The organism is Dactylosporangium salmoneum (assembly GCF_039532525.1).
Classification (GTDB): domain Bacteria; phylum Actinomycetota; class Actinomycetes; order Mycobacteriales; family Micromonosporaceae; genus Dactylosporangium; species Dactylosporangium salmoneum.
In genome coordinates this window covers 1-49,599 of record NZ_BAAARV010000021.1, presented here as the reverse complement: position 1 = coordinate 49,599, position 49,599 = coordinate 1, and the positions used below count along the sequence as shown (strand labels likewise).

Sequence of the window (49,599 nt, the reverse complement as noted above, 5' to 3'; positions counted from 1 at the left end):
GCCGGTGGCGCGGCGGACCTGCTGATCGGTGTTGCGGCCGCGGAACTGGTCACGTAGGTCGTCGTCGGCGGTGAGGATCAGCGACTTGAACAGGTTGACCGTGGCCGTGCGGGTGTCGGTGTAGTGGCGGCGGCAGGCGTGCAGAATCCGCAGAACCTCGCGGTCGCCGTCGGCGCGTGGCGCGGCGGCGTGGTCAGCGGCCAGGACCGCTCGGGCGGCGTGGACCGCGTCCAGAGAGTCGGACTTACCGCCGCGACGCCGGACGGTCGCCGTGGGCTTGGGCGCCTCGAAGACGGTCTCGTCGGCGGTGCGTAGCGCGCGCAGCAGCCCGACTCCGTGCGAGCGTGCACCGTCGAGAGCCCAGGCGCGGCGGCCCGCGCCAAGCCCATTGGTCTGCTCATGGGCCCAGGCCAGCAGGGCGGCGACTCCGTCGGCTGTGGCCATGACGGTGAGCTCGGCAAGGACTGAGCCAACCGGCGAGACCACCGCCGCAGTATGGGTGTCGGTGTGGGTGTCCACGCCGATGATCGCATCGACGCGATCGACGAGTCGTTCCGTCAGGACGGATGGCACGAGGTCTCCTCTACATAGGCGACGTTCGGACGGCGTCGACCCGGGAGACGGTCACCCAGCGGCACATCTGTGATGAGTCACGCGACAAGCGCGGACAGGCTTCTGATCAGGCCAGCATGGTGGGCCGGGCCGGCGCCGGCGACCCATGAGGACAGGTCCGATGAACGGCACACCACAAAGCGGCCAGATCTTGGTTGAGTCACTCGTAGATCACCGGCGCCGGACCCTACCGGCACCAATCCCTCCCGGAACCGGCACCTCTATAGAAGCGTCCGATGCCCCGACCGGGAGCCTCGCCGTGCTGTCTTACCCCGCCACGATCCCGCTGTCCAGCCGAACCCTGAACCACCTCGCCAGCCGCATCCGCCGCCACCGCAACCAGCAACGATCCCGGTGGCGGCGCCTCGACCCCGGACGGCAGGCATTGCTCGCCCTGGCTCACCTACGCAACGGCGACACCTACACCCGACTGGCTGCCGGATTCGACATCGGCGTAGCCACTGCCTGGCGGTATGTCCGCGAGGCCGTAGACCTCCTCGCAACTGCCGCAGAAGACCTCGCCGCAGCCATGCGACGCATCCGGACGCTGGCCTACGCCATCCTGGACGGCACGCTGATCCCGATCGACCGGGTCGCGAACCAGCGGCCGTACTACTCGGGCAAGCACAAGCGTCACGGCGTCAACGTGCAGGTCATCGCCGACCCGGCCGGGCGCCTGATCTGGGCCTCACCGGCCCTGCCCGGCTCGTGCCACGACCTGAGCGCCGCCCGCGCCCACGGCATCATCGGCACGTTGGGCAGCGCTGACGTGATGACGTTCGCGGACAAGGGCTATCAAGGTGCCGGCGGCAGCGTCCGTACACCGTTCAAGCGGCACCGCCGCCGGCCCAAGCTGTCGCGCCGACAGAAGGCGGTAAACACGGCCCACGCTCGGATCCGCGCCTGCGGCGAACGGGCCATCGCCACGCTCAAGGGCTGGAAGGTCCTGACCAAGCTGCGTTGCTGTCCCCGGCGTGCTACGGCAATCGTGCAGGCCATCCTCGTCCTGCATCACGTCGAGACCAGTCGCTACGCAGGATGAAAATGGCTCATTGGTCAGGATGTCGAATTTAAGGGAAACTGCCATGCATTTACCTCCGGTCAGGCGCTTGCCGAAAGCTGCGAACCTGACACCTTTACGTCGGGGCTGATATGGACACTCTTGTCTGTTTTGCGTGACGTGCTAATAGTCGCTTTTTACGTCAACACCCATCGGGGTTCTGGACTACACCAAGACGCTGTACCTCCCATAAGCCGTATTGCGCCCGCTACACACTGTGTCTGGCGGTGGTGATTCAACTCACATTGTCAGGTTGCACATCGCCTGCGGGCTGCCGAAGTTGATCTTCGGCCTTCGGTACGCAAAGTGATCGATGTGCTGCAGATCTATCTCTGCGGGTCGGGAGGCCGTAGCTTGCACTCGCATCGCGGCATCTCACCTGCACGGGGGTATTCGGTGTCTGTTCGCTCACTGCTGCACGCCGGCTGCTCTGGTCGCCTAGCTGTCATCGCGACCGGCGCAGTTGCTTCGTTCGTTGTGTCGATGGCTGTCAACGTGCCGGCGCATGCGGCGCCCAACCCAGCTGACGGCAAGGCCGCCGCAGCACCGGACACGTCAACGCCGGTGTCGGAGATCGCGGTGAAGGCGCCGACGAAGTCGGATTCGGCGGATGCCACGCTGAAGCCGGTGCCGGCCGCAGCGTGGCCGTTGGCCGGTACGGCGGACAGCACCCTCTCTGCGGAGGCGATCGCCCCAGGTGGTCTGCCGGTCGAGGTCTTAATCGATGGGTCTGGGGATAATGCGCCGCGGACCCAGGGCGAAATTCGGGCGGCCGGCGCTGCGGTGCCGATGCGGGTCGCGGTGGCCGACCAAGCGGCAACCCAAGCTGCGGGCGTGCATGGTGTGTTGCTGCAGGTGTCCCGTGCAGACGGCGAGGCGAGCCTCGCCAAGGCGGGACTGTCGATAAACTACTCGAAGTTCGCCACGGCCTATGGCGCGAACTACGGGGCACGGTTGCAGCTGGTGTCGTTGCCTAGTTGCGTGCTCAACACCCCATCGTTGCCCGAGTGTCAGACGCAAACGCCGATCATGTCGACGAATGACCCGGCTACGCAAACGGTGACCGCACAAACCCTGACTGTCGGAGCCGAGCCGATGGTCATGGCGTTGTCGACGCCGAGCAACGGGTCATCGGCGGAAGCGAACTGGACGGCCACGGACCTTTCTCCGGCATACTCATGGGCTTCGGGAACCGGGGGCGGCGCTTTCACCCTGAGTTATCCGATCCAGGCTCCGGCGTCGCTGGGCGGCCCGGCGCCGCAGCTGGCATTGGCGTACTCGTCGGGCAGTGTGGATGCGAAGACGGCGTCGAAGACCGGTCAGTCCTCAGTGGTTGGTGAGGGCTGGGACTTGACCGGCGGTGGCTACGTGGAGCGGGCGTTCCGTATGTGCGCCGATGATGGAAGTACCACGGCGGACGCGTGCTGGTTCAGCGCGGAAGAGGTGACGCTGGTACTCGGCGGTCGATCCGTGAAGCTGATAAAGGACGCCAACGGCTGGCACGCCATCCAGGATGACAAGCTAAAAATCGAGGATCTGACCGACAGCAGCGCGGCGCACAACAGTGCGCAGAACGGCGAGTACTGGAAGGTCACGACGCAGGACGGGACGCAGTACTACTTCGGCAAGATGCACCGGTATGTCGGTGACACGGCGGGCGGGGCGAAGGGTACGGGGTCCGTGCTGAGTGAGCCGGTGATCGGGAACCAGGCGGCTGATCCGTGTCATGGGAACCCGAACTCGTGGTGTTTTCAGACATACCGCTGGAACCTGGACTACGTCGTGGATCCGCGCGGCAACTCGATGACGTACTTCTACGACATCCTGATCGCCAGGTACGGGTTCCTGAACAATCTGCAGGCGCTGGACATTGATCTGTCGTCGCGGTTGAACCGGATCGAGTACGGCACCCGCGCCGGTAGTGAGGCCACTGGCGCGGCGCCGATGCAGGTGGTGTTCGACTACGCCGAGCGGTGCTTCAACAACTGCAGCTGGCCGTCGTCCGGCTACGCCGATACCCCGACGGACCTGTACTGCGACCTCACCGCCACCTCGTGCCCAAACGCCACCGCGCCGGTGCACTTCACCCGGTACCGGCTCGCCGCAATCCGAACGCAGGTGTACACCGGTTCGACGTACCGCAATGTCGATAGGTGGAACCTCGACCAGACGTTCTTGACGTCGGGTGACAGCAACGGCGACGGCCACGACGACACGGCGCCGAACCTGGCGCTGAGCGGTCTCGTGCACACCGGCTTTGCTGCGAACGGGGTGACCGCGCAGACCGAACCGGCGGTGACGTTCGGCTACATCAACAAGGCGAACCGGACCGACTGGAGCGCTGCCGCGGGCACGGCGCCGTTCATCCACTGGCGGCTTAGCCAGATCAACAATGGCGTCGGTGGTCAGACCCTGGTGCACTACCTGGACCCAGACTGCGTCAATGGCGGTCTGAAGATCAACGGTGACAGCAACCCGTTCCGGTGTTTCCCGCAGTACATCAAGCCACCATCGGCGCCGGCCGGGTTCGCGTACTTCAACAAGTATGTGGTCGACTCGGTCACCGAACGGGACCTGACCGGCGGCTCCCCGGACGAGGTTACCTCGTACGCCTACTCCACCGATGGCTCCAGCGATACCGCGCTGTGGGCGCATGACGACGTGGACATGGCCAACATCGCTCAGACGTCGTGGGGGGACTGGCGGGGCTACCCGACGGTGACGACCACCCACGGAACCGTTGCTGGACAGCAGACGGTGACCAAGGTGGTGTACCACCGTGGCCTGACCGGCGATGCGAAGAAGAGCGGCGACGACACCCAGGTCCTGTACGGAGTGCGGCCGGCATTCACCCTCGAGCCGCTGCAGTCAGGGGCAGGGAACCCGGTCGGTCTGGCCGGTGGTGGCACGGCAGGCACGGGTGCGCCCTGTGTGGACATTCTCAACGCGGTCAACGCCGACGGCACAGCGTTGCAGGCGTATCCGTGCAACGGATTGTGGCAGCAGCAGTGGGTCCGGCGCATGGACTCCAGCGGCCGGCCGACGCTGCAGAACCCGGCGTCGACCAAATGCGTCGACATTAAGGGCGGCGGTACGGCCAACGGCACTCAGGTGTGGCTGTACACCTGCAACAACACCGCCGCGCAGGTATGGATGCGCCAGCCGGACGGGCAGTTGAAGAACCCGGCGACAGGCCGGTGTCTGGACGTGTCGGGCAGCCCCACGCAGCCCGGCCACACGATGCAGATCTGGGACTGTGCTGGCTCCTGGCACCAGGTGTATATGCCCACCGCCAAAAACGAGCTGGTCATCACCCAGGCGGTCCGCTGCACGGGCCTGTCCGGGACCGCTGACGGGTCGGGGCTGCAGAGCCAGGTATGCGGCATGCCGGACACCACCGCGAACCAGACCTGGCAGCTGCAGCGCGACGGCAGCATCGTCAACCCCGGCACCGCCAAGTGCATGACCGTGCAGAACAGCGGCACCGCGAACAACACCCCTGTTGTCGTGTCGACGTGCAACCAGTCCGCGTCCCAGCAGTGGACGGCCCAGACCGACGGCACCCTGAGGAACCCCAACTCCGGCCGCTGTCTGGACGCCGAAGGCGACAACGGCCTGTACATCTACGACTGCAGCGCTCGGCTGAGCCAACTATGGCTCGGCCGCAGCCAGGACAACTCAGCCTTCACCAGCCAGACCCGGGTCTCCTACACCCTCGACAACGGCGCCGTCAGCAGCCTGACCTCGCACCGGTACTCCAACTGGGTGACTGCCTCCCGCGCGGCATTTGCCAACCCGGCCGCGACCCTCAACTCCCAGATGGCCCGGGAGACCTTCACCAAGGCCGCCACCTGGATCGCCGCCACCTCGTCCTGGCTCTGGACCGAGACCGATACCACCTACGACACCTACGGCGACCCGACCGACGTCAAAGACTGGGGCGAACTCGGCAACCCTGCCGACGACGCCTGCACGCGCACCGACTACGCCCGCAATACCGCGGCGTACCTTGTCAGCTACCCGGCGCAAGTGGTCACCACTGACTGCGCAGCTACGCCACAAGGAGCGAACTTTCTCAGTGGCTCCCAGTTCCTCTATGACAGCGGCACCAGCGTTGGAGGGTCCCCGACACAAGGCCTAGTTACCCAAAGCAATGCAATGGCCGACGTGACTGGGACGAACATTACGTGGGCGAAGCAAGGACGGACTACGTACGATCAGTACGGCCGTGTTCAGGACACGTTCGACGCTCTTGAGCATAAAACGATGACTCGATACACCCCTTCCGTTGGCGGCCCGACAACTAGCCTTGCTGTAACCAATCCGCTGCAGCAAACACGGACAACGACTATCGAGCCCGGACACGGCGTCGCCACGGCGATCCTCGACCCCAACAATCAGACGACTGCGGCGGAATATGACCCGCTCGGGCGGCTGGCGAAGATTTGGGAGCCCGGCCGCTCCACAAGCCTGACGCCGAACGTCGAATATGCGTACACGCTCGCCAACACGACGCCGAACGTCGTCACGTCAAAGAAGCTTGGCCCCACCGGGAACGTCATCACTACCACCACGCTCTATGACGGCCAGTTGCGAACCCGTCAGAAACAGGAGTCGGCGCCGCAGGCGAAGGGCGGCCGAACTATTACCGACGTTCAATACGATGGTCGAGGCCTGCCGTGGCAGCAAACAACATTCTGGGAGAGCGCCACGGCCCCTGCTGCGTCACTTGCCGGCTTCAGTAACCCCAACGTGAAACAGCAGGCACGTATCGCATACGATGGGTTGGAGCGCCCGATTGCCAGTGGGCTATATGCTGCCGACTCATTAAAGTGGCAGACTACGGTAACCTACGACGGCAACAGTGCCACCCTGTTTCCGCCCTCTGGCGGTACTCCAAAGAGGACTACCTACGACGCTGATGGCAATGCTGTCGAGGACCGGCAGTTCACCTCCGGCTCGCTTACCGGTCCTTCCCAGGCTACGACCTATCAATACGATCGCCTTGGTCGGCTCGTCGAAACGATCGACTCGGACGGTAATCAGTGGACGGCCACGTACGACCGTCTTGGTCGTAGGATCGGTACGACGGATCCTGACAAGGGTGCTACGACTAGCGTCTACGATGCCGCAGACCGCCTGACCGCCACCACTGATGCTCGTGGTATCACGCTCGCCTATTCGTACGACGACCTCGACCGCAAGACGGGGCTTTTCGAAGGAACAACCAGTGGCCAGCAGCGCGCCGCTTGGCAATACGACACCGTTCGCAAAGGCGCGCTGACGCGTGCCACACGATATGTGGGCGGCGTGACCTACGCCATAAGCGTCGACGACTACGACGCCATCGGCCAACCGCTCAGCATATCGACCACCCTGCCCATTGCCGCAGGCATACCGGCAGGCACCTACACCGCCACGGCCACATACAACGTGGACGGTTCGGTGGCGACAACGACCTACCCGGCCGCTGGCGGACTCCCGTCAGAGACTGTCGCGCGTACCTACGACAGCACCGGACGGCTACTGAGCCTCACCGGGCTGGAAACCTACGTCGCAGACACCGCGTACTACGGCTTCGGCGCGATGTATCAGCAAGTCCTGGGCGCGGCGGGCAAGCGCGTTCGACGCACCGCCACTATCGACGAGACGACCGGACGACTGACCGACAGCATCACTGAAACGCAGAATCAGGTGGACCCGAGCGCCTGGGACGAACGGCTTAACGAGAGCTACACCTTCGACGATATCGGCGATATCACGGCCATTACAGAGAGAAGTAATGGCTCGGTCGTTGCTAATGAATGCTTCAAGTATGACGGAATGCAGGAGCTGACCGAGGCGTGGACTGTCGCAACCGCCTCCTGCCCTGCAGCGCCTTCCCAGGGAGTCATCGGAGGCGCGGATCCGTACTGGACCAGCTACCAGTACCGAACGGCCACCGGCAACCGCATCAGTGAAACAAAACACGCTTCCAGCGGAAACACTACCCGGACTTACACCTACCCGACGGCCGGCGCAAATAGCATCCGTCCGCATGCGATTAGCAAGGTTGATAGCACGGGCGCAACAATTAGCAGCGACACATATTCCTATGACAACGCTGGCAACGTCACTACTCGCGCCATCGCCGGCGGACCAAACCAGGCGTTGACGTGGGACGCCGAGGGCCATCTCGATACGGTAACCGACAGCACGGGCACAACGCGTTATACGTACGACGCCGATGGCGAACGCTTGGTGGCCTCGGACAGCCAAGGCACTACCGTTTTCCTTCCTGGATTTGATTTGCGCACGCACGGTAGCACCACCACCGTCACGCGCTACTACGCCGACCTGGCCGTCCGCACCAGCGTCACTGCGCTGAGCTGGATGTCTATCGACCACCACGGCACCGGCACGCTTGCGATCGACTCCGTTAGCCTCGCAGCCACCCGGCGCAGGCTCGACCCTTACGGAAATCCAAGATCTAACGTCGCTGTCGCCTGGCCATCTGACCGTGGCTTCCTCAACGGAACTCAGGACAGTACGGGCCTAACACACCTTGGGGCTCGCGAATACGAACCCACAACAGGCCGCTTCATCTCGGTAGATCCACTGCTGGACGTCACTGACCCGCTCGCTATCGGTGGCTATGGCTACAGCGACAACAACCCGGTAACCAAAAGCGACCCAACCGGACTTTACACAGACTCGATAGCTGGACCCATTGTCAGCATGATCAACGTTGTAAAAGCAATAGCGCGCGCTGCGATTAACACGCTTAAGCGCGTCGCGGCGTCGAAAGGAGGAATCGCAAAGGCGGCGAGCCGCCTGCTGTATAACGCAACTAACATGGCGGCCAAGGCCGCGAAGACCGCGGTGACTGCGACGTCCGACGCCGCTGTGGGCGTTGCCAAAGCCGGCGTCAATCTGCTCAAAAGTGTGGCTGCGGACCCCTTGGGCACCGTCGACCGCCTCCTGGGAGGCGGCACGAATTCTAGCTTCGCGGAGATCAACAGAACTGACTTGGCGGCCGCTGACGCGGCCAAAGCTCGCGCTGAATCCGCGAAATCCGAGGCGCTGGTAGAGCAAGATCGCGGTACAGCTGGCTTGGGTGCGAAGGAAACAACCTCCGACGGCAGTAAACCTCGAACCCAGCCAGTATCGGCAGGCGGTTCTGAGGCTAGTCAAGAGGACGAATGTGAACACAGCTTCGACCCCGACACGGCGATCTTGCTTGCGGATGGTCGCACCCGCGCCATCAAAGATGTCCAAGTAAACGATACGGTGCTCGCCGTCGATCATAATGGCGTGGCCGAGCCGAAGCCCGTCGTCGCCCTGCACGTCAACATCGACGTGGAGATGGCGAATGTGGAGGTTGAAGATTCGGCTGGTCATGCTGCGGTCTTGCAAACTACCGACAATCATCCGTTCTGGAGTGACTCCCGCAATACATGGATCGAGGCGAAAGACCTTCTGCCAAGCGAGCGCCTTCGGTCGACCGGCGGTGATGACCCTGTAAGAGTGAGGTCGGTAGCGCATCACTCCGGTCCACGCGAGATGCGTGACCTGACTGTTGCTGACGACCATACCTACTTCGTCCTAGCAGGTTCGACGCCGGTCCTCGTCCACAACTGCAGCAACCGGAAGCACGATAAGGCGCGAGGAGCCGAAGGGGTCCGAGTCATTACGGAGGACCTGGTACGGTGGGGCATTCAGAGCCGTGATATTTGGAGCGAAGCCTGGAACAATGGGTTCAAGATCGACACTCCAACTGGAGTGCGCGAAGTTGATATCGCACTCCGCCTTGACGATGGCAGCCTGCTGCTGCTCGAGGTGAAGACAGGTAAATCGAACTATACTCGAGACCAGCGAGATAAAGATGAGTGGCTGTTCAATACCTATGGCTTCCGAACCATAGTTGTTCGTTCACCTACTGAATGTCCCATATGTTTTCCGAGATTCCCATAGGAGGCAGGAGTGAGCAGTGATTTCGCTTTCTGGAAGCGAGTGGATGGGGACTACGGCGAGATTTTCGACGCCCTCGCCGAGGGTGATGCATCCGGCCTGCTGTCGAGCGAGGACGTCACCCGATTTCGCGAAGGGCTGATCGCGCAATGGCCGGACATTGTCAACGTTCTTGAACCCTCGTCTACGCGCTATCCGGAATTGACATCAAAATATGTCCTCTTGACACTATCGCAGCGTTTCCTTCAGTATTTGGATGAAATCTTTGATATGGCCGAGCAGAATGGCCTTGTTGGATATAGTGGCGTCGCAGGCGAGCCGTTCATTCCGGAGGTCAACGGCTGATTCGTCCGTCGAGCTGCAGGAGTGGAACCGCCGTCACTGTCGTATCGAGAGCATGATCCACCATGTCTGGGTCGTGCCGTTCGTAGGGACCTCCATCAAGATCGCACCGGTAACGGCGGCCCAGGCGGCCAGGTTGAGCGAGCTCGAGCTGGCCGCCTGGGCGGCGGAGCTGCAAACTGCGTGGGGAGCTCGGGGGTGAGTTCGATGGTGGGTCGCTGGGTTCGGTGTCGTGACGGACTGAGCCGCGGTCTCGGGCGGACCGAACCGGGTCTGGCTGGGGCGGCGGCGTGGCTGGCCGGCACTGGAGCTGCGCTGCCATGGATCTCGCCCCGGCGCAACACCATAACCGCACCGCCGGGCTGCTTATGGTGTGCGCCGCGCCGGAGCCGAGGTCGCCCAGACTTGCCTGGACACCGCCTCCTGTCGCCGATGGGACAGCTGCGGGCCGGGGCCACCGGACAGCATTGATGGCTCGGTCTTTGTTGTTCATGGCGAGCAGCGTTATCACGGCTATGTCAGGGTACGGCGGATGGCCGCCTGAAGTTGCATAGGTAGAGGCCAGCTCTCGAGCTTTGACGATCCTCCATCCTCGCGTACCGGCGCGGCAGGGCGAGGCGTTCGTCGATGAGGAATTCGAGGAGATCCTTGACCGCGTGCCGGAACCGCTTGCTGCGAGCCGACAGACGCCGCTTTGACAAGAACGCCAGGGGCCTGCCGATGGCGGCCAGCATGCAGGCCACCGGCCACGGTTGTCCCTCCCCATGCCACCAGTTGCGATCCTCGCCCGACCCGAAGGCCGGGCGCAGCCGCGACCGGGTCGCCGGCGGCGTGCACCCCAACTCGCTGTTGCGATCCTCGCCCGACCCGAAGGCCGGGCGCAGCGTTCAGCGGCGCGGCTGGAATCGTCCGGGGCGCGATGTTGCGATCCTCGCCCGACCCGAAGGCCGGGCGCAGCTCCCCTCCGGCAAGCACGACGCACAACCGCGGCCGGTGTTGCGATCCTCGCCCGACCCGAAGGCCGGGCGCAGCCGCATCACCGACCTCTGCGTCGAGCTCGCCGCCATCCTGTTGCGATCCTCGCCCGACCCGAAGGCCGGGCGCAGCACGAAGACGGCCCGGAAGGTGCTTGTCGGCCGCGCGGTGTTGCGATCCTCGCCCGACCCGAAGGCCGGGCGCAGCGCGCCGGCGATCCGGCGCTGGCCGCGGTGCGCGCGGTGTTGCGATCCTCGCCCGACCCGAAGGCCGGGCGCAGCGGCAATGGCCGAGGCCGAGGAGCGCGACGTCGCGACGGTGTTGCGATCCTCGCCCGACCCGAAGGCCGGGCGCAGCGGCAATGGCCGAGGCCGAGGAGCGCGACGTCGCGACGGTGTTGCGATTCTCGCCCGACCCGAAGGCCGGGCGCAGCGGCAATGGCCGAGGCCGAGGAGCGCGACGTCGCGACGGTGTTGCGATTCTCGCCCGACCCGAAGGCCGGGCGCAGCGGCGCCGCCGAGACCCTGCTGTCGATCAGCCACCCGTTGCGATCCTCGCCCGACCCGAAGGCCGGGCGCAGCCACGGACCAGGACCGTCTCCTGCTGATCACCATCGCAGAGTTGCGATCCTCGCCCGACCCGAAGGCCGGGCGCAGCTGGGTGACCCCGGCCAGGATGACGACGGAGCCCTCCCGGTTGCGATCCTCGCCCGACCCGAAGGCCGGGCGCAGCTTGGTCCCGGGTCGCGTCCTCCGTGTACGCGGTGGACGCGTTGCGATCCTCGCCCGACCCGAAGGCCGGGCGCAGCCTCGGACGCGACGAGCTGGTTGCCGCCGGCCTCGACCCGTTGCGATCCTCGCCCGACCCGAAGGCCGGGCGCAGCTCGGGTCCGAGCGGCGAGTACTCGAGTGGCAGCGTGCCGTTGCGATCCTCGTCCGACCCGAAGGCCGGGCGCAGCGTCCGAAGCCGCGATGTCCGCCCCGGTGTCCGAGGCTGACGTTGCGATCCTCGCCCGACCCGAAGGCCGGGCGCAGCCCTCGGTCAGTATCACCAACGGCGGCGGCGCCGATGTTGCGATCCTCGCCCGACCCGAAGGCCGGGCGCAGCGCTGAGGACCGGGCCCGCTCCGAAACCGAGATCAAGGAGCTGTTGCGATCCTCGCCCGACCCGAAGGCCGGGCGCAGCCGTAGCGGACCCGGGCGTCGGCGGCCGCCTGGCTGCCGGTGTTGCGATCCTCGCCCGATCCGAAGGCCGGGCGCAGCCGGCAAGCTCCATCACCAGCTGGTACTCATCGCTGCTGTTGCGATCCTCGCCCGACCCGAAGGCCGGGCGCAGCTACATGATGGCCGCGGCGATGACCCTCGGCGGGGCCACGTTGCGATCCTCGCCCGACCCGAAGGCCGGGCGCAGCGGCGACGGCGGAGCAGCGGATGCCGGCGCGGCCCGCGCCCGTTGCGATCCTCGCCCGACCCGAAGGCCGGGCGCAGCTGCGCACAGATCTGGCCGGCGCCGTGGCGCAGGCCAAGTTGCGATCCTCGCCCGACCCGAAGGCCGGGCGCAGCACATCCTGCGCGAGCTCGGCGAGCCGGCCTTACCACCGTTGCGATCCTCGCCCGACCCGAAGGCCGGGCGCAGCGGATTGCGAGCAGGGAAAATAGGCAGGCGACGATTATCGTGTCGCTTGCTTGCGATCCGTTTTGTCGATCATATCCAGATTCTTTGGTTCGGAACCGTCCGCGTTTCGGTGCGGACTGGGGGTTCCTAGATCACAAGTGGTCCTCGCGGATCGACATCGCGGGGTTTGCCGAGGTGTTCGACATCGTCGAGGGCGTTGGCCGGCAACCGGTAGATGCGGATGCTGTCCTGCAGCGGGTCGATGGCGGCGTTCAGCGCGGCGACCAGCCGGAGCTTGTCGGTCTCTCGGCAGACGACCTCGAAGACTGACTTCTGTACGCGGTGCCCGTACGCCTCGCAGATTTTCGCGACCTTGCGCAGGCGGCGTTGGCCTTGCGGGGTGACGGTTTCGACGTCGTAGGTGACGAGCAGGTCCATGGTCAGTTCACGGTCCACGGCTGGTAGGTGTCCAGATCGCCGCGCAGGTGGCGGGCGAGGAGGCGAGCCTGGACCAGGGGCAGTAACGCTGCTGGTACGTCTCGGTTGAGCTGGGCGTGGCGCCAGTCCCGCCGGCGGCTGTGCTGCCATGCCCCGAGGACGGTTTTGCGGCCCGTTTCGGTGAGTCGGTAGCCGCCATTGGGCAGCTGTTCGAAGTCGGTGCGAGCAAGTTCGCGGCGATTGAGCATGGTGAGCGCGAGCCGGTCGGCCAGCAGCGGCCGGAATTCTTCCATCAGGTCCAGGGCGAGGGCCGGCTTACCTGGGCGTACGGCGTGCAGGAGGCCGATGTACGGGTCGAGTCCGACCTGTTCCAGGGCGCCGTGTACGGAGATGCGCAGCATCCCGTAGAGGAACGACAGCAGGCAGTTGAGCGGGTCGGTGGGTGGACGTTTGGTACGTCCGGACGCGTTCCACTCCGTGGGGTTGGTCAGCAGGTTGGGCATCGCGGCGAAGTAGTCGCGGGCGGCGATGCCCTCGACGCCGAGGACTGCGTTGGTGTCGGCGGCGTCGCCGAGCAGTGTGAGGCGTGTTGCGAGGAGGTCGGCGCTGGCTCGCAGGGTGGTCTGGCGGTGTCCGGACGTGTCTCGGGCGGTGCGGAGCAGGACCTGGCGGGCGTTGTGGATTTTCCCGGCGACCATGGCGGTGGACAGGTGGAGCCTCTGGTCCGGGGAGTCGGCGGCGCGGTATTGGGCTTGGCGCAGCAGCGGGTTGCCGGTGGTGGGGCCGACGAGCCGTGCCCGGAACCGGCCGCTGCTGGTCAGCCAGCTGACGGACCGGCCGTCGTCGGCGCAGCGGAGCAGGAGGTCGTCGGTGGGGGTGACGCCGGTGAAGAGGACCAGGTGGTCGAGGCGGACGAGCGGCAGGAGGTGGCGGCCGGTCTGGTCGGGGTGGAAGACCCGGACGGTATCGCCGTCGAGGTGGAGGCTGGTGCCCGGCGTCTGCACGTAGAGGGTGTTGAGTAGTTCAGTCACTCCACGCTCCCAGCGGTCGCGGGGTTAGCAGGTCAGGTGTGACTTGGCGGCGTCCGTCGGTCAGTTCGGGGAGGCAGTCGTCCCGCAGTGAGCATTTGCGGCATCGGGTGTCGTTGCGTGCCGCCGGCAGTGTCGCGGCGGCCAGGAGCGCCCGGACCGCAGCGGTAGCGCTGATTACCGCGTCGAGCAGGTCGGCAGTGATGGGTACGGGGTGGCGGCGGCGTTCGGCGACCGAGTAGATGTAGCCGGTCGGCACGTCGAATCCGGCTTCGATCAGGCAGAGCGCCTGCCCGCCGAGTTGCAGCTCGGCGGGGCCGCCGGGCTGGTAGCGGCCGACCTTGTACTCGACCGGTGTGGCGGTGTGGTGTTCGAACTCGACCACGTCGCAGATGCCGCGCAGGCCGTGGATCTCGCTCCATACCGGTAGGGAGCGGATGGTGGTGAGGCCTCGGCGACGTTGGATGCCGGGCAGGTCGACGGCGGTGTGGCTGAGGTCGCCGCGGACCGTTTCCACGTTCTCCGACCAGACGCCCTCGACATGGATCAAGGCGGTCTGCCGTTGGCAGTACGCGACATGTTCGAGGGCGGACAGCGGCACCTCCTGCACGCCGCTGTCCGCTCGTGCGTCCTCGGTCATGGCCAGAGGTCGACCAGCTTGGTCAGTTCCACGCCGTCGGGCAGCGGTGACGCGTCCCAGACCCGGGTGTAGTCGGTGTGGGTGCGCGGCGCCTTGTCCGGGTCGACGCGGGTGAGGCTAAGCCGTCGGGTGAGGGCGGCGGAGGGCGCGACCCCCAGTGCGTCGCGGTGGCTGAACACGTAGAGCCCGCAGAGCTTCATCTCGCCTCTGGTGGCGGCCCGGTCGTGGTCGAACATGACGCTGACGGCCTGCCACAGCACCGCAAGGTCGTCGCTGGTCACGCCGGTTTTGCCGGCGCGCGGGGCGGAGAAGAACGCGTGCGCCCGGTACAGGCCGTAGGGGACAGTCCACTTCGATCCGATTTCGGTGCGTTCGCCTTTGTCGACATCTTCCTGGCGGGTCTGGGTGACCCGGGTAATGGTGTGGTCGGTCGGCAGGACGGGGTCGATGCTTCGGGCGAAGGTGAGCTGCAGAGGGCCTCGGACCTGGCCGGCGCCGCCGCTCTTGCCGGTGCTGAGTACGCCGCCGAACATCCGAATGTCGAAGTAGTGCTGGCACAGCCACTGCTGTGCCTCGTCCGTCTTTCCGGGGTTGGCTTTGAGCGCGGCCTCGATCCGGGTGTTGAGCGCGTGACCGGCCTCGACGAAGATGCCGTAGCGTTCGTCGTCGCCGCGCAGGAGTGACACCGTGTCGCGAATCTTGCGTTTGATCGCCACGTCGGTGACCAGGCCCTGGCCGGTCTCGTCGTCAGTGCGCGGCTGGTTGGCCGCGTCCGGATCGCCGTTGGGATTGCCGTCGGCAACATCAAAGAGCAGGACCGCGTCGTGGCGTCGGGTCGGGTCCAGGTGGGCGGCGGTCATGCCTCGTCTCCTTCGTCGGACGTCTGCGGCTGCTCATCGGGCTCTGGCGGCAGGTCGGTGTCGGTCTGCTTGGCGGCTGCGGCGCTACGCTCGGTGCGCAGGGCTGCCCGTTGCTGGTGGTAGCCGAGGATGAACTGGGCCTTGTCGGTCAGTACCGCCGTGCCGGGGATCGTGTCGAGGTGCGTGAAGAGGTCGTCGAGGCGCCGCTCGTACGCGACAGCCCAGCCCGGCCGACGCAGCGGTCCACGCAGCCGTTTGAGCCAGGCGGTGGCGGTACGTCGGCCGGAAACCAGCACGACACGGGGGTTGTCGACGGCCCGGGCGAAGTAGCGTTCGGCGAAGGTGGTGTTCAGCTTCTGATCGGCCACCCGGGAGACGGTGCGTTGCAGGTCGTCCAGGACGGCGAAGATCCGACCGGAGATGTAGGCCGGCTGGGTGTTGTCCACGTGCAAGGTCGGTGTCAGCCTTTCTCGGTCACGGTCGGACAGGCCCGGGTGGCGGCGTAGCCCGAGCCGGATCAGACCGGCACGGGCGGCGTCGAGCCGTCCGTCCGCGCGGATGCGGTGGATGAGGTGGTTGAGCAGTTTCGGCGGTAGCGGCCGGTGCAGGAGGGCGGCACCGAGCAGGTCGTGGAAGGTGTCCGGGGGCCGGTCCTCACCGGACGCGCCGAACTTCGTCCAAGTGCCGTTGGCCCCGTCACGGCCACCCTCCCAGCGGCCGGCCACCCGGGCGAGGTGCGAGATACGCGGGTGGACCAGCTCGCCGGTGCGGTCATCGACGATCGCGCAGTCGAGGAACCAGGCGGCGATGTTGCCTTGGATCCTGGGCAGTGGCTGCTCGACCCAGTCACGGACCATCACCCGGGCCACGTTGCCCCCGACCGTCACCGCGCAGTAGGTGGACAGCTCGTCCACGCTCGTGGCCGAGCCGGTGGCCGGCCCGGCGATCAACCGCTGGATGACGGCCGCGTCCGGCTGGTCGAGCGCAGCCCACGGGTCGAAGGTGGATCCGCCCAGCACCCACCACGCCAGCCGGGCGTTCTGCCCGGACAGGGTGGTGCTGTGCCGCGGGTCAGCGAGCAGGCCGGTGAGCGCAGTCATGAACTTCAGGCCGCAGCCTGCGCAGATTGGCGTGTGAGCTAGAAACTTCTGCAGCTCGTAGCCGTGTACGGCCTCGTTGACACTGACCAGCGACGCCCCCTGTGTGGCCCCGGGCAGCCAGCGTTGCGGGATCTGCTGCGGAATCGTCTTCAGCAGCGGCTGCGTCCGACCGCAGACCAGGCACAGGCCGCTGCTGCCGGAGTTCTTCCGGTCCCCGGCCACCGTGGCCCAGAATCGCTGAGCGGCGTCGGTGGTGGCCGCGTCCCGGCCAGCTACCCGGAAGCGAATCAGGTCACCGCGACTCCAACCAGGCGGCTGCTCGACCCTGCGGTCGTGACCGTTGTGGTAGAACGCGACGATGGCAGGCCCAGGGCCGTCCGGCTCCGCCGCCGCCCACCGCTTGATCAGGTCACGAAACGCGTCGTGCTGCTTGGCCACTCGATCCGGCTTCGCGCCGTCAGTGACCCACCCGAACAGATACTCGCCGTTGTCGACCGCGAGTACCGGCGCGATCGCGACCGTGCGGGTGACCGCCGGCACCAGGTGCGGCGTGCCGAACCTGCGCTGCGGGTCGGACCGTTCGGCCGTATCGGTCAAGTCCCCATCCGCGACGCCGTCCGCGTCGATGTTGAGGATCCAGCGCACCGGCTTGTAGGCGTAGAACGGCGGGATGACCTCGTCGCTGGTGTCGGCATACTCGACCAGTCGTTGCAGCAGCACTAGACCACCTGGTCTTCCGGCAGCGCGAGCTCGATCCCGCGCTCGGGCACATACAGCACGCCGGCCTCGATACGGGCGGCGAACCACTCCATCCGCGGACGCCCGTCTCGCCCATCCCGGTGGATCGAGTGCAGCATGATGCCGACCTGATCGTTGACCGCCTCGCAGCGCAGCGTGTCATCCGGCCAGCCGAAGTCGGCGCTGAACTCCCGGGTGCCGAGGTACGGCCGCTGGAAACAGGCGCCCTTGCGGACCCGGCGGCGCAGCTGATCCCGATACGCCGCAACAGGCTTGTCGGCATGCGCGGCGAGCTCAATGTGCGCATGAATCCGGTAGGCCACATCGCGCAGACAGACAGCGTTGCGCTGATCGCGGGCCGCGGCCGTGTCCACCCGCCGGGTTCCCTTGATCGCCTCGGCCAGCGGCGCCACATCCGAGGTTTCGTTCCGACGGACGGTGAACTGCCGGACCGGCTTGAGCACCTCGATCGCCACGATCTGGTAGCGAATCTCCGGCTTCCAGAAGATCGATTCAAGCACCCCAACGGCAGCCGACGGCGTCATCACCGGATAGCTGACCCGCTCAACCTTCAACTCCGGCCGGGAAAACAATGCGGCCTCGCCACTGACCTGCACAACTACCGGAAGATCCCCGTCAGCACTACGACGCAGGGTCAAACCATTGACCACATCCGCCGTCACGACATCATTCCCTCCATCAAGATCACGAAGCGCGCCCGCAGTGTCGGACTGCGCGCCGCTCCGACGATCCACCGGTCGCATCCGGCGCCCATCATGGACCAGCGGTACGACACTTTTCCGTCCGCCGAACTAATGATCGACAGTTGCCGGCCGTATCCGCTTGCACCAACCGGGTTGCACATGACCGCCCATACAAGGCGACCTGCGTACTGGTCGACGCGAGCCAACAGCGGTATTCCAGTCAGCCAGAGATGCTTGAACCGGTCAACCTCCCCGAGTTCAGTTCCCACGAACCGCTCGTCGTGGGCCGGACGACATCCGGCCCACGGCATTCCGGCTACCGCGGCCCTCGCCCAGCCCGCATGTTGCGATCCTCGCCACCTGACAACGGCGCAGCCTCGCACCCGCCAGCCAAGCCGCCGACAGGGCGAAAGAGCAGCCAAGACCCAGACCGGCAGCTATCGCGGCAGCTGGCGCCTTGCATTGGTTCATGGCCTGATCAGGGCAGTACCGCGGCAGACCGGTCGCGACCGACGCGGCCCACCGGGCTGGCTACAAGACGAAATCCTCGAATCTGGGATCAAGGTCGATGCCGGTGTGGCGGTCGTATCCGCCACACCACTCGACGAGCGCGCCGCGACGCACCTCGATACCGAAAAGCGGCCGCATCAAGGCACTGACGCCAGCCGATCGCAACACGCTCGGGTGGACGTTCGTGGTGTACGGCTGGAGCCGACGCAGCTGCGCCATGTCCGGAACCGGATCGCGTCGCAGTCGTTCAATCAGGTCCTCGAGGTCTCGCTGCTGCTCCGGCGTCTCGGCGCCCTGTGGGGTGACTACGGAGATGCCCTCGTCGTCGATCATCCGGAACGCCAGCTTCGGATCCCGGCGACCGGTACTGCCGTCCAGCGGGCCGTCGGTCACCGTCTGAAACGCCCACCGGGCCCGAGCCTGCTGGATCTGCTGACCGACATGACGGCCATCGTCAAGGTTCAACGCGTCATACACGTCCGTGTAGTAGCCCGGCAGAGTATTCGGGTTGTCAGGATCGCTCCTGTCTGGACCGAAATGCCGTCTTGTGCAGTCAACCAGTGTCTTGTACGCCGGGGGCTGACCACCGTCAGCCGGCGCGAAGACAACTACGCGACCGCTGGCCAGGCGTCCCTCCCTGTTGGCGCGCCCAGCCGCCTGAAGCAACGAGTCGGCCGGCGCCTGCGCACGGAACACCACAGGGAAATCGACATCAACACCCGCTTCGATGAGCTGGGTCGACACGAGCAGCACACGTTGGCCGTCCTGAAGGCGCTGCCGCACCTGCTCGAGCACCCGCCGCCGATGATCCGGGCACATGCGGGTGGACAGATGCCATGCCACATCCTCCGGTTCGGTATCACGCCAGTGATCGAACACAGTCTTGGCGTCTGCGGTCGTGTTGGTGACCACCAGGGCGGACCCGTCCACCGCGGCTTGCGCGGCGATTTCCACCAGCGTCGGTTTCGGCTCCAGCTGCCACTCGAACCGGACGCGCCGCAGGTCGTTGACGAGCTTCGGCGTATCCCGAATCAGGTCCGTGACCGGCAGGTCGCTGAACTCGTTCAGTGCCCAGAACTCCGGCTGCGTCGCCGATGACAGCAGCACTGTCGTGCCGAAATGCTCCACCAGCAGCCGCAGTCCGTCGAGAATCGGCGCGAGCATCCGGTGCGGCAACGCCTGAACCTCGTCCAGCACGATCACCGAGTTGGCCAACCGATGCACCCGACGCATCGTCGAAGGCTTCCGACCAAACAGCGACTCGAAAAGCCGGACAAACGTCGTGACGACGAACGGCGCGTCCCAATTCTCCGCAGCCAGCCGCGCCCACCGCCCGCCCAGGCCGTCATCGAAGTCAGCCTGGCTATGGTGCTCCAGCACGACAGGTTCCACGCCATCCTCGTCCAGCATTCCCCGATACACGCTGGCGTTCTGCTCTGTGATGGTCAGAAACGGAACGGCCACGATGACCCGACGCATGCCGCGCTCCTTCGCATGCCGCAGCGCGAACCCGGCACTGGCCAGGGTCTTGCCTGCGCCGGTCGGGGCGCCCAGCCGGAACATGCCGGACGGCTCCCCGGCAGCGGCCACGCAATCGGCAAAGACCTGTTCCCGCACCGAACCGATCGATGCGGTTCCTCGCCCTGTCACGGCCTCGCCCCGCCGCCGCTCGAACAAGTCATAGAGGTAGCCGAAGTCGACAACGTCACGAACTCGCGGCTCCGCCAACCCTTGGAAATGGGCGCTGGTGTCCAGGCTGTCGGCATCCACCAAGGCGCTGAAACACAGACGAACGGCCATCTCACCGACCCGCGTATCCTGCCGCCACGATGCCGGGACCAGCCCCGCGAGACTCGGCGGCAGGTCCGGAAGTAGCTGCGACAACGCCTGCTCAGCGGACGCCACGTTCCCCCGGTTCTTCGCCAGACGTCCCTTCACGGCTGCACCAAGATCAGAAACGTCGACTAGCCCACCATGGTGGCCATAGATCGCAACGGCCAAACGACCTAAGCCGCGCTCCGACGCAAGACGAGTACCCAACGCCTTATGGTCGATACCAACCGGCTGGTCGGTACCAGCGACCGCCTTCAACTTCCCCTGCCAGTCGCATCCAGCCTTTCCCACATCGTGCAGCGCCCCGAGCCAATACGCCACGTCTCCGCCACCGAACGGCGCCGCGAAGCGTCTCGCCAAATCGGCTGTCCCACGCAAATGGTCGCGCAAGGCATGCCAACGGGTGCCACTCGGAGCGGGGCTATGCGCCCACAGAGACGCCGTTCCAGACACGCGGAATCCTTCCTAAACGACCGGAATCGACGCCGACACTAACCACACACAACGCTAGGCAGCCGCTCCAGACACGATCCCCAGAGCATCGGCCCCGCAGCCGTCGGCGGCTGGCACACCGGGATGATAGCGATCCGCACCGGCAGCGTTTCGTGATCTAGGAACCCCAGGCTCACACTCCAAACACCGGAGGTTCCTAACCGCAAAATCCGGATCGACCACGCAAATCGGGCCATCGAACAGCTGGCGGCCGTATCAGCATCCGACTATCCTGCCTGCTGGGGAAAGGCTGCGCCCGGCCTTCGGGGCGGGCGAGGAGCGCAACGTCTACCCGTTCGGCCTCCAGCCGAGCCTCGGCTAGCTGCGCCCGGCCTTCGGGGCGGGCGAGGAGCGCAACAAGAAGGCCGGCGAGTCCACGCTCAAGCAGGTCAAGGCTGCGCCCGGCCTTCGGGGCGGGCGAGGAGCGCAACGCGTGCTGCGTGATCACCGCGAGGCCCTCGTCGATGTCGAGCTGCGCCCGGCCTTCGGGGCGGGCGAGGAGCGCAACGGAGCAGCAAGGGCGCGGACCGGGGCGGGGCACTGCGCTGCGCCCGGCCTTCGGGGCGGGCGAGGATCGCAACCTGTACGCCTAATGGGCACGTTCGACGATCTCGAGGCTGCGCCCGGCCTTCGGGGCGGGTGAGGATCGCAACGGGCATGTCGAGCGGGCGTGGGTGTCGGCAACGGGCTGCGCCCGGCCTTCGGGGCGGGCGAGGGTCGCAACGTCGACGTTGAGGTGCCGGAGCCGGGCAAGTTCGGCGACGGCTGCGCCCGGCCTTCGGGGCGGGCGAGGATCGCAACAAGAAGTACAAGGCGATCATCGCGAAGCACCAACGGGAGCTGCGCCCGGCCTTCGGGGCGGGCGAGGATCGCAACAAGGACGCCGGCTGGTGCAGCGAGGATGGGTTGAAGCTGCGCCCGGCCTTCGGGGCGGGCGAGGATCGCAACACGTCCAGCGCGGCGAGCTGGACCGCGAGCACGCCGGCTGCGCCCGGCCTTCGGGGCGGGCGAGGATCGCAACCTGTCATAGCCTGCTGTGGTGAACGCAACCAAGCCCGCTGCGCCCGGCCTTCGGGGCGGGCGAGGATCGCAACAGCCGGGGGATCTCCTCGGCCCGGTCGAGCACCTCCAGGCTGCGCCCGGCCTTCGGGGCGGGCGAGGATCGCAACCACACCGAGTACGAGACGACCACCGAGGTCACAGGGCTGCGCCCGGCCTTCGGGGCGGGCGAGGATCGCAACGTCGACGGCCGGGTTGACCGGGTGTGGATGTGGCGGGCTGCGCCCGGCCTTCGGGGCGGGCGAGGATCGCAACGCGTCGGCGGAGGAGGCGGTCGCCGCGGTGCTGGGGCTGCGCCCGGCCTTCGGGGCGGGCGAGGATCGCAACGCTGACGCGCTGCGCACGGCCGCCCTGGCGCTCGACCCGGCTGCGCCCGGCCTTCGGGGCGGGCGAGGATCGCAACTGGTAGGTGATCATCGCGTTCGGCAGGTACAGGGTGGGCTGCGCCCGGCCTTCGGGGCGGGCGAGGATCGCAACTCCGTCACGACGGACACCCGGCAGCGGACCGGGTACAGCTGCGCCCGGCCTTCGGGGCGGGCGAGGATCGCAACACCTGGTGTGGAAGCGGTGCACCGCAGCCGACACGGGGGCTGCGCCCGGCCTTCGGGGCGGGCGAGGATCGCAACGCAGAGATCCTCGACGACGAACGCGCCGCGGCCCTGCGCTGCGCCCGGTCTTCGGGGCGGGCGAGGATCGCAACCGGTTCGGCCAGCGCGGGCGGACGCCGTGCGTGCAGGCTGCGCCCGGCCTTCGGGGCGGGCGAGGATCGCAACTACGACGACATCCGCAAAGCGCGGGACACGACCATGCTGCGCCCGGCCTTCGGGGCGGGCGAGGATCGCAACGCACACGGGAACAGGTGCGGATCGTCGGGGCACCCGGCCGCTGCGCCCGGCCTTCGGGTCGGGCGAGGATCGCAACACCGTCGGCATCTCCGTTCAGGGCGGCCCGTCCGGCACGAGCTGCGCCCGGCCTTCGGGTCGGGCGAGGATCGCAACTACGACAACTGCGAGATCGAGGTCATCACCGCGCTGAAGCTGCGCCCGGCCTTCGGGTCGGGCGAGGATCGCAACGGGCCACCGGGCGACCCGTCGCCCGGCTCGGCCGCAGCGGCTGCGCCCGGCCTTCGGGTCGGGCGAGGATCGCAACACCGTCGTGCGGGCCGTCAACGGCATCTCGAAACCAGCTGCGCCCGGCCTTCGGGTCGGGCGAGGATCGCAACAGTGGATTGAGACGCCTCGGGCGTATTCCGCCACTGCTGCGCCCGGCCTTCGGGTCGGGCGAGGATCGCAACGTCGCGACCGCGACGTACACGGACGCGACCACCGGCTGCGCCCGGCCTTCGGGTCGGGCGAGGATCGCAACGTCGCGACCGCGACGTACACGGACGCGACCACCGGCTGCGCCCGGCCTTCGGGTCGGGCGCACCAGCAACTACGCGCCCCGATCATCCTGATCTGGGACAACCTCAACACGCACGTCAGCGCCGTGATGCGCGCGTCGACGGGCACCAGCGGTGGCTGACCGTGGTCCGGCTGCCCGCCTACGCCCCCGGAACTCAACCCGGTCGAAGGCGTCTGGGCACACATGAAACGCGGACTGGGCAACCTCGCCGCCGCCGTGAAGACCCGCTGAGGCAGATCCAGTACCGACCGGACCTCATCAACGGCTTCCTCGCCCAGACCGGCCTGACCCTTGGCCCGCAGCCGCCGTAACCAGCCACACGCCTGTTCAGCTACCCCGCTGCCGCGAAGCCGGGCGCGAACCGGGCCGAGGGACCCCCGCGCTCGGCCCACCACCGTCCACGGCGTACCTCCACACCCGGTACGTCGGCCAGCATCCGCTCTGGATCAACTACGCTGGCCAACGCCTGCGCCAAGTCCCCGCGCAGCTCGGCCGCAGCGTCCTCAACCGTGTCCTGCTCACGCGACCAGTCGATGCCCGCATCCCGCAGCCGTTGTACAGCCAGCTCAGCGACCGCGACCGGGTCATCGACCACGACCTCAACGCGGCAGTACACCTGCATCACGACCGGCTCGCCTACCGTCATGACGGGCAGCATTGCACGAAGGCGCAACCTCGGACCAACTCAAATCTCAGCAGTTCAACCACTGTAGCGGTCGACATCGAAGCCGTATGCTTCGAGCTGGCGACGCGCGAGAGCACGCTCGTCGTCGGAGAACAGGGCGGCATACTCCGATGGAAGCGTCCAGGCTTCGGCGCTTCGGCCGAGCCGCTTCCGCTCACATAGCAGCGTGAATCCGGACTGAGTGTTTGAGCTGGCGTGCCAACATCTCGCGGTTCCGCCGTGCGTTCACTGGGTGCTCCGGCCGCCACGAGGGCGGCGGAGGCGTGCCAGCCAACGACACGTCGCCCACCTGGCGCTACCGTCATGGGTGTGGACCCCAACGATCGGCACTCCAGCACATCGAGCCGACAAGGACCAGCGACAGCGCAGACCTCTGAACCGACGCCCACGCCGAATCGCGAGCCGTCTCGCGAGCCCGCCGCGGGCGATGAAGTCCGCGCAGCTGCGGGAACCGTCCTCGTGCTTGGCGTCGTTGTCGTGGCCGCCGTCGTGCTCGGCGCCTTGGCGGCCAGGATCACGCCGAGCACATCGGCGACCACGATGGTGCTCGTCGTCGCGGTGGTGAGCGCCCTGCTCGCCGGTCTTGCAGCTGGAGCCGTGCATGGCCGATTCGGCAGCCGGGCCGCGGCCGCCGTCAGGCAGTCGGCGGCCCCGATCGCCCGGACCGGTCGCCCCGACCGGTGAACCGCGAGACGGCCATCGCGCCGGAGCCGACTGCCAGGGCGGCACCAGCGACCCCCATCGCCATCTGCGGCGTAGCCCCCGGAATCACCAGCAGCCCGACAAGCACAGCCACGAGGTAGATCGCCGCCCCGCCCGCGATATGGACCAGCTGGATGCCCACCTTGTGCCACTGCCAGCTCTTGTAGCGGCGCAGGGTTTCGTCGTCATGCGTCGCCCGGGTGTCCTGCCGGTCCTGCGCGTCCAGCTGACTCACCGGCGGCAGCTTCTCCCGTACCATCGGCGGCTTCTGCCGGCGCGCGGCCGGAATCCGCGAGGGTGTGCGTGGAGCGGAAGTCCGAGACGCCGCAGATCGTCTCGGCGCATCCGCCGACCCGGCACCAGCCGCCGCACCGCCGCCCTGGTTGCTGGCTCCGCCGATGTTCACCGTGCTCACGCCGCGGCCTCCCCGGGCAGCAGCAGACGCATGCCCGCCGCCCGTTGCCGCTTCAGGACCCGCTGCCGGAAGCGGTACAGCCGACCCTCCACGGCCCGCAGCGTGAGTCCGAGTTCGTTGGCGATCTGCGCCTGGGACTTGCCCTGCATGATGAGCCCCAGGATCACCTTGGTTGTCGGCTGTGCCATGTCGATCATCGCTCGCAGGTCGCTGCGGTCGATCGCCACGCGCTCGGGATCCGGCACCACGCCCGCCAGGTGAGCGCCGACCTCGTCCAGGTCGAGGCCGTGGCGCACGGCCAGCGCACCGATCCGGTCGCTGCGGGCCCGGGACCACCGCTGATAGGCCCGGGGGAAGTTCAGGGCGCACGCGCCGATGAACCAGGTGCGCAACGACGCGCCGCCGTCCTGCTTCCAGCCGCGGTCCAGCACAGCCCGCTGGTAGAAGTCCTCGACGGCTCGGGAGATGACGTCGATGGCCAGGGCGTCGCGCTCCTCCTCGGACTGGTGCAGTACCACCATGTCCTCCGGCGTCACGGCCACGTACAACCGGGGCGAATAGCGCTGTACGAGCTGGCCCATCCGGTTGAGCCGCAGGAACGCCTTGATCACCGGCCACCCGTATAACCACAGGTCGTCGAAGAGCTGGTGATATGCCTGACCTTCGCTGCGGCTGCTCAGCAACGCCTCGAACGCGATCCGCTCGATGAGGCCCTGCTCATCGAGCCGGCGCATCGCGATGTCGCGCTGCTCCGCAACCTCGACGAGCTCCGGCTCGTCGCGGATCTCGTCGAGAAGATCATCGGCATGACCAGCCACACGGGAAGGATAGTCGAACATTGCGCCCCAACTACCCTCTGGGTTGTGGGAGTCATAAGCGGCTTTCACGCCTACTTCTATGCGTGCTCCCGGGGAGCACCCCACGGGTTCCTTGAAGTGTCCTGTGTCACACGCTCGCCGCGTCGGCGGCGCTACCCCTTGACGTGCGCCAGGCCCGCCTGCTCGCCGCAGCAGGCACGGTCGCCGACGAGCAGGTGCGTTTTCGATTGCCAATACGTCCACGATCTGATTTACGAAAGGCCACGTTCCTGCGCTGCGCAACCGCTGCCGCGGTCGTGCTGGTTGCTCCGTCTTTTAGTCCGTAGGTTCAGGGTTTGAGTCCCTGGCGGCCCACCACCTGACCTGCAGGTTCCTACCGCGCCACTGTCCATTGGGGACTTGAGTTGCTCGGTGGTTGCTCCCGCGAGCGCGTGCTACCGGCCCACGTGGCAGGCTGACCTGCGGATTCGGTGATCGCTAGACTAGCCGTCCGGCGGCAGTCACTCCTTGGTCGCAGTGCGCGAAAATGGCGCCGCTCCGCACCTGGTTCGCCCGTTGGTAGAGGGGCGCAGCACGCAGACATAAAACCCGTTATCGACCACCCGCGCGGGCCGCAGGTGGCACGCGAGCCGCCGGCGTGACCGGCGAGGGTGCCATAGTGGGCCGATGCCGACCGGGTTCGAGTTCGGGCGCATCGAAGCGGCGATCGGCGCCCTGGCCGATGACGAACGGATGCGGCTGGCGGCCGCGGTGGCGCCGCTGCGGGCGCGACTGCTGGCGCAGCGGCCAGCCGGTGCGAGGGCGTTGCGGCGCGATCAGGCGGCTGCAGCGCGGGCCACGGCCGCGGACGAGGCGCTGCAGGAACACGTCCGGCGGGTGGTCGACGCGGCGCCGCCGCTGAGTGAGGAGCAGCGGGCGGCGCTTGCCGCCCTGCTGCGACCCGCGTCCGGCCCGACGGACGGTCAGCGCGCGGCCCGGGTCCGCCCGCGTCCGGAGGACGCGATCCTGGGGCGGATCGAGGAGCTGTTGGAGTCTGGGCCGGTCGGGCCGGCGGTCCGGGAGCGGCTGCTCGCGCTGCTGCCGGACGTCGAGCAGGACGGGCACGGCCGTGCGGACGGGACGATCGTCCCGTCCCCGGAGGCCATGGTCGAGCGGCTGCAGCGGGAGGGATTACTGCGGGTGGCGGACCCGCCGGTGTCGGTCCGGGCGGCGTGGCGGCGGACCATCTTCGCGGCGATGCAACGCCGACTGGTGCCGGACGGGTACCGGCTCCGTCACCGCGGCCGGGACCACGGCGACCTGCTGATCGAGCTGCACGCCACGGATCCCGCGGCGGCGCCGACGCCGGATCGGCCGGTGGTGCCAGTTCCCGAGGACCTGGATCTCGCGCACCCGCTGGTGCGGGCGTTGGATGCGAAGCCCGCCGTCCTGGCGGTATCGCCGGAGTCGCGTCCGCGCGCGCTCCGGCTGGTCCAGGCGTTGGCGGCGGCTGCCCGGCAGCGCGGCCACACCGTCGACCTGGCGGGCGGCCCGAAGCCGGGGTTGCGGTTCAGCGCCGGCGGGTTCCACGTGCCAGTGACGGTGTCGGAGGAAGACGACACGATCGACTATCTGCCTGACGGCGACGAGCTGGCGGAGCGGAAGGTGTATGCGTGGCAGCGGATCGTCCCGGAACGCAGGCAGGTGCCTTCGGGCCGTCTGGTGATCGAGGTTCCGGACGAGCGGCCGTTTCTGGGGCGGCGTCACCGCTGGGCCGACCGGCAGCGGTGGCGGCTCGAGGACCGGCTCGGCCACGTGCTGGCCGAGCTCGAACACCGTGCGGTCGCCCAGGCACAGGCGCAGGAAACGGCCCGGCAGGCTGCCCTCGACCGACGCCGGGACTGGGAGGAGGCGATGTCCGCCGCCCGCACCGCCTACACCGACGCGTACTACGAGCGAGCAGCCCGCGAGCAGGTCGATGCGTGGCAGCAGGCGCAGGCCGCCCGGGCCTACGCCGGTGCACTGACCTCCGCCATTAACGACCTCCCAGCTGCAACGGCCTCGGCCGAAGCCGCTCCGCCGCCGGACGAGGGCTGGTCGGCCTGGATCGACCGGATTCTGCGCTACGCCGACCGCATCGATCCACTCCGTCCCGTGCCGCCGCTCCCGGACCCGCCGGCACAGCCGACCCCGGAACGGCTCAAACCGTTCCTCGACGGGCGGAGTCCGTACGGCCCGGACAGCACCCGGTAGTCCGGCCGGTGGCGCCGACCGGGCGGCCTGGCTACCGCTGGCGGCGGGCGCGGCTGAGCTGCGCGATCGGGATGCCGAGCCGCCGCTCGAGATCGTTGGCCTGACGAACCCGGCCGGCCTGCCGCAGCTCGGTGACGGCCTCGGCGATGAGGTCACCGAGGCGCAGCACCTCGGCCCGCAGCGCGACCAGTTCGTCGAGACGTTCCCGTGGCGCGGCGCCGCACCACCGCCGGATCATGTCGCGTCGCGGCCGGAACACCGTGGCGTCCACATCTGCGCACACATCGGCCGAGACATGCCGGCCGCCGTCGCGCCCCGGATAGAACCGGCCGCGGATCGCCTCGAGGTCGGCACGTTCGTCGTCGCGGTGCATTTCCTCCAGCAACCGGTCGGCGTGCTGTTCGGCCAGTTTCTGTGCCGTGGCGAGCAGACCTGGCCATGGCACGATGACCGTCCCGGAGTCCATGACGTAGCCAGGCGCGGTGGCCAGGTCAGTCGGATGGATTCCGACCGCCGTGGCGAACGCGGCTGGATCGATGACGCGCAGCACGCCGTAGCGGGAGGTGTCCATGACGTCGAAGCAGTCCTTCGGCAGCAGCATCTCCAGGAGCCAGTCGGCGGCGCTGAGCTCCACGGTGTCCAGCGCGCCCGCGGAGGCTTCGCAGACGGCATCCCAGCGCTGCTCCTCGCACAACCATGCGTCGATCTGGTCCCACTGCACTTTCAGCCGGGCCGGCGGCACCCATTCCTCCCGGCCCTCGTCCTGCTCGTTAAGGAACCGCACCAGCACCCGCGCCGGCCGCTTCGTCCCAACCCGCTCCACCCGGACCCGGCTGAACGCGTCGCGGCTTCTGGCCCGATACGCCCACTCCTCACCGACCTCCACCATGCGCTCCTTCCCGAGCTGCCGCCTCGGGAACACCGGGGAGAACCCGAGGTACCGGCCGTTGCCTCACGGCGCGGGCGGGGCTCTGCGGTCTGCAGATGCCGAATCTGCCGGCCCGGTCACCGTAACGCGCACGCAGATCGACGTCTGCCGTTTCCGCGGCGCGGCAGGCCACCCAGCTGAGGCAGTCGTAGGCTGACGCCGTGGCGCCATTGACGTCGTTGATCGACAAACCGGACACGCTCGTCGGCGCCTGGATGCGCGAGACGTTCCCGCACGTCCGCCTACTGCAGGCGGCGGTGTGCGCAGCGACCGACGACATCCTCGTACCGCGGCCATCCGAGGTTCCGGCCGGCACCCAGGGCGCGGCCGCGGACTGGTGGCTGCGGATGCTCGTCGCGCCGGCCGTGCCGCTCGACCTGGCGTGGAACGGCGCTCGCATGCGTCCCAGGTTGCGGCCGCTTGCCCAGCGATTCCTGCAGGAGCTCGATCCGGACCGTGCTGTGCTGCAGCCGGCGAACTTCTCGACCCAGCCGGATGCCTGGTGGGCCAGCACCTGCTATGCCCTCGCCCTGTTCGTCGAGCTCTACCGCAACCCGGGGATCACGAACTCACCGCTGCTGCACCTGCCACCCGAGGCGGACGTCGCTGACCTCCGTGCCCTGGCCAGCCCGGCGGTCATCGCCGATCTGGTCACCATGCGAGACGTGGCCCTCCAACACCTGCTGCCACAGCTCCCGGCCGGGCTGGTCCACGCCGGCCCGACGTTCGACGGCAGCCGCCTCATCCCCGCCGACGCCGACCTCATCAACGGCGACCTCCTGCTGGATTTCAAAGCCGATCAAGGAGGCAGCCCGCGGCAGGACGGCACCCGGTCCGCCGCCCTGCACCGCAACGACGTCTACCAGGTGCTGGGCTACGCCCTGATGGACACACCCGATCACTACCGGCTCCGTCACGCAGGGTTCTACTACGCCCGCTTCGGCCACCTCGCCCGCTGGCCCCTCACCGAGCTGCTTACCATCACGACCGGCGATGCCGGGGCCGACCTCGCCGCCCTACGCGGGCGGTTCGCCGAAGTCCTGCAACAGACCCGGGCCGCCGAGAACCAGGCGAGCACTGAGCGCCGGCAGCGGTTGCTCGCAGCCAGCAGGACGGCCGAAGCCGGCGAGGCTGCTCGGGGTCGGCGGCCGCGGCAGGAAGGTGTGCCGCGGGCGGACGCACCATAAGTGGGATTACGCGCGGTCGCTCGCTGATGCACCGGCCGACGCTGAGGTGCGCAAAAGCGCAGCAGCGTAGGCCTCCCTTCGCGGGAGGGTCCGAGGGTTGGGCGCCAAGGACTCCCGACGCCGAGGATCGTGATGGAACCGTTCGTGACGATCCGCAGATGACGTCGCCGCCGCCGTGGCACATGTTCACCGTCGACCATCAGCGGCCACGACGCCCGCGGCTCGAGCCATGAGGAACCACCGAACGAAACATTGCGCCGCTGAGGACTCGTCAGAAAGGTACATTGCGCTCAACCGCTCTTGCGCTACACATGCCTCCATGCGGAGAATCCGAGTCGTCCTTAGTCCGGTCGGGATAACCCGCAAGCAAAGCATGCGCTGCCTATCTCGCGATCATCCGTCGAGTATATGTAAGGAACAAACGCTTCTTCACTGCAATCCGGGCAGTCCGCAACGGGCCATTCAACGCCGCCTGAAGCGTAATCTTCACGCCTGATTTCCAGGATCACGATCGTATAGATTTCGGCAATCTCAGGGCCCTCTGCATCGTAGAGACAATATAGGCATCGTGCCGACCTCCCCTCCGCGAGAACGAGACATGGCTGGCGGCAGGCGGGACAGTCGAGAGTGAACGGGTATTCATGCAGGGCTTCCTGGAGTGACCTGAGTCGCTCCAGGACCAGTGCCTGCACAGAACCCAGGGTCTGCCTGCCCCCCTCCAGTGTCCGGTCGATGAGCTCCGCTTCCCCCTGTGGTGCTCCCGGACGCAATTGGGTCTCAATGAAATGAAGCATAAAATCCAGGCCTTGAGCGACGGTCACCTCGACCCGCTTCTGAGTCTCGCCCCGCATGCTGAAATGAGCGGCCCGGTTCCGCAGCCTCTCGACAGCCCTAATCCTCTTGATCGATTCCTCGTCGTAGCGGACGTTGGCAACCGCTTCAAGGCGCTGCAGCGCCTGCGTGATCGTCACGCTTCGCGCTTCGCCTGCGCGATAGGAGGCTTGACTGGGAATCTTTGCGTCAGCGGTAACAAGGGTCCAATGCTCACGAGCCAGCCGCGCCTTGACGAGAGTTTCCATGCTGGCGAACAAATGAAGGGCTGCATATTTGAGGTCGCGCTCGGTTCCTTTAGCCAGATGGTCGACGGAGCTCTCCAGAAAGTCGAGTCCGTTATTAACGACTCCCCAGTTGACGTCGTCCATCTCAACTCCATGCGAGATCGAGTGCCGTGAGCCTCGAGCCTACTCGGCAGGCTTGTGGTCTCGACCGCCGCGAGGCCAGCAGCGTGTCCGTAGAGTGGCGGCTTTCAACGGCACAAGCAGGCACGTTCGGTCGGTCGTGGACTCACGCCAAGCCGAGCATCGAGACGTCGAGGTGCGGGAGATGTTCTCGATGAGCGACTTCGGTACCTGACGATGCGGCTTGGGTTGCTGAGAGCTGGCCCAAGTACTGTGGAAAACCGACAGGCCCGAGCGTCGGTCGACCAACTGACATAGGGGGCTGTTATCAACCAGCGCTGGCCGCGCGCAGCGCTCGCCGCGGTCGGCGGTACGGCAGGCGCGGATGCCATAGTGGGCCGATGGCGGCGAGGTTCGACCTCGGGCGCGTCGAGGAGCTGATGGGCGCCCTCGACGATGCGGAACGGCAGCGCCTCGCGGGCGCGGCGGCCGCGGTGCGGGCGCGGCTGCTGACGCAGCATCCCTCCAGTGCCACGACGGTGCGCCGTGATCAGGCTGTAGCCGCCCGGGCCAGCGCGGCCGACGCAGCGATGGAGGAGCACCTCCAGCAGGTGGTCGCCGCGGCGCCGCCGCTGAGTGAGGAGCAGCGGGCGACGCTCGCCGGGTTGCTGCGACCCGCGGCCGGCCCGGCCGGGCGCCGGCGGAAGGCCCGCCCGGACCCGCGGCCGGCGGACGTCGTTCTCTGCCGGATCGAGGAGCTGCTGGCGGCGGGGCCGCTCCGGACGGCCGAGCGGGAGCGGCTGCTCGCGCTGCTGCCCGAGCCGGATCCCGGCGCGTCCGGCCGTACGGACTCGACCGCAGTCCCGTCCGCGGAGGCCATGATCGAACGGCTCCAGGCCGAGGGGACGGTGCGGGTGCCGGACCCGCCGGCGCCGGCGCGGGCGGCGTGGCGGCGGACGATCTTCGCGGCGATGCAGCGCCGGCTCGTCCCGGACGGCCACCGGCTGCGTCACCGCGGCCGTGACCGCGGCGACCTCGTCATCGAGCTCCAACCGGCCGCTGCGGCGGCTGCGCCGGTCCCGGACCGGCCGACCGTGCCGGTTCCGGCCGAGGCCGACCCCACGCATCCGCTGGTGCGGGCACTGCAGGCGGACCCAGCCGCGCTGGCGGTGTCACCGGAGGCCCGTGCGCGGGCGCTCCGGCTCCTGCAGGCTCTGGCCGGGGCCGCCGACCAGCGCGGGCACACCCTCGACCTCGCTGGCGGGCCCAGGCCGGGGCGGCGGTTCACCGCCGGCGGGTTCCACGTCCTGCTGGCGGTGTCCGAGGGGGAGGACACGATCGACTATCTGCCCGACGGTGACGAGCTGCAGGAGCGGAAGGTCTACGCCTGGCAGCGGATCGCCCCGGAGCGGCGCCGAGTGCCGTCGGGTCGGCTGGTGCTTGAGGTGCCGGACGAGCGGCCGTTCCTGGGCCGGCGCCACCGGTGGGCCGACCGGCAGCGCTGGCGGCTCGAGGACCGCCTCGGCCACGTCCTGGCCGAACTCGAACACCGCACCGCCGCCCAGGCGCAGGCCAAGGAGGCGGCCAAGCGGGCCGCCGCCGCCCGGCGCCGGGACTGGGAGCAGGCCATGGCCTCCGCCCGCGCCGCCTACACCGACGCCTACGAGGAGCGGGCCGTCCGCGAGCAGGTCGACGCCTGGCACCGGGCCCAGGCCGCCCGGGCCTACGCCGCGGCCCTGGCCGCCGCCGTCGATGCCCTCCCAGCCGGAACCGGCACGGCCGGGTCGGCGCCGCCGGGCGCGGCGTGGACGGCGTGGGTCGACCGGGTGCTGCGCTACGCCGACCGGGTCGATCCGCTCGTGCCCGCGCCGCAGTTGCCGCAGCAGCCACCGCCGCCTGGTCCGGAACAGCTGCGACCGTTCCTGGACGGGTGGAGCCCGTACGGCCCGGACAGCAGCCGATAGTCCGAACGGCCGGAGGCCGTCCAGTGCCTAGCCTTGCGCACGGCGGCGGGCGCGGGTGAGCTGTTCGACCGGGACGCCGAGCCGTCGTTCGAGGTCGTTGGCCTGGCGGACCTTGCCGGCCCGGCGCAGTTCGGTGACCGCCTCGGCGACGAGATCGCCGAGGCGCAGCACCTCGGCGCGCAACGCCACCAGCTCGTCGAAGCATTCCCGCGGGGCGGCGCCGCACCACTGCCGGATCATGTCGTTTCGGGGCTTGAACACCGTGGCGTTCGCGTCCGCGCACGCGGCCGCCGAGATGTACTGGCCGCCGTCGCGCCCGGGGTAGAACCGGCCGCGGACCGCCTCGAGCTCGGCCTGCTCGTCTTTCCGGTGCAGGTCGTCGAGGAGCCGGTCGGCATGTCGTTCGGCCAGTTTCTGCGCCGCGGTCAGCAGGCCCGGCCACGGCACGATCACCGTCCCGGAGTCCATGATGTAGCCGGGTGCGACGGCCAACTCGACCGGGTCGATCCCGATCGCCGCGGCGAACGCGGCCGGATCGGTCACCCGCAGTACTCCATGGCGGGAGGTGTCCATGACGTCCAAGCAGTCCTTCGGCAGCAGCATCTCCAGCACCCAGTCCGCCGCGCCCAGCTCCACGGTGTCCAGCGCGGCCGTGCCGGCGGCGCATACGGCGTCCCAGCGCTGCTGGTCGAACAACCAGCCGTCGACCTGGTCCCAGCGCACCTGCAGCCGCCCGGGTGGCACCCACTCCTCCCGGCCCTCGAGCTCGGCGTCGAGGAACCGCACGAGCACCCGCGCCGGCCGTTTCGTTCCGACCCGCTGCACCCGACCCGGCTGACCGGGGCGCGGCTGCCGGCGCGATACGCCCACTCCTCACCGACTTCCACTGATCGCTCCCTCCCTACACTGCCGCCCTCACACCTTTGCAACCGCCTGGCCATGCCGTTTCCGGTCACCGACGTCCCGCGGCGTGCATGTTGCAGATGCCGACCATCGTCGGCGCCCCGGTCACCGTGGCGCGTCAATGGCCAGGTTCCTCCCGGGCTGTCGGCAGCGAAACGCGCCGGGCCCTGCCACTGGTGCGGCTACTGCGGTGCGCGGCGTTCGCGCAGGTGCGCGACCGGGACGCCGAGCCGACGCTCGAGCTCCTGCGCCTGCCCGGGTTGTCCGGCCTGGCGCAGTGCGGTGATCGCCTCCTCGAGCAGATCGCCGAGGCGCAGTACCTCCGCGCGTAATGCGAGAAGCTCATCCTGCCGCTCCCGCGGCCCGGCGCCACACCATCGGCGGACTGTCGTCCGGGCCGGCCCATAGGTCGTGGCTTCTAGGTCGGCGCAGATCTCCGGATCGATGTGCGTGCCGCCCTTGCGGCTGGGGTAAAACCGGCCGTGGATGGCATCGTGTTCGGCTTGCCCGTCCTCACGCCGCAGCACCTCAAGGATTCGGGCGGCGTCGCGCTCGACGAGCTGCTGCGCCAGCGCCAGCAGCGCGCTCCACGGCAGGACCACCGAGCCGTCGGCATCGACATACCCGGGCGGCACGACGAGGTCGGCGGCATCGCACCCCGCGGCGTCGGCGAATCCGGCACGGTCGCGGACCCGCAGCACGCCCCAGCGATACAGCTCCCGGGAGCCGCAACAGCCCTGCGGCAGGATGTCGCTGACGACCCAGATCGCGGCCCGATGTTCGACCGAGTCCACCGCCTGCTCCGAGGCCCCGGCCACCGCATCCCACGCCTGCTCGGCGCGCCGGAACGCGGCGACGCCCGCCCACGGGACCTTGAGCCGGGCCGGGGACACCCACTCCTCGCGGCCCTTGAGCTCGGCGTCGAGGAACCGCACCAGGACCCGCGGCGGCCGCTGCCGCCCGAGCCGAATCACCACCACCCGGACCAGCGGCTCGTTGCCCCGGGCCCGGTAGGCCCACTCCTCACCAACTTCCACGGCGACACTCCAATCGCACCGGATCGAAGTGCGGCGTCCGACGAGGACATGGCCGAGCGCCGCAACGTCGGCATGAGCCCCGGAGCAAGCGCGGACGGCTCGCGATCGATCACTCGTCGTCGCGGCGGCGCAGCAGGAGCACGATGGCAGCGATCCCGAAGCCGACCAGCAGCACGCCGAGCGCGATCAGCATCCAGCTGACGCCTCCGCCGCTGACCCCGCCGAGCGGAATCCAGGGCCTGCCTGGATCTGGCGTGGGGGCGTTCGGGTCGGGCGCCGGCCCGGTCGGCTGCAGGACGTCGGCGATCCAGGCCAGGACCAGGAGGACTACCGCAGCAGCGGCACCGGTCACGAGCCTGCGGATACGCGCGCGGCGGCCGGTGTTGTCGACGAAGACCGGCTCCTGCTCGGCCAGCCGCTGCCGCACGGCGTTGATGCCGCGGTGGACGTGGACATCGGCGGTGGCGATCGAGCAGCCGAGCCGCTCGGCGATCTCGGCGGAGCTGAAGCCCGCGATGTGGCGCAAGACGGTGGCGTTGCGCTGCTGCGGCGGCAGCGCGAGGAACGCCGTGTAGATCTCGCTGACGAGCAGCGCGTCGAACGGCTCGTCCTTGGCCATGCTGAGCTCCTCGAGCGGCTGGCTGTGCCGGCCGTCGTGCTCGGGCAGCATGTGCTCGGAGAGCCGGCGGCCGGTGTCGGCGCGGTCACCGACCCGCCGCCGCGCGACGACGTATGTCCAGCGCACCGGGTCCTCGATGGTGGACCAGTTCGTCCAGGCCGCCAGGAACACCTCCTGCACGATGTCCTGCGGGTCGATCCGGGACTCGGGAAGCCGGGACCGCCCGCACAGCTTGCGCACGAACCTCAGCAGCACCGGGTGGTGCGTGCTGTAGAAGCGCGTGAAGCGCTCGTCGACGTCGGGCGGCAGGCCGACTGCATCCACCTCGTCGACCTCCGCAAACTGTTCGATGGTCATCGCTGGGCATCCCGGCCGGGCGCGATCGAGACCAGCATCGTGACGGTGCCCTTGGGGTCCCGGCTCACGATACGGGTCCCGGGCGCCAGCGCGGCGGCGTTGCGCACGAGCTCTGCCCGGTCACGCAGCATGCGGCACTCGATCAGCAGCGCCGCCAGCCGCCAGGCGCCGTTGGCGCCGAGCAGCGCCGCGCCGAGCCCGATCGGATCGATCATGCCCTTCCTCCATCAAGTCGTCGGCCCCGCGGGGGTGGGGCTCGCACTCCTTATTGAGGGCGTAGAGCGAGATTCCTTTACCGCCACGATCAAGATCTTTTGGCGGGCGACGTCGCTGGTCGACGGGAGCGCGCGTCACCTGCGCAAATGCCCGCGACCGTGGGTTGGGTATCTCGTTGCACGGGCGCTGCTCGTGTGGCGGCCCGACGTCGTGGTCTGTCAGTCAGCTTGCTCCAGGAGGGCGTCGGTCGGTGGCGGGATCGTCGGCTGGACGATTTCGCGGTCACTCGCGTACGGCGACTGTTGCGGGGAAAGATTACCTTTAGTCCAGTATGTGCATTTCGCGCGACGGGCAGCCGCGGCCGCCAGCCGCCAAATTGTCGTACCCCCCACGTACGGTTATCCGCAGCCCGTCCGGCACGCGCCGGCGGTCGACGGTCACGGCATGCGGAAGGGGTCGTCGGGTGAAGAAGATCGACAAGAGCGCGCACACGGGCGACGGTGCGATTGCGCTCATCCACACCCGCGTCTACGAGATGGGCTTCGTCTGGCACGAGCGCAAGACTGACGCCGGCATCGACGGCGAGATCGAGCTGCGCAACCCGGTCACCGGGGAGGTCGCCAACCGCATGCTGCTCGTGCAGAGCAAGGGCAAGGGCGAGCGGCGGTTCCCCGGGGAGAACGACACCACCTTCCATTTCGTGTGCAGCGACGCCGACGTCGACTACTGGATGAGCGCGCCCGTGCCGGTGCTGCTGGTCTGTTCCCACCCGGAGACCGGCGAAGCCTGGTGGATGCACGTCCAGGACTGGTTCGCCGATCCCGCCCACCGCGCGTCCGGGCGGATCGACTTCGACAAGAACACGCAGCGGTTCGACCAGTCGGCCGCCCACCGGCTGCTCAACCTTGCCGACCCGCACGGCGACGCCCACGTGCCCGTCGCCGAGGACCGGCCCGAGACGCTGACCAGCAACCTGCTGCGCGTCGCCATCCCCGAGATCGTCTACCACGCGCCAATCGACACGCAGGACGCCCGCGAGGTGTTCGCCCGCCAGCGCGACCTCGACTCCGACCTGCCGATCGGCGACGACTTCATCCTGCGCGGCGACCGGATCTACACCTGGCGCCCGCCGCACCTCTCCGCCCTCGGAAAGATCATCACGGGCGGCGTGCAGGAGCTGGCGGTCGCCGAGTGGGCCGACACGGCCGACGACACCCGTCCCCGGTGGCTCGTGCACCTGCTCAACCAGGCCCTGCGGGCCGACATCGCCGCGGACTGCGCCTGGCACGGCGGCCGGAAGATCGTCTACTGGCGCGCGACACCCGATCTGACGGCCCGAAGCATCCGCAGCGCCAGCGGCCGGACCCGGCAGGTGTTCACGCCGAAGTACAAGAAGACCGACCCTGGCCAGGTCAGCTACTACCTGCACGCGGCGCTGGAGTGGCAGTTCCTCATGATCGACGGCAACTGGTACTGCGCGCTCGTGCCGACCTACCACTACACGCGAGACGGGTACCGGGACTCGTTGTACCTGTCGGAGTACCTGGCCGGCATCAAGCGTCTTGACCGCAACCCGGCCGTCTACCACCAGACCCGCATGTGGGCGCACTACCTGCGCGGCGACGACGACACCCTCGATCTTCGCAGCACCATCCTCAGCTACGGCCAGTTGGAGACCTTCGACGCCGACAAGGGCATCGACGACAAGGCGTGGCTGTCCGACCCCCGCAAGTCCGCCGACGACGAGGAGGCGCTCGAGGACGACACCGTCGCTGTCGAGGACGCCGAGGAGGAGCTCGCCTTGTTCGAGGTGCCCCGATGAAACTCACCGTGATCGAGGAGCCAAACCTCGAGTTCGGCGCCGGTGCCCGGCACGTCGACCCGCGCCACGGCATCGCCGACTACGGCCCCGCCGACGCCGCCAACACGGCCGTGCGCACCATCCGCGCCGGCATCGTCGGCACCCCCGCCGCCATCCAGGGCCTGCGCCGCTGGCTGGACCGGTGCCGCCGTCCCATCGAGGCCAAGGACAGCCGCCTCGGGCACCTGTTCGTCCCGTTCCCCGGCTTCGACACCAGCGCCGGGTTCCGCTCCACCCTCATCTGGGACTCTCGGCTGGAACGGCCGATCCGCGAGCGCGACCTCAAGCGACTCGTCGGGCTCAGGCCCCAGGATGCCGTCAAGGCCGCGCTCGAGCTGTACCTCGCCGAGCTCGACATCCTCGACGAGGAGCCCGGCTGCGACGTCATCCTGATCGCCCGCCCCGACGAGCTCGCCGAACGCCCCGCCCGCGAGACCGACCCCGAGGCGCCCTGGAAGAAGGCCCCGCTCCCCGAGCCGGTCGACGACTTCCGGGCCCTGCTCAAGGCCCGCAACATGCGCTACAGCCGGCCGATCCAGATCATCCGCCGTACCACCTGGGACCCCACCTTCAAACCCGCCACCACCGACAAGCCCCGCCTGCAGGACGAGGCCACCCGCGCCTGGAACCTGCACACCGCCCTCTACTACAAGTCCGGCGGCGTCCCGTGGCGGCTGCCCCGCGACGCCAGCGACCTGACCAGCTGCTACGTCGGCGTCACCTTCTACCGCAGTGGCGACAACACCACCCTGGAGACCAGCGTCGCCCAAGTCTTCAACCAGCGCGGCGACGGCGTCATCGTCCGCGGCGCCCCCGCCAAAGTGTCTCGCCACGATCGCCAACCCCACCTCAGCCGCCACGACGCGCAGACCCTGCTCACCGAAGCACTGACCCGGTACCGGGGCGAACACCGTACACTTCCCGCCCGGGTCGTGCTGCACAAGACGTCGTCCTACACCCCCGACGAACTCGCCGGGTTCCGTGCCGCCGCCGACGCCGCCGACATTGACACCCTCGAACTGCTCTGGCTGCCCACGAGCGACCCGGTCCGCCTCTTCCGCTCCGCCAACCACCCGCCCCTGCGGGGCGCCCTGCTCACCCTCGACGACCGCCGGCACCTGCTCTACACCCGGGGCAGCGTGCCCTTCTACGGCACCTACCCCGGCATGTACATCCCTACCCCGTTGCCGTTCCGGCTCGTCGAGACCGAGTCGAGCCCCGAACACCTCGCCGGTGAGCTCCTCGCGCTGACCAAGATGAACTGGAACCAGACCCAGCTCGACGGCCGCTTGCCGATCACGCTGCGCACCGCCGACCGCGTCGGCGAAATCCTGCGCCACCTCGACTCGCGTGACCGACCCCAGGGCCGTTACGCCTTCTATATGTAGTTTCGGTCCGGTTCGGCGCCCGGCGGCGCGACCCATTTATCGATCGATGGTTAGGCTGTCCCGGTGGCCGCCCGGTCCTAGCCGGCTGGGATTCGGCGCGCTGGCGAGGCAGGCGGTCGTTGCGCGGAGATGCCCAAGGTCATGGCGGACCCCGGCGGCTATGAGTCGATCGGGAGGCGCGGGCCGTTCCCAGGGTTGGCGTCGGTCAGCGGCGAGGGGCCGGGCCAGTCGAAGTCGTAAAAGCTTCAGGAGGCTACGGGGCAAAAACGGCGGGCGCCCACGGAGCGCAACCCCTATCTTGAGCGTACATCCAGGTTGCTCGTCACGATTGAGGCGAATAGATTCATGATCACAGTCGGCGAACAGATCCAGCGCGTCAATGAGGCGATCAGCCAGAACATTGCGTCGCTCACAGATCAACGTGCGCTGCTGTCGCAGAATCTGCTTGCCCAGCTCCGCAACCTGGTCGAAGGCGTCGCCGTGCGACTCCACAAGGACAATGATCTTGCCGAGTTCAACTACCCGGCCGTGGAGCCCGGACTCGCCTTCGTCAAGACCAGGGCCCAACTAAACTTCCTCGCCAAGTTCCACAAGCTCATCCAGATCAGCGCATCTCACTACACCCTGGACGGCGATGCCTCCGAACGTCTGATGCTCAAGTACTACGAGTACCTCCTGCGCATCCGCACCCTGCTCAAGGACAGCTGTGGGATCAGGATCCTGACCAACCTGGAGTCGTTCCCGATCGACCTCGATCCCTCATTGCGGGAATACCACGAGAAGATCGCCGCCAGGATCAGCGCGCTGCGGGCAACGTCGGTCCCCAGCGACTCTCGCGCCCGGTACTACGTCCATAAGACGCGCCCCTTCTTCGTCAGCGGGCATATCTATTACGAGGTCACCTTCTATCGAGCAGTCAACAAGTTCAGCAAGACCGACCGCATCATCGCCTTCACCGACATCGACATGACCGATAAGTACGCGGCGATGCTGACGCTCCAGCACGACGCGATCAAGGTGCTCGACGAGACAATGCCGATCACGGTCATCCGCGAGTGGGAGGTTTCAATCCGCCCATGCGAGTTCGACAACTTCGCACGTCTGTTCGGCATCGATATCCAGACCCGGATTAACTCCCCGGAATACGGCTACCTGATGCGAGGCCTGACGATCGGCTCCGGCAGCCTCCTCGACCTGGTCGACATGCCGGACGACAAGTACCAGGCGACGAAGGTCGAGGGTACCACATCCATCAAGAAGCCACAGATATTCGCTGCACTTGATGAGGCGCGCCGTATCGTGCGCGCAGGTCTACCGGGTCACAACGTCATCCGCTACCTCATGCTGCAGATGAACAACCTCGTGCTCAAGCGACAGCACAACTGGGCTAGCTGTGCCCCGCTGTCCGGGCTGAACCTGCAGTACGGCTGCATCCCCTTCGACCAGATGCCCTTCTGCACTTCGTTGTCTGGACACAACCCAAGGTTCTGGGACCTCGCCGAGAGCCTCAACGCCGCCACACGCAAGCACGAGCTGCTCGCCCGGCATGTCAAGAACAACGTTGAACACCGCGGGCAGCTCTACACGCCTACGGCAGATCTCGAGGCCTTCGGCGACGTCAACGCGCTGATCGCGGCGTACAACAGCAACCTCTACTACAAGCACAAGAACCGGCAGCTTGTTCTAGACAAGGGGCACGTCTTCATCCGGGGGTACGAGGATGACACCTTCGCCATCGTCGAAGCGTTGCAGAAGCTCGCGTCTTCAGGCATCGACGGTTACACGCAGGCCGTCGAGCGTTGGCTCGACGAGAAGCCGCACGGCATCGACGACGATTTCAAGGTAGCTGTGCTCAAGCAGCTCTTCGGCCAGTCGAAGGTGGCACTTATCTACGGCGCGGCCGGCACCGGCAAGTCGACGATGGTCGACCACATCGCAGGCTACTTCAACGACAAGTCGAAGCTGTTCCTCGCCCACACCAATCCAGCGATGAACAACCTCAAGCGCAAGGTCACCGCACAAGAATCGACCTTCCGGACGATCAGCAGCCACCTCCACCGCACCTCTTCCGACCCGGAATACGACGTGCTGGTCATCGACGAATGCAGCACGGTCAGCAACGCTGACCTGCTCAAGATTTTGGAGCAGACATCCTTCAAGCTGCTCGTCCTCGTCGGCGACGTCTACCAGATTGAGTCGATCCAGTTCGGCAACTGGTTCAGCATCATCCGCTCGTTCATCCCTAGCACCTCGACGTTCGAACTGACCACCCCGTTCCGGACAACAGACAAGTCGCTCCTGGACTTCTGGGGCAAGGTCCGCAATCTCGACGACGACATCGCCGAGGTCATCGCCCGCAACGGGTATTCGAGTGTGCTTGACACATCGCTGTTCAAGGCCCAGCGAGACGACGAGATCATCCTCTGCTTGAACTACGACGGTCTTTACGGCATTAACAACATCAACCGGTTCCTTCAGAGTAGCAACCCAAACCCGGGGATCACCTGGCGCGATACCATCTACAAGATCGGTGACTCGGTTCTATTCAACGATGCTGAGCGATTCCGGCCGGTCATCTATAACAACCTGAAGGGCCGGATCGTCGACATCGCGTGCACCACGGGACAGATCCAATTCGACGTCGAGCTCGACCGTCCCGTCAGCGAGTTCGACGTCTTCGGCGTCGACCTTGAATGGGTAGCAGGATCGACCGTCCGCTTCTGTGTGTACGACTACGACACCAGCGACACAGACGACGACTCCCTCAACACCGCCGTCCCGTTCCAGGTCGCCTACGCGGTCTCAATCCATAAGGCGCAGGGCCTCGAGTACGACTCCGTCAAGATCGTCATTACGGACGCTAACGAAGAGGACATCACCCACAACATCTTTTACACAGCCATTACTCGGGCACGCCAGGACTTGAGGATCTTCTGGACACCGGAGACTCAACACGCCGTCCTCGCCAGTCTGCAGCGAAACGAGAATCCGAGGGACGTCGTGCTGTTGTCGAACCGTCGCGGTCTCACGCCAAGTTCCCGCGTCCGGCGCACATGAGCACGACGACCGGAAGCGCACGGTGCACTGCCGACTGCGGTTGGTGCCCCAAAGCGAGCTCGTGCAGCGTCTTGCCCGGCTGCACGTCATTCACTGCAAGAGGTAGCAGTCTGGTGTGGCGGCGGAAGGCCTTCGCGACGACCTCGCCGTCGGCTCCAACCGGCCGCGACGCGCGTTGAGCCGGGTTTCGTACCGGCCCGGTCGAACCCAGGTCGCCGCAGGCGCCGACGTGTGCCCCAGGCCACGGGCCGGCGGGCCCCATCGAGCACCGACGGATCTTCGAGCTCGATCGCGCGCGAACTGGGTCAGACGCGTCTTGGACTTGTAATCAGATCGGTATCCGGCCAGATTCCGCCGACGATCCACCCGGCCACGAGGGGCGCCAGCTGCGCCACGAATGGATCTTCGCCGGCACGAGTGGCCCGCGGGTGGCCGACCTGGCGGACGGCGCCGGCCACCCAGTCTGCGGTGATCAACTACGGGGTTGAGCTGCTGTTGGCGAAGGTGATGTCGATGAGGCGGCCGCCGTACTGCCATCCTGAAGACCGTGGCGTTCAGACAGCTGTGGTGGTCGTTGGCCGTGTCGAACGTGTGCGACGGCGTCCGTCTGGCCGCGCTGCCGGTCCTCGCCGCCGCTTGCACTGCGCAGCCACTGCTGGTGAGCGCGGTCGTGGTGCTGCCGCGGCTGCCGTGGCTGATCGCGCCGCTGCTGGCCGTCCCCATCGACACCGCCGACCGGCGCCGGTTCCTCGCCGCGGCCGATCTGAGCCGCGGGGTCGCACTGCTGGCCGCGGCCGCGGTGGCGCTGCTGGCCGGGGTGAGCATCCCGCTGCTCATCGCGGTCGGTGTCGTCCTGGGGGTCGGCGAGGTGTACTTCAACTCGGCGCTCACCGCGATGCTGCCCGCGGTCGCTCCAGCGGATCGGCTCCTGCGGGCCAACGCCCGGTTGGCGACGACGGAGACCGTCGCGCAAAGCGCCGGTCACCCGCTCGGCGGGTTCCTCGCGGGTGTTGCTGCTGCCGCGCCGCTCGTGTTCGACGCCGTCACGTACTTCGGCAGCTGGTGGTTTGTGCGGCAGGTACCGCCGCAGGTGCCCGTCCCGAACGTCGCGGCGCGCGGCGACGGGCTGCGCTAGGCCTGGGCCGGGGCGGCGCTGTGCTGGCGCGACCGGACCCTGCGGGTGTTGCTGCTGTTCACCGGGCTGCTGAGCTTCCTGGAGGGCGGGGTGAGCGGCACGCTGGTGCTGTTCAGCCTCCGGGCGCTGCACAGCAGCGAGTTGGGCTACGGGGTGCTGCTGACGTGCGGCGCAGCCGGGAGCCTCGCCGGTGGGCTGTGCTCGCCGTGGCTCGCGCAAGTGCTCGGCGTACGGGCCGCCCTGTTCCTGGCGGTGCTCGTGGGCGGACTCGCGTACCCGGCCGTGAGCATCACGACGAGCGTCGCCCTGGCCTGCCTGCTGTTCGCGGTCAACGACATGACGGTGCCGCTGTGGAACGTCGTCGCTTCGATGGCGCGGCAGGTGCTCGTGCCCGACGCGTACCTGGGCCGAGCCTCCGCCGCCTTCCGGACCCTCGCCTACGGGCTGCTGCCGCTTGGGGCGGTCGCCGGCGGCGGCCTTGCCACGGCGGCGGGTGTCGCGGCGCCGCTGCGCTGCGCCGGGTTGATGATCGCCGCGTCGAGCGTGCTGTGTCTGCTCCTGCCGGCCCGGGAGACGAACCGGCTGCCCGTCGGGTGAGCTCGTTTGCATGCCAGGTCCGGTTCTGCGACTGCCCGCCGCCGGGGTAGGAGCGTGCTCCTCGTCCGCCACGCCGAGGTACTGGCCAACGTGATATCAGAGGGTGCGGGCGCAGGACAGGGCCGGCGACCGGGTCCGGCAGGTCGAGCGGCTGCGGGGCCGGCCGGCCCGCACCGTTGTGCTGCGCTCCCGAGGCGACTCGAACCCCTGACCTTCTGAGATCCGTAGCGATGCCCACGTGCCGTCCAGGTATGGATAGACCGCGGTCCGGGTAGCTTCCAGTCCGGTGGCGTGTGGGAATCAGTCGTCGAATTCGAACCCGCGATACGCCGCGAGGGCGACGAGCTGCCGGAGCCGCTCGGCGTCGGTCGCGGCGGCGGTCATCAGCGTGCGAGCTCATCGAGCGCTGGCCGGTCGGATCCGTGGGCGACGAACGTGTCGCCCTCCGGGTCGTAGCCGGAAGCGCCCGGCAAGATACGGCGCCTCGGCGTCGACCAGAAGCTGGGCGATGCTGTCCCAGAAGTATCCGTTGGGCTCGTGACCAAGTTCTTCGATCACCTCGTCGGCATCGGTTGTGCCGGCGTCGAGCAGCAGCGACTACGCCCCCGGAGAGGTCTCGATCATGCGCAGCGGGTTCACGATGGGAGCGTGCCACCGACAGCCGGGACCACAGCGACAGGGCGCGCCGCACACCGATCGGCAACCCGACGGCAGCCTGCGGCCCCGCCTACCCGTTCACGCTCATAGCCGCTGATGCAGCGCTGGCCTTACCTCCGGCGGGTCGCGCTCCGTGCCCCCGCCAGGTGCTCGCACAGCGTGGCGAACGGCCTGGCCGGGACTCCAGCAGGGTGGTGAGGAGTGCGGTGGCGATGCCGTGTGTGTTCGTCGGGCGGCACGGCCAGTTTGAACGCGGCGAACTTCGCCTGCCCGCGCGTAGGTGTGGCCTCGTCTTCGGCGTTGCGCCACCACTGTTGCGTTGGGAAGGAGGCCGTACCGGCTCCGCCCGCGATGCGGCATCGGTGGATCGAGAATGAGGGTGTGGGGGTTCGACTCGTCGAGCGGCTCGGTGGCTCCGAACACGTATTGAGCTGGGCGTTGGGGTATTGGTGCGTGCAGGGGCCGACATCCACCAAATGCCCACGCTGCTGATCTTGAACGATGTGCTGCGCCTAGACATCGATCGCTACAGCCTGTGAAATGTTTGCCTTTGCCCTGGCTGGTAAAGATCCGGCTCAAGCGCATCCAGTAACGTCCTGATCTCCTGACCAGCCTCCTCACCGACACTGGCCTAACCCTCGACCCCGAACCGCCGTAACCCTGATCCTTCAACCTTTGTATGTCCTGCCGCTGTGGCCGATCGTGCTGACCGCACGCACGATCCAGTCCCGCAGGAGCTGCGCGTCCGACTCCGGCACCTGGGCCTCCCGCAGGTGCTCGCGTACCGCCCGCACCTCCCTGGAGTCGAGTAACAGCGTGCCGGCCCGCGATCGGCGTCGGGCATCGACCAGAAGCCGGAACACCGGCGGTCCCGGCGGTGCCGACTCACCACCGTCCGCGATGATCTCGAGGTATGGCAGACACAGGACGAGCAACGTCGCCAGCTCCGTTCCGCCGTGCGTGTGCCGACCTTCGGGAAGGGCAGTATCGGCCCAGTCCTTGAAGTACGCCGACATGGCCGGAGCGTCGACGGAGCGCGTCGACAGCCACGGCAGTGACGTCGCCGACAGCAGCTCCCGGATCGCGTTCGCAAGCCGCCAGTCGCCTCCGTCGATACTGCGAGACCCGAGCCCTGCCAGTGCCGGCGGTTCTCCGATCGGCCGCAGGGCCCACAGAATGCTGTACAGCAGGCGCAGGTCGTCGGCGTCTGCCGCGGCGGAGAGCACGACGGCCTGGGCTGGGGCGAGCGCCTCGGCGCCGGCCACCGTCGGCACCGGGGGGTAGGCGGTGATCAGTTCGATATGCATCGATTGCGCCCAGTCGTGCCAGAAGCCGCTGCGTGCCGTGTCCTCGCAGAGGCCCGGCCATTCGATCGCGCGCAGCACGGCCGCGAGGGTCAGCTGGTGCCTCGGATAGTCGCGCCGCAACCGCTTCGACAGCGCCTGGTCCACAAGGGGGAGGTTGCCCTCGAGACAGTCGGTTAAGAGCGCGTGCAGCGGCCCGTCGGTTCGCTGTACGAGACTGCTCTTGTGCGGGCTGAGCGAGAACGAGCAGCGCTCCGCTGTGCCCAGGCTGAGCACGGCATCGACGCATATATCGACGATATCGGTTACTATCATCGACGAGGGCGCCACGTGCCCTAGCGACCGGGCGAGGAAAACGGTCAGGTTTGTGGCGTTGGAGGCGAACCTCGGGCTGCGTACCTCATCGATCGCGTAGACCAGGAGGCGGTCCGCGCCGTAGTCGATGTTGCGCTCGAGGAGCTGTAACGCCAACTGGCCGACAATGTCCCACTTGCCGAGGCTCAGGTTCGGCCCGATCACCTTCCAGACATGCTCGGGAAGCTCGTAATGACGCACCACATACTCCGCAGCGAAGAACTCCAGGAACGTGCGGTGCGCGAAGCCGTACATCGGCTCGGCGTCGGTCGTGCCTACCTCCCGCAGGACCCAGGCGCGTCCGGCGCAGAAGGCCAGAAAACTGTCGCCGACCCGGCTGGCCTCGTACTCGTCGTACCCGCGATCGCGAAGGAAGTTCACGAGGATTTTCAGCACAGTCCGCGCCGGGAGCTCAGTACGACCGCCGTTCTCGAACATTCGCCACGCCAGGAGCTGGATTGCTCCGCGGACATGACCGTGGAACTCCAGGGGCAGCCGGATCCCGCGAATGCTGTCCCAGCGTTCGAACACCATGAGCGCACAACGCTCATACACTTGTGCTCGGTTGCGCGGTATGAACTGGCTGGCGCCGTACATTGCGCATAGCAGTGCCAGCAGCAGCGGGTTTCGGCGTAGGTCGGCGATGCTCTCGCTCTCGCGGAGGAAAGCCTCGCATAAGCGGGTACGCTCAGCCGGCAGATGGCCCTCGTCCAAGGCGAACCAGTTCCGCGAGTATGCCGTAACCTGCGCCGGGGAGAAGCTTTCGATGAAGAGCTTGCTGAACAGGCGCTCGTCGAGCGCCGTTGCCGACGGCTCGACCGGGGCCCGGCCTCCGGGTAGGGCGTCGCTCATCGCCGTGGCCTGGGTGTAGCCGATCCGGCGCGAAGTTACCACGATTGGCACCAGCGGATATGCGGTGGCGAACCCCTCGATGAGATGGATGACACGGCTGCGCAGCGACAGCTCAGTGAGCTCGTCGAGGCCGTCCAAGACTACGGCCGCCTGACCGTTGAGCAGGAAGTACTCGGCCGCTTCGGCCGTCATTGCGACGTTGTACGGGTCGGCGCACGCTGCGACCAGATGCTCGACCAACGGCCGCCCACCGGATTCGAACCGGGCCGAGTGGTTGCGCAGCGTCATCAGGAAGGGCACGATTTCGCCGGTGCCGCTGGTGGAGATGTCGTGCACCAACTTTGCGGCAAGGGTCGACTTGCCGGCGCCTGGATCGCCGAGGACAACGTAGCGATTGCCGGTCCCTACCAGCTCGGCAATATCCATTGGCCTCTCGGCGTCGAACTGGGTGCGCAGCGTTGGTGTCACGTACAGCTGCTCCCACTCGACTGAGCGGCTTACGCCGATGTGCGGGAGTCGAACACGGTCGTGGAAGGCGGCGATCTGCGCGCGCATCTTTGCGGCCAGCCTATGGAAGGCGGCGATCGATCCGACGCCGGCGAGTAGGCCTTTGTTTCGTGCGGCCATGGCAGTGATCTGCCCGAGCGCCGAAAGCAGGGTGGCGCTGGACGTGCTGCGTCGCCCCCCGGCCACCTCCTGCCAGGCCGTCTGCGCCGATGCCGTCAGGCTCGCCATTACTACATCGGTCAGCTCGGTGAGCGCCTCTGTGGCGATGCCTCGATGACGGAGGCCGTGCCGCAGCGCCTCGCGCACGTCGGCGCTGAGCTCGGTGTGTTTTGCCGACTGCGGGTAAAGATCGGCGAGCACCACCTGCATCGCGAGGCTCTGGAACGCCGCCGATCTCAGGTAGTCGTCGAGGCGGCGGAAATCCTCCGGTGACAGTGTCTGCAGGATCTGGTCCGAGGTTCCCTCCGACATGAGCGGACGCACGGCGTTGCGCATGGTGTCACGCCGCCTGGCCTCGGCGATTCTGCGCGAGGCATCGATGATGGCCCTCGTGGCAACCGGCAGAATCTTCTCGAAGCCGTTGATCTTGCCCTCCAGATGGATCGACGGAAGTCTTCAGCTACAAGGCTAGTGCTCGTCCCGGCCGCAGTGCACGGCCCGACAGGTGGGGTTCGCGCGCGGTCCGAGAGCCAGCCGGACCGATCGGTGGTCGCTTTCCGGCTGTGCGCACCGGACGCGTCTGGATCGCAAACGCCTCGCGGTGGCGTTAGGCCTATACAGCGGTGACGAGTTCTGGCAGCGAGGTGCCGAGCGCGACGACGGTGAAGCCGATGACGGCCGGTGCCACGCGAGGCGTTCGGCAGCGCTGGCCGCACCGATGAACTTCGGCGAAGAGCACGGCGACCGCATCTTACGAGTCCGGGGCAAGGGCGGCAAAGGTCGTCCCGATCCCATTGCCACCAGCAGCGGCGCGAGCGATCGAGCGCGTCGACGACGACCGCACCGACGGTCCGATCTTGTGCAATCTGCTCGGCAGACGGATGGACCGCCAGTCGTCATCGACGGTTGTTGGCCGGCGCCGTTGGGGCAGACAGTAGCGACCGGTTCGAGCCCGTACGCATCGAGGATCTCGAACGGGCTCGAACCGCGGTGGATCAGGGTCGGCGGAGACACTTCCTCTTCCCTGTCCAACTCACCGGGGCGAAGACGAGCCAAGATCAACTCACTCATCTGGTTCCCCTCTAGGTCAAGGGGTCTTCGCAAGATTCTTCCGGGTTGTTCTAGGCT

At 67.6% G+C, this 49,599-nt stretch carries 29 protein-coding genes, 1 pseudogene and 2 CRISPR repeat arrays; of the genes and pseudogenes, 10 read left to right on the top strand and 20 right to left on the bottom strand.

Annotated elements, in window-relative coordinates; genetic code table 11:
• The coding region (locus tag ABD352_RS12390; RefSeq protein WP_344612451.1) for an IS110 family transposase at positions 1 to 573 on the bottom strand (573 nt) is incomplete at its 3' end.
• Positions 574 to 871: 298 nt separating this feature from the next.
• On the opposite strand from ABD352_RS12390, the gene ABD352_RS12385 reads away from it, so the two are divergent.
• From ABD352_RS12385 to ABD352_RS12375, 3 genes are all read left to right on the top strand, one after another.
• Complete coding sequence (locus tag ABD352_RS12385; protein WP_344612584.1) at positions 872 to 1,654, top strand: transposase family protein; 783 nt, start codon at positions 872 to 874, stop codon at positions 1,652 to 1,654.
• Between the two features lie 324 nt (positions 1,655 to 1,978).
• Complete coding sequence (locus tag ABD352_RS12380) at positions 1,979 to 9,625, top strand: ricin-type beta-trefoil lectin domain protein (RefSeq protein ID WP_344612450.1); 7,647 nt, start codon at positions 1,979 to 1,981, stop codon at positions 9,623 to 9,625.
• Positions 9,626 to 9,634: 9 nt separating this feature from the next.
• On the top strand, positions 9,635 to 9,967 hold the full coding sequence (locus tag ABD352_RS12375; protein ID WP_344612449.1) for a hypothetical protein: 333 nt from the start codon (positions 9,635 to 9,637) through the stop codon (positions 9,965 to 9,967).
• Between the two features lie 770 nt (positions 9,968 to 10,737).
• Positions 10,738 to 12,575: direct repeats of the CRISPR family, unit length 37 nt; unit sequence GTTGCGATCCTCGCCCGACCCGAAGGCCGGGCGCAGC.
• Positions 12,576 to 12,700: 125 nt separating this feature from the next.
• Here the strand turns inward: ABD352_RS12375 and cas2 are convergent.
• The 11 genes from cas2 to ABD352_RS12320 all read right to left on the bottom strand — a co-directional run bounded on the left by cas2 (position 12,701) and on the right by ABD352_RS12320 (position 25,979).
• Positions 12,701 to 13,009, bottom strand: coding sequence for a CRISPR-associated endonuclease Cas2 (gene cas2, locus ABD352_RS12370; RefSeq protein ID WP_425553527.1), 309 nt, complete (start codon positions 13,007 to 13,009; stop codon positions 12,701 to 12,703).
• On the bottom strand, positions 12,994 to 14,022 hold the full coding sequence (cas1c, locus tag ABD352_RS12365) for a type I-C CRISPR-associated endonuclease Cas1c (RefSeq protein ID WP_344612448.1): 1,029 nt from the start codon (positions 14,020 to 14,022) through the stop codon (positions 12,994 to 12,996). The genes cas2 and cas1c overlap by 16 nt, the downstream gene beginning before the upstream one ends.
• Positions 14,015 to 14,659, bottom strand: coding sequence for a CRISPR-associated protein Cas4 (gene cas4, locus ABD352_RS12360; protein WP_344612447.1), 645 nt, complete (start codon positions 14,657 to 14,659; stop codon positions 14,015 to 14,017). Before cas4 ends, cas1c begins: the two co-directional genes overlap by 8 nt.
• On the bottom strand, positions 14,656 to 15,519 hold the full coding sequence (cas7c, locus tag ABD352_RS12355) for a type I-C CRISPR-associated protein Cas7/Csd2 (protein WP_344612446.1): 864 nt from the start codon (positions 15,517 to 15,519) through the stop codon (positions 14,656 to 14,658). Before cas7c ends, cas4 begins: the two co-directional genes overlap by 4 nt.
• Positions 15,516 to 17,339 carry a type I-C CRISPR-associated protein Cas8c/Csd1 gene (cas8c, locus tag ABD352_RS12350; RefSeq protein WP_344612445.1) on the bottom strand — a complete coding sequence of 608 codons (1,824 nt, stop codon included), beginning with the start codon at positions 17,337 to 17,339 and terminating at the stop codon, positions 15,516 to 15,518. The genes cas7c and cas8c overlap by 4 nt, the downstream gene beginning before the upstream one ends.
• Complete coding sequence (gene cas5c, locus ABD352_RS12345) at positions 17,339 to 18,028, bottom strand: type I-C CRISPR-associated protein Cas5c (RefSeq protein WP_344612582.1); 690 nt, start codon at positions 18,026 to 18,028, stop codon at positions 17,339 to 17,341. Before cas5c ends, cas8c begins: the two co-directional genes overlap by 1 nt.
• An 8-nt stretch (positions 18,029 to 18,036) precedes the next feature.
• Positions 18,037 to 18,330, bottom strand: coding sequence for a hypothetical protein (locus ABD352_RS12340; RefSeq protein ID WP_344612444.1), 294 nt, complete (start codon positions 18,328 to 18,330; stop codon positions 18,037 to 18,039).
• A 262-nt stretch (positions 18,331 to 18,592) separates the two neighbouring features.
• Positions 18,593 to 20,857, bottom strand: a complete 2,265-nt coding sequence (cas3, locus tag ABD352_RS12335; protein ID WP_344612443.1) for a CRISPR-associated helicase Cas3' — start codon at positions 20,855 to 20,857, stop codon at positions 18,593 to 18,595.
• 288 nt (positions 20,858 to 21,145) lie between these two features.
• Positions 21,146 to 23,320: direct repeats of the CRISPR family, unit length 37 nt; unit sequence GCTGCGCCCGGCCTTCGGGTCGGGCGAGGATCGCAAC.
• A 370-nt stretch (positions 23,321 to 23,690) separates the two neighbouring features.
• Positions 23,691 to 24,005, bottom strand: coding sequence for a hypothetical protein (locus tag ABD352_RS12330; protein ID WP_344612442.1), 315 nt, complete (start codon positions 24,003 to 24,005; stop codon positions 23,691 to 23,693).
• A 673-nt stretch (positions 24,006 to 24,678) separates the two neighbouring features.
• The gene (locus tag ABD352_RS12325) at positions 24,679 to 25,005 is read right to left on the bottom strand and encodes a hypothetical protein (RefSeq protein ID WP_344612441.1); all 327 of its coding nucleotides are present in this window, start codon (positions 25,003 to 25,005) and stop codon (positions 24,679 to 24,681) included.
• 152 nt (positions 25,006 to 25,157) lie between these two features.
• Positions 25,158 to 25,979 (bottom strand): RNA polymerase sigma factor, encoded by an 822-nt coding sequence (locus ABD352_RS12320; RefSeq protein ID WP_344612440.1) that lies wholly within the window; start codon positions 25,977 to 25,979, stop codon positions 25,158 to 25,160.
• Between the two features lie 666 nt (positions 25,980 to 26,645).
• On the opposite strand from ABD352_RS12320, the gene ABD352_RS12315 reads away from it, so the two are divergent.
• Positions 26,646 to 28,211, top strand: a complete 1,566-nt coding sequence (locus ABD352_RS12315) for a hypothetical protein (RefSeq protein ID WP_344612439.1) — start codon at positions 26,646 to 26,648, stop codon at positions 28,209 to 28,211.
• Between the two features lie 31 nt (positions 28,212 to 28,242).
• On the opposite strand, the gene ABD352_RS12310 is transcribed toward ABD352_RS12315, so the two are convergent.
• Positions 28,243 to 28,953, bottom strand: coding sequence for a hypothetical protein (locus ABD352_RS12310; RefSeq protein WP_344612438.1), 711 nt, complete (start codon positions 28,951 to 28,953; stop codon positions 28,243 to 28,245).
• Between the two features lie 347 nt (positions 28,954 to 29,300).
• Here ABD352_RS12310 and ABD352_RS12305 point away from each other — a divergent pair, with 347 nt between their 5' ends.
• On the top strand, positions 29,301 to 30,326 hold the full coding sequence (locus tag ABD352_RS12305; RefSeq protein ID WP_344612437.1) for a hypothetical protein: 1,026 nt from the start codon (positions 29,301 to 29,303) through the stop codon (positions 30,324 to 30,326).
• A gap of 341 nt (positions 30,327 to 30,667) precedes the next feature.
• On the opposite strand, the gene ABD352_RS12300 is transcribed toward ABD352_RS12305, so the two are convergent.
• Positions 30,668 to 31,528, bottom strand: coding sequence for a hypothetical protein (locus ABD352_RS12300; RefSeq protein ID WP_344612436.1), 861 nt, complete (start codon positions 31,526 to 31,528; stop codon positions 30,668 to 30,670).
• 377 nt (positions 31,529 to 31,905) lie between these two features.
• Between ABD352_RS12300 and ABD352_RS12295 the strand changes: the two genes are divergently transcribed.
• Positions 31,906 to 33,468 carry a hypothetical protein gene (locus ABD352_RS12295; protein WP_344612435.1) on the top strand — a complete coding sequence of 521 codons (1,563 nt, stop codon included), beginning with the start codon at positions 31,906 to 31,908 and terminating at the stop codon, positions 33,466 to 33,468.
• Positions 33,469 to 33,495: 27 nt separating this feature from the next.
• On the opposite strand, the gene ABD352_RS12290 is transcribed toward ABD352_RS12295, so the two are convergent.
• The 4 genes from ABD352_RS12290 to ABD352_RS12275 form a co-directional block, all read right to left on the bottom strand.
• Complete coding sequence (locus tag ABD352_RS12290) at positions 33,496 to 34,293, bottom strand: hypothetical protein (RefSeq protein ID WP_344612434.1); 798 nt, start codon at positions 34,291 to 34,293, stop codon at positions 33,496 to 33,498.
• A 260-nt stretch (positions 34,294 to 34,553) separates the two neighbouring features.
• A complete protein-coding gene (locus ABD352_RS12285; protein WP_344612433.1) occupies positions 34,554 to 35,408 on the bottom strand; it encodes a hypothetical protein in 855 nt (284 codons plus the stop codon).
• Positions 35,409 to 35,517: 109 nt separating this feature from the next.
• Positions 35,518 to 36,384, bottom strand: a complete 867-nt coding sequence (locus ABD352_RS12280; RefSeq protein WP_344612432.1) for an RNA polymerase sigma factor — start codon at positions 36,382 to 36,384, stop codon at positions 35,518 to 35,520.
• Positions 36,381 to 36,599 (bottom strand): hypothetical protein, encoded by a 219-nt coding sequence (locus ABD352_RS12275; RefSeq protein ID WP_344612431.1) that lies wholly within the window; start codon positions 36,597 to 36,599, stop codon positions 36,381 to 36,383. Before ABD352_RS12275 ends, ABD352_RS12280 begins: the two co-directional genes overlap by 4 nt.
• A gap of 464 nt (positions 36,600 to 37,063) precedes the next feature.
• Here ABD352_RS12275 and ABD352_RS12270 point away from each other — a divergent pair, with 464 nt between their 5' ends.
• From ABD352_RS12270 to ABD352_RS12255, 4 genes and pseudogenes are all read left to right on the top strand, one after another.
• Positions 37,064 to 38,422, top strand: coding sequence for a DUF4365 domain-containing protein (locus ABD352_RS12270; RefSeq protein WP_344612430.1), 1,359 nt, complete (start codon positions 37,064 to 37,066; stop codon positions 38,420 to 38,422).
• Positions 38,419 to 39,849 carry an argonaute/piwi family protein gene (locus tag ABD352_RS12265; protein WP_344612429.1) on the top strand — a complete coding sequence of 477 codons (1,431 nt, stop codon included), beginning with the start codon at positions 38,419 to 38,421 and terminating at the stop codon, positions 39,847 to 39,849. The genes ABD352_RS12270 and ABD352_RS12265 overlap by 4 nt, the downstream gene beginning before the upstream one ends.
• Positions 39,850 to 40,194: 345 nt before the next feature.
• Complete coding sequence (locus ABD352_RS12260; RefSeq protein WP_344612428.1) at positions 40,195 to 42,906, top strand: ATP-dependent DNA helicase; 2,712 nt, start codon at positions 40,195 to 40,197, stop codon at positions 42,904 to 42,906.
• Positions 42,907 to 43,453: 547 nt separating this feature from the next.
• Positions 43,454 to 44,638, top strand: a pseudogene (locus ABD352_RS12255) (MFS transporter).
• Between the two features lie 1,325 nt (positions 44,639 to 45,963).
• Here the strand turns inward: ABD352_RS12255 and ABD352_RS12250 are convergent.
• Positions 45,964 to 48,807: an NACHT domain-containing protein gene (locus ABD352_RS12250; RefSeq protein WP_344612427.1), complete on the bottom strand. Its 2,844-nt coding sequence runs from the start codon at positions 48,805 to 48,807 to the stop codon at positions 45,964 to 45,966.
• A gap of 277 nt (positions 48,808 to 49,084) precedes the next feature.
• A complete protein-coding gene (locus ABD352_RS57605) occupies positions 49,085 to 49,159 on the bottom strand; it encodes a hypothetical protein (RefSeq protein WP_425553533.1) in 75 nt (24 codons plus the stop codon).
• Positions 49,160 to 49,599 lie beyond the last annotated feature (440 nt).

Excerpts from the sequence above, each read along its gene's own strand:
- ABD352_RS12275 (WP_344612431.1), bottom strand. The coding sequence starts at position 36,599 with ATGATCGATCCGATCGGGCTCGGCGCGGCGCTGCTCGGCGCCAACGGC.
- cas7c (WP_344612446.1), bottom strand. The coding sequence starts at position 15,519 with ATGACCGCCGCCCACCTGGACCCGACCCGACGCCACGACGCGGTCCTG.
- ABD352_RS12300 (WP_344612436.1), bottom strand. The coding sequence starts at position 31,528 with ATGGACGACGTCAACTGGGGAGTCGTTAATAACGGACTCGACTTTCTG.
- ABD352_RS12260 (WP_344612428.1), top strand. The coding sequence starts at position 40,195 with ATGATCACAGTCGGCGAACAGATCCAGCGCGTCAATGAGGCGATCAGC.
- ABD352_RS12250 (WP_344612427.1), bottom strand. The coding sequence starts at position 48,807 with ATGCGCAACGCCGTGCGTCCGCTCATGTCGGAGGGAACCTCGGACCAG.
- cas4 (WP_344612447.1), bottom strand. The coding sequence starts at position 14,659 with ATGACCGAGGACGCACGAGCGGACAGCGGCGTGCAGGAGGTGCCGCTG.
- ABD352_RS12315 (WP_344612439.1), top strand. The coding sequence starts at position 26,646 with ATGCCGACCGGGTTCGAGTTCGGGCGCATCGAAGCGGCGATCGGCGCC.
- ABD352_RS12295 (WP_344612435.1), top strand. The coding sequence starts at position 31,906 with ATGGCGGCGAGGTTCGACCTCGGGCGCGTCGAGGAGCTGATGGGCGCC.
- ABD352_RS12280 (WP_344612432.1), bottom strand. The coding sequence starts at position 36,384 with ATGACCATCGAACAGTTTGCGGAGGTCGACGAGGTGGATGCAGTCGGC.
- ABD352_RS12265 (WP_344612429.1), top strand. The coding sequence starts at position 38,419 with ATGAAACTCACCGTGATCGAGGAGCCAAACCTCGAGTTCGGCGCCGGT.
- ABD352_RS12330 (WP_344612442.1), bottom strand. The coding sequence starts at position 24,005 with ATGACGGTAGGCGAGCCGGTCGTGATGCAGGTGTACTGCCGCGTTGAG.
- ABD352_RS12325 (WP_344612441.1), bottom strand. The coding sequence starts at position 25,005 with ATGGTACGGGAGAAGCTGCCGCCGGTGAGTCAGCTGGACGCGCAGGAC.